A 55,712-nucleotide genomic window follows, 5' to 3' on the forward strand; every position below is an offset into this window, starting at 1 on the left:
GCGCCGACGACGGGACCGACCACCCCGACGGCTTCGCCCGCCTCGCAGGCGACCACCCCGACGCCGACCTCGCCACCGAGACCGCCTGGCTCCGCCAAACCGCCAAACACTACGCACAGGCTCAGCGAGCCCCCGCTCCATCGCGCTGGGGGCCCGCTGAGCGGACGCTCACTCGCCCAAATGCCGCCACGGGATCTCGGAGAGGGGGCTGCCGGTCTCCAAGAGCGATTTGAGGTTGGACAGCACAGCGGGCCAACCGCCGCTGATCGCACGGAGCGCGGCCTCGTCGGGCAGGTTCTCGTGGGTGACGGTGAGCTGGACGATCGTGCCGTGGGGCTTGATGTCGAAGACCACCCGGGAGACCGCGTCCGGCGTCGACGGCTCGGCCCAGGTGGTCACGAGTTTGCGCGGCGGGTCGCTCGCCAGCACCGTGCCGACCACGTCGGCGACGCCCGAGCCGTCGGTCCGGCGGTGCTCCCACGGCGAGCCGACCTGCCAGTCCGAGATATTGCTATGGCCCCAGTAGCTCGCCGTGAGGTCGGCGTCGGTCAGCGCTTGCCACACTTTTTCCGGCGTGCTGTCGATGTAGGTGACGTAGACATAGCTAGGGATGACGGTCATGGATTCCTCCGCTCGTTGTTTGATGGCTTCGAGCGCCCGCAGGCGCGGACGCTCGAACGTGTCGATCCACCGCTGCCCGATCTCGTGCAGCGGCACGGGATTGAGGTAATGCAGTTTCTCCCGGCCCCGCCTGGCCACGGCGACCAAATTGGCGGCTTCGAGCACGGCCAGATGCTGGGTGGCCGCCTGCCTGGTCATCGCGATTCCTTCGCACAATTGGCCAAGGGTCTGGCCGTTCTGCTCGCGCAATCGGTCCAACAGGCTCCGCCGAGTCGGGTCGGCGAGAGCCTTGAAGACCTTGTCGGCTTCCGGTCGCACCCCTCCATTATGCAAGAAAATACTTGCATGTCAATGTCCGCGAAACGGAAGGCGCGTATCGTGTGCTGTGGATCACAGTCAAGAATCATTCCGAGTTGTCGATTTCGCCTTGGCCCGTTCGTCGCTTTGACGAGGCCGCCGAGGAGCGGCCACGGAGAACAAAAAAGACAGACAGTCCGAGAAAGGGCCCAGATATGAAGCAATACCTCCTCGCAGTCCACGGCTGCAACGACGCCCCCCTGCCCTCCCCGGAGGAGATGGAGAAGTTCTTCGGCCAAGTCGACAAGCTCAACAAGAAGCTGCAAGAGCAAGGGGCCTGGGTCTTCGCGGGCGGCCTCGAATCCGTCGAGACGGCCACCGTCGTGCGCAACGAGGCAGGCAAGACGACCATCACGGACGGGCCGTACGCGGAGGCCAAAGAGTTCCTCGGCGGCTTCTGGATCATCCGGGCGCAGGACCTCGACGCGGCCTTGCAATGGGCGGGCGAGGCTTCCGCCGCATGCGGGAACGCCGTGGAGGTCCGCCCCTTCCAAGACGAGCCCCAGCAGGACTGACCTCGTCGAAGAGAGAAGGAACGACGGCTATGGCGCAATACATGCTCTCCATCGTCTACCCGGAAGACGCCGTGCAACCGCCGCAGGACGAGCTCGCGGCGATCATGCGCGACGCTCGGGCAGTGACCCGGGAAATGCAGGACGCGGGCGTGTGGATCTTCTCCGCAGGCCTTGAGCCCGCCGACACCGCAGCAGTGGTGACCGCGCACCAGGACGACCTCGTGACCACCGTCGACGGCCCCTACGCGGAGACCAAGGAGCAGCTCGGCGGGTTCAACCTGGTCGAGGTCCCGGACCAGGCGGAGGCCCGGCGTTGGGCCGCCGAGGTCTCCCGCGCCGTCCGCTGCCCCGTCGAGGTCCGGGGCCTCGCCCCTGGGTGCGGCAACTCGTCCGAATGACCGCCGAGGGCGGCGCGGGTGACGTCGCCCGCGTGTTCCGAGCGGAGCACGGACGAGTCGTCGCCGGGCTGATCCGCGCCTTCGGCAGCATCGACGTCGCCGAGGACGCGGTGTCCGACGCGTTCGCGACCGCCCTTGAGAAATGGCCCGAGCAGGGCATGCCGCCCAATCCGGGCGCGTGGATCGCGACGACCGCGCGGAACCGGGGGCTCGACCGGCTGCGCCGCGAGAGCCGAGGCCGCCAGCTCGTGGTCAAGGCGTACCGGGAGAGCGGTCCGAGCAACGACGCGGAGCCCGCCGACTCGGCTGAGACCGAGGGGGGCGGCGTGCGGGACGACCGGTTGCGGCTCATCTTCACCTGCTGCCACCCCGCGCTCGCCGAAGAGGCCCGGATCGCGCTCACCCTCCGCCTGCTGGGCGGGCTCACGACCACGGAGATCGCCAGGGCCTTCCTCGTGCCCGAGGCGACGATGGCGGCTCGGATCACCAGGGCCAAGCACAAGATCCGCTCGGCGGGCGTCCCCTACCGGGTGCCCGCCGAGGCGGATCTGCCCGACCGTCTGCGCTCCGTGCTGGCCGTGCTGTATTTGGTCTTCACCGAGGGCCACTCGGCCTCGGGCGGGGACGGCCTCGTCCGAGAAGACCTCTGCGCCGAGGCGATCCGGCTCGGCCGTCTCGTGGCGGAGCTCATGCCGGACGAGCCGGAGGCGCTCGGGCTCGTGGCGCTGATGCTCCTCACCCGCGCCCGCAGCCGGGCGCGGACCCGCCCCGACGGGAGCCTCGTCCTCCTCGCGGACCAGGACCGGGGGCTCTGGGACCGGGCGATGATCGCAGAGGGCCACGCCGTCGTCCGCGAGTGCCTTCGCCGGTCGAGGCCCGGGCCGTACCAGGTCCAGGCCGCGATCGCCGCCGTGCACGCCGACGCGCCACGCGCCGAGGACACCGACTGGGCGCAGATCGTCGCGCTCTACGACCAGCTCCTGGCAGTCGCCCCGACCCCGGTCGTCGCGCTCAACCGCGCGGTCGCCATCGCGCAGACGGCGGGACCGGCCGCCGGGCTCGCCGCGACCGCCGGACTCGCCGAGCGGCTGCGCGAGTACCAGCCGTTCCACGCCGCACGAGGGGACTTCCTGCGCAGGCTCGGCAGGCGCGACGAGTCCGCCGACGCGTTCCGCGCGGCGCTCGCGCTCACCACGAACGCCGCGCAGCGGCAGTTCATCGAGGCCAGGCTCCGCGAAGCGGCTCCGCCCGGCTAGAGATCTGCGAGATCCGGGTCGCCGACGCCGCGCATCCGCTCTCCGTTCGGCCCGTAGATCCCGATGTACTCGACGGGCTCCGGGCCGGCGCTCGCGAGCCAGTGCGGCACGCGCGTGTCGAACTCCGCGACCTCGCCCGCCCGCATCACGAGGTCTTTGTCGCCGAGCACCAGCCGCAGCGCGCCGTTCAAGACGTAGACCCAGATATAGCCCTCATGCGAGCGCTGCTGCGGCACGGCCTCGCCCGAGCTGGGCGGATGCACGAACTTGAGCGCCTGCAGGCCGCCCGGCCTGCGAGTGAGCGGGACGACGACCTTGCCGTCCCTGCGGATGGGCCGCAAATGCACCCTCGGGTCGCCGGTCGGCGGCGCGTCGACGATCTCGTCCAGCGCGACGCGGTACAGCCTCGCGAGCGGCAAGAGCAGCTCCAGCGTCGGTTTCCGCTGCCCCGACTCCAATCGCGACAACGTGCTCGTCGTGATGGCGGTGGCTTCCGCGACATCGCGCAACGTCATCGAACGCCGCTGGCGCAGGAGGCGCAGCCGGGGGCCGATGGAGTCGAGCGGGGCGGAGTCCATCGGCCCATTATTGCAGTTCTCGCAATTTTTATTGCGGAAACGCGAGAGCGGCGGCACCATATCCGTTATGCGCGAGAACGAGTGGGACGAGCTGTACCGAGAACGCGGGCAAATCTGGAGCGGCCTGCCGAACGCGGCCCTCGTCGCCGAGATGACGGGGCACGCCCCCGGCCTCGCGCTCGACGTCGGCTGCGGGGAAGGCGGCGACGCTCGCTGGCTCGCCGAGCACGGCTGGGAAGTCGTCGCCGCCGACATCTCCTCCGTGGCGCTCGAACGCGCCGCCTCGGCCGTGCAGACGGGCGCGGTGACCTGGCTGCAGGCCGACCTCGTCGCGTCCCCGCCCGAACGCGGCAGGTTCGACCTCGTCTCGATGCAGTACTACCCGCTGCCCCTCGCCGCAGGCGAAGAGGGCGTTCGGGGCTTCCTCGACGCGGTCGCGCCCGGCGGCACGCTGCTGGTCGTCGGCCACGACATGGCGGGCCACGAGCCGCACGACGCCCGTTTCAACCCCGCCGACTACTACGCCCCCCGTCAGATCGCCGAGATCCTCGGCGACAAATGGACCGTCCTCGTGCACGAGCCCCGCCGTCGCGAGCGGGCGCTGCCGGACGGCCGCGAAGCGCCCGCCGACCTCGTGCTGAAAGCGGTCCGGGACAACTAGCTCAGCTGTCGCGCCTGCGCAGCGTCACGAGCATCGCGAACTGCCCCACGAGCGCGAACGCGTCGAAGACCGCCCGCGCGTATGGGAAGGCCGGGCGCAAGAGCCGCCCGTCCGGAGTGAAGAGGATGTACTCGAGCGACTTGGTCTGCGCGTCGGCCACGAGGAAAAGGATCACCGCGAGCAGCACGACCGGAAGGCCGATCCGGAACTGCCACGACCGCCACACCGATTCGGAGCTGCGCAGCAGCGCGTTCCCGCCCGCCGCGACCGCGACGGTCATCGCCACGACGAACAGCCACGGAGTCTGGGCTTTGATGTCCGGATGCGCGTTGAAGACGTACCCCCCGGTCATGAGGTCGATCGCGAGGAACACGCTGCAGGCCGCGATCGCTGCCGCCACCGCGACGGGGATCCAGAGCGCGCCCGGCCCGAACGAGTCTGTCGCGGCCCTGAGCCGATCGCCGATCTTCACGGACCACGATTCTTGTCGAGCGCGGAGCAAAGGTCAACCCGGCGCAACGGTCAACCGGCTCGGCGGGGCAGCAGGCTGGTCGAGCCGGGCGACAGGGCCGCGAGCACGGGCAGATGGGCCCCACGGTGCGGGCGCAGCCCTGCGGGCAGAAGCTCGACGGGCCCTTTCTTCCGCAACGCGCACGCGGCCGCGAGGCTCGGCGCCGCCCTTTGGCCGCCCTGCGCGGCCCCGGTGAACTCCAGCACCGTCCAGATCTCCTGGGCGGGGTACTCCGCGATGGCCGCGAGGCGCGCGTCGAGATCGCCCGCCGTGGACACCGCGTACGCGCCGACCCGCTCCCCGTCCTCGACCACGCCGTTCCAGTCCTCGACTCCCGCGCCCGCCAGGCTGGGCGCGTCGTCGGCATGGTCGGCGGCGAACCCTGCTTCGCGCAGTTGCGCCGCGAGCCTGCGCCGAGCCGCCTCGGCGAGCTCGCGCAATTCGATCCGCGCGTTGCGGGCCCGCAACGCGGCGAGGTTCTCCCGAGCGTCCACCACGAGCGTGATCCAGGCTTCTTGGCCGCCGTCGCCGAAGCTGTGGAAGGCTGCCCGCACGGCGGCGCACCGCACCCCGTAGCGGTCCAAGTAGCTCGCGACCAACGACAGCGGCAGCCAATCGGGGGCGCGCGCGCCCGACGGCGCGGCAACTCGGACCAGCGCCGCGACGCGTTCCGGGGCTTCCCCCGCAGGCACAGCGAAGCCCCGCCTGCGGCGCGCCAGCAGCGCGATCCGACGGCGCAGAGCCGTGGTGACATGCGTGCCGCCCCAGCTGCCGAGCACGAACAGCAGCGCGATCACGATGGCGGCGAGGAGCCAGCAAGCGGCGCGCCGCCGCCCGATGCAGTCGAAACCAGCACCGGCGAAACCGGCGGCGAAAACAAGCGCGAGAGCGAATGTCGCCCGCGCCCGGCTCGGTTTGGCAGGGGCAATGCTCATCGGGCTGCTCCTTTCCGGCGCCATGCCGAAACGGCCAAGACAACGCCGACCACGAGGACGAGGGCTGCGGCTCCGGCGAGCGCCACCGCCTTCGGCGCCGTCGGGTCCGCCGGCGCGGGCACGGGCGGCGCTATCTGCTTCACCGCAGCTCTGGGGGCTTGCGCGTCGCCTGCGGGCAGATCCCAGGTCAACGCCGCGAGCGGGTCGACAGTCCCCGCGCCGACAAGGCTGGACGGCAGGCGCGCCGCGTTGTGCGCGGACCGCGTGATCCGGCTCATCGCCTGATACGCGGTCAGTTGCGGATAACGGGACCGGACCAGGGCCGCGACGCCTGCGACGTACCCCGCCGCGTACGCGGAGCCGCGCACGGGGACAGGTTTGCCCTTTTCGTCGAGCAATGCGTTCGCGATAGCCGCGTCGGGAGCGTTGGACAGCGACACAACTGCCTCGCCCGGAGCCGCGACCGATGTCCATGGGCCCGCGAGCGCCGAGGCGGACGGCTGCCCCTGCGGGGTGAGCGAGGCCGCCGACAGCACGTACGGCTGCCAGAGCGACGGGACCGAGAGCGTCGCGGCCCCCGCCCAGCCTTGGCCTGCGAGAGGGTTCGCCGCGCAGTTCGGCTGGTCCGTGTCCCCGGCCGCAGCGACGACGAGCGCGTCCTTGTCCACGACCGCGTGGCGCAGCGCGGCCCCGACCGGCGCGAGGTCGATCGCGACGTCCGAGGGGACGCAGATGGCCGAGCTGATCACGATCACCGTCGCCCCGAGGTCGGCCGCGCGCGCCACCGCACGGGCGAGCGCCTGGACGCCTTCGGCGGCCTGCGCGAGCGTCGGGTTGTCGCCCGGCTCCTTCAGGTTGAACATCGCGGACCAGACGCGCAACGACAGGATCTTCGCCTCGGGGGCGACCCCGGTGAAGCCGTCGCCCGGCGCGGGCCTGCCGCCGACGATCCCGGCCACCAGCGTGCCTGTGCCGTCGCAGTCGTCCAGCCCGTCCGTCGTCCCGACGTAGTCTCCGCCGCCGACGAGGTGCGTCAGCCGGGGATTGCGGGCGACGCCGGTGCCGAGGACTGCGACGGTCTGCCCCTCCCCTCTCGTGAGCCGCTGCGCCGAGGGGAGGCCGAGGGCCGCTTGGTCCGGCGGCGTGCCGGTCAAGGCCTGGTCGGGGATTCCCCCGGCGAGGACGCAGGCGCGGCGCTGGACCATCGGCTGCGGCGGCGCGGGCGCGGTGTTCGCGGGCAGCGCGGCTGGGTCGACGACGGGCGGTCCGGCCAGCGGCGCGGCTGCGGCGGGGACGGCGGACAACGCGATTGCCGCCGAGGCGACGGCCAGGGCTCGCTTCGTCGCGCTCATCCGGCCAAAACCCACTGGAACACGCCGCACACGTACGCCATCGCGGGGATCAGCGACGCGTCCAGGGCGAGCGCGACAAGGCTCACCACTCGACGCACGGGCAGCGAGTAGCCTTCGGGGTCCGCGAGTTTCGGCCTCGCCGCGACCACCAGCCAGATCGCCGCGACCACGCCGAGCGCCGCGACCATGGCGAGCGCCAACGGCCATGCCCCCGCCCGGGCGGAGCCTGCCGCGCCGAGCACGCACGCGAGCGCGGGAGCCGTGACGAGCCACGCCTTCGCCGCGACGGCGGCGGGCACTCTGGCGCGCAATGCGGTGGCGGCGAGCGCGGCGAGCGCCACGTACGTCCCCCATGCGCCGGGCGCCGCCCCCGGCAAGCCCACCGCGCCGACGACCAGCGCGAGGGTCGCGCCCGCGACCACGCCGGTGTGCAGCGAAGCCGCGAAACGGGCCTTGCGCGGCAGACCGGCGAGGACGCCCTCCTCTGCCGGAGCGGGCAGCGGGTCGCCCGGCGCGGGCAGATCCGGCAGCGGCAGACGCGCGAGCAGCACCGACAACGACGGCGCGGCGACGGTGGCGGCCAAGCCGAACAGGATCAACGCGCACTGGGCCCCCGGCGACGAGAGCCCTCCGAGGACCCTGGCGGCAGACACGATCAAGACGGCGAGCGCGAAGGCCGCCGTCCCCGCGAAGAACGCCACAGCGCGCGGGGCCGCGCCCCGCCGGGCGGGCAGGAGCACGCAGAGCGCCGACCACGCGGCTGCCGCAGCTGCGGCGAGCAGGACGTGCGGGGCGCCGAACACGCCGGGGACTGCGGCAGCGGCGGCGCACACCACGGCGAGCAAGGCCGCGACGGACAGCGCCACGACGGCGCGCGGCGCGCGGGACCGGGCAAAGAGGCTGGCCGCAACGGCGACCGCCGCGACGGCGCCGAGCGCGCACCGCGCGGGCACGCCGCCGCCATGGCGCCACCACGCGGTTGCGACGATCGCGGCGAGCAGCAAGAACACCACCGCTGTCGAACTGGCGATCCGCTGGACGACATCGGCGCTCCACTCGGGCCCGATACGCGCACCGGCGAGCGCCGCCGCGTCCGCGACATCCTCCACCACGCTGGCGGCGGCAGGCCCGGCGGGCAACGGCTGCAGCACGAGCACGTCCCCGTCCACGATCCCGACCGCGTCCAGTGTCGCGTCGAGGCTGAACGGCGCGCCGCCGAGCGGCGCGAGGCTGAGCCGCCTCCCACCGGCTGCCGCCGTGCCTTCGTCCGCCGGTCCCGGCGCGACCAGACGGCGGGTGGCCGGGACGATCTCGCGCAGCGGCAGGTCGGTCGGCAGCGCCACATCGGCCAGCTTCCCGTCGCCCAGCACGGCCACCCGCACCAACGACGGCGTCCCCTCCCATGTCTGGGCCAGGGTCGTACCCTCGGTCATCGAACCTCTTTCCATCTGTCGATCTACATTGCTTCGGCGAACACGTCTTCGGCAAGCGCGGCGAGCGCCGCCGCGATCGCCGCCGTGGTCCCCGGCGAGAACGTGGAGAGCCACTGGCCGTCGGGAGCCTTGGACGGAGCCACGAGCACCCGGCCCGCCACAGTGTCGAGCACGCCGATCCCGATATCCGCCGCTGTTCCAAGACGAGCCGTCTCCGGGTGCGCCGCGCGGTCGGGCGACACGGACGAGATCTCCACGAACGAGCGAGGCCCCGCGAGCATCGCCGCGAGCGTGTCGCGGGCCTCGTCTGGAAGGTCCAGCCCGGCCAGCACCCGCTGGGCCGGGGCGCCCGCCCGCAACCGCTCGTCCGCCAGGGCTCCGTCCGCCGTCGGCAGCGAGAACTGCCGGAATGTCGCAGGCTCGGCCCCCGGCAAGCCCGCCGTGAGAACGCTGGCGAGCGTCCTCGGGTGCGCGGGGCCGAGATTGGTGAGCGTCACGAGCGCGCCCGCCCGCATGGCGACCACGGTGGAGTCGTCGCGGCAGACGACGACGGTCCGCAGTTGGTCCGCGCGCCCAGTGGGCGCGGCCGAGCCCGCGCGGACCGTGCGCGCCTCGAAGCTGCCCGTCTCCCCGCGCCGCCGAGCGGCGCACACCGCCCGCACCCATGCCGCGACGCGCTGGTCGACGTTCCCGTCCGAGTCGAGCACCCCGAGCCCTGCGAGCTCCTGGCGCAGCCCGTCGATGATTTTTCCTGCGACGAGCGGATTGCCGAACGGCTGGGTGATCGCGAGCGGCCACGGGTATTCGCCCGCGCCGACCAGATCGGCGACGAGCCAGGCCTGGGCGGCGGTGAGCTCGACCGCGTCAGAGCTCATTCACACCCACTTGGCGCCCTCGGCCATATCGCGGGCGTTCATGGAGAGGGTGTTCTGCTCGTGCGAGCTCGCCATCGCCCGGTAGGCCATGACCAGCTCCTCCATGCTCTGGTTCCACCGGGCCTGCCAGCCCTGGTAGCTGGTCCCGGTGTCGCCCTGCCATGCGCCCGCGAGCGAGGCCTGCTCGCTCGCCACGTCGGAGCCGACCACCTGCAGCGTGGCGGCGTAGCCGTTCATCTCGGCGGCCTGCGCGAGCATCGCGGGGTAGGTGTACATGATTTGGGTCATTGCGGTGTCCTTCCGAAGAGTTGCTGGGTCAGATGACGTTGTAGCCAGAGGCCGCCGCGGCGAGGTCCTCGGCGACGTAGGTGCTGCTCGCGTCGGCGAGGTTGGCCTGCGCGATGTCCAAGAGGACGTTCACTTTGGCGGCAGCCTCGACGAACCGGGCGTGCGCGGCCTGGAAGGCGGCGGACGACTCGCCCATGTGGAACGCCTGCGCGCTGATCGCGGCTTGTTCCGCCTGGGCCATCGTGGCCCGCATCAGCGCGGTCTTGGCGCCGAACGCGGCCTCGGAGGCGATCAATTGGGGGACGTGAGCGTCGAGCAAGCTCATGGTGTTTCTCCTTTTCTTGTGGATGCGGTCTCGTGCGGTTTCGGTCTGGTCAGATTTCGAGCGCGTAGGCCGCGGCGGCGGCGAGGTCGCCTTCTTGGTAGCTGAGCCCGGAGTCTGCGACGGCGAGGCTGGAGCCGCCCAGCTCGGCGACGCCGGTGGCGCCGGAGGCCTGCCGCCCGGCCCCGCTGGCGGAAAGCTCTGCGGCAGCTGTGATCGAGACCGAGTCGATCGCGGGCGGGACGACCGCCGTGACGACCGGGGCCGCGACCACGTGCGCGGCGGCGAGCCGGGCCGTGATCGCCTCGACGAGCGTGCTTGTGGCGGCCATGCCTTCGGGCAGGGTGCGCAAAATCATCGGCGGCCTTCCTTCCTGTTCTCAGAGCTCTGCGCGTTCGCGAGCTGGATGAAAGCGGGGACGTCGTCGTCGCCCACCAGCACCGCCCGGCCGGGCGGAAGACGGGAGAAGCGGTGGCCTCGGACCTTGCCGCTGTCGTGCGGGTTGCCGGAGAGCATGAGGGTCGTCGCCTGCAGGTCGACCAGTCCCCGCAAGAGCGAGTTGGTCATGACCGTGTGCCCCGAGCCTGCGGCCCTTGCCGTGACGACGACCCGCAGCCCGAGGTCCGCCGCAGAGGCGAGGAGGCCGACGATCCCGGCCCAGGGGCGCTGCCCGATATGCGGCCCGCTGAACGCGGGGGCGTCGGGGATCTGGTCCGCGTCGTCGATCAGGAGGTAATGCGTCTGTCCTGGGTCTTTCGCCGTGGCGGGGAACCGCCAGTCGCGCAGCTGCTGCGCCGTGAGGCCAGCGGGCGGGCGGCGTTTCTCCATGAGCGCGGCGAGCCCCAGCATCGCCGGGATGACCCGGTCGAGGTGCGTGGTGTGCTCGTTGTCCTCGAAGAGCGGCTCGTCCACCAGGCGCAGCCGCCGGTCGACGACGGTGAGCGCGACCTGGTCCGCCCTGCTGTTGTCGCGCACCGACCGGATGATGTGCCGCAGGAGGGTGGTCTTCCCCGAGCCGCTGTCGCCGAGGACCAGCAGGAGCGGGTGCGCGGCGAAGTCCACCACAGCCGGGGCGAGGTCTTCCTCGCGCAAGCCGACGACCACGAGGTCGCGGGCGGGCAGCACGGGTTCGAGCGAGGCGGGTTCGAGCGAGGCAGGCAGGACCCGCACCCGGGGCGCGGCGAGCCCTGGATAACGCGCGCCCAGCTCGCGCACCGCCTCGGCCACAGCGGCGGTGAGCCCTTCTGCCGAGTCGGCCGTGTCGAGCCTCGGCGCGGCGATGAGGAAGTGCTCCGCCGCTGTGGTGATCCCCCGGCCCGGCTGGTCCGCCGGGACCGACTCCGCCGGTTTGCGCAGCGCCTCGGGGTCGCGGACGTTGCTGTCGCGAGGGTCGGTGAGGCGGAGCTCCAGCCGCAGGCCCAGCCCGTCGCGCATCGCGAGGGGCACGTCGAGCCAGTTCGAGACGGTCACAAGGACGTGGATCCCATAGGCCAGCCCCGAAGTCGCGAGCTCGGAGACCTCGGCGAGCAGCGGGTTCTTCGTGGTGAACTGGTCGGTGTTCGCCCTGCTGAACGCAGTGAGGTCGTCGAGCAGCAGGAACACGTCGCCGAATCCGTCCCGAAGGGCGGGCTCGTTGGCTCGGCGCTCGCGGAACTCGTCGACCGAGGCGACCGAGTGGTCGCGGAACAGCTGCCTGCGTGCGGCGAGCAGTTGGCGCAGCTCCGCGAGTATCCGGCGGACCAGCTCCTCGTCGTGCGGGGAGGCGACCGCCGAGACGTGCGCGAGCGGCGCGAGCGCGGCGAGCCTGCCGCCGCCGAAGTCGAGGATGTGGAATTGGACGTCCTCCGGGGAGCACGCCGCCGCCCCGGCGAGGACCACGGTCATGAGCGCGCTCGACTTCCCCGACTTGGGGCCGCCGTGGATCGCGATGTTGCCCGCTGCGGAGGCCGCGTCGAAGACGAGCGGGTCGCGGCGCATGAGGAACGGGCGGTCGATCTCGCCGATGGGCCAGCGCAGCGGCGCCGCTGGTGCTCCGCCGGTCGCCGACCGGCCGATCAGGCCGCCAAGCGAGATCGGGGCGTCGAGCGGGGCCAGCCAGAGCTCGGGAGCCTTGGGCCCCAGCTCCGCGAGCTGCTCGCCGATGACGCTGACCAGCTTGCGCGCCCTCGTGAGGGAAGCGGGCACGACTAGCTGCGCATGCTGCTCGGCCGGGGCCTCGTCCTGGTCCGGCTCTGCCCATGCGGCGGTGAAGCGTTTCGGCTCGATCGCGGCGTACGGCGCGGCTGCGGCTGCGGCCTTGGGCGGCTCGTACACCCCGTCGACGTACGAGGCCCGGAATTTGACGGGCGCCGCCCCCGGCGAGGGCACGAAGTAGCCGATGCCTTTGTGCTCTTTGCCCGATTCGATGTGGTACGCGTCTTCGACCCCGATGACCTGCCGCGAAGCCGCCGCGCTCGCGACTTTCAACCCGATCCGGTACGAGGTGTTCTTGTCGATGTCCTTGATCCGCCCGATGTCGAGGGTCTGCGAGGCGAAGAGGATGTGGACGCGCAGCGAACGCCCCTTGCGCGCGACCATGTCGAAGAGCTCCGCGTACTCGGGGTGGTCGGCGAGCATGAGGGTGAACTCGTCCGCCACGACGAAGAGCGTGGGGATCGGCGGGAGGTCGTGGCCGTGCGCGATGGCGTTCTCGTATTCGGCGACGGAGTTGAACGCGCTCCCCTGCGCCTGCCTGCCCGCCTCGCGCAGCAGCTGCTCGCGGCGGGCGATCTCGCCGCGCAGGGTGTCCGCGAACCGGTCCGCGAGCGAGCGCTTCTCGGCCATGTTCGAGATGACGGCGACGACCTGCGGGAAATCGCGGAAGATGTCGGCGCCCGCCTCGCCTTTGAAGTCCAGGTAGATGACGATGAGCCGGTCCGCCGGATGCGTGGCGAGCAGGGAAAGCAGGATCGCCATGATGGTCTGCGACTTGCCGGACCCGGTCATGCCGATCATGAGCCCGTGCGGCCCCATGCCGCCCTCGGCCTCGTCTTTGAGGTCGAACATGAGCGGCTCGCCCGTGCTCGTGACGCCGATCGGCACCCGGAGCTCGTGCTCGCGGGGCCTGCTGGCCCAGAGCGAGGTCATGTCCAGGTCGGCGGCGTCGCGGATGCCGAGCAGCGCGGAGAAGCCCGAGGCGTGCGCGCCCGCGCCCCGCGAGTCCGAGGCGACGGGGCCGGAGTCCCATCGCGCCAGCCGTCGGGCGAGATGCGCCGCCTCCGCCGCGCCAAGCGTGTCGGCTTCCGCGACGAAATCGCGCCACATGCCGCGCTCCCACCGCCGCAGGGCGCCGCCTTCTGCCTTGAGGACGAGCCGCGCGGGGTGGTCGGGCTCGTCGTCCGACGGCTCCTGCTCGGCCCTGCGCACAATGACGACGCCCGCGAGCCCTTCGGGGGGCAGGAGCGTCTCGGGCCGCCAAGCCGGGTCGTCCACGACGACCAGCACATGGCCGAGCGCGTCGGCGATGAGGCCGGGCAGCGCCGCCGGGTCGGCGGCGAGCCTGCGAGCGGGTCCGAGCCCGTCCGCCTTGCCGGGGATGTCGGTGTGCGGGAGCCATTTCAGCCACGACCACGCGGGCGATTCGAGCTCGGGGCTCGCTGCGGCGACGGCGAGGACGGCAGGGTCGTGCCAGGTCGTCGCGGCGGCGACCCACGCGGCGACAGCCGCGCGGACCTCGTCCGCCGCGCCGTGGACGACGATCTCCTTCGCCTTGGCGAGGTCGATGGCCACCGGAACGCCGCTGAGCTCGCGATGCGCGTCGAGGAGCGCCGCGAGGCTGGTCTGGCACACCGGCTCGAGGTCTGCCTCTTCGCCGCTCTCGCCGACTCGGAGCGTCGCGGCGGCGGGCACGGAGCCGAAACCGACGCGCACGGCGAGGAAGTCCGCGTCGCCGAGGTCTCGCTCCCACTGCCGCCGGGTCCCGACGATCTCGGCGAGCTCGCCGGGCGCCGGGTGCGACCATGCGAGCGCCGCGCGTTGCGCGGTCGCGGCAGCCCGGGCTTCGCGGCGGACTCGGGAGAGATAGCGCAGGTAGTCCGCGCGCTCGTCGTCCACTTCGGCGACCGGCGTCCCCGAGTTCGAGCCTCGGAAGATGCCCGTGGCGGCGAGGAGCAGCACGAACGGGAAGAATAACGTCTGCGGGGTGATCAGGCGCAGCCCGGTTGCGACCATCGCGACGACCATGCCGACGACGAGGAGGCCGATCACCCACGGCATCGCGCGGCGCATCAGCGAGGGCGGGACGAGCCTTGGCAGCTCGGGCGGCGGCTCGACCACGATCACCCCGGACCGGGCGGGCGGGGCGGGCAGCCTGCGCTTGGCCTCGAACAGGACACGGGTCACTTGGCCGCCTCCGCTTCCGTCACGCTGTCGTGGGCGAGGAGCGCGTCGGCCCGCGAGAGGGCAGGACCAGCGGCGAGAAGGCGCAGGATCGACCACGGGACTGGCACAGCGGGGCCGCCCAAGCCGAGGGCCTCGAGCGTTTTCCCGCCCTTGTCGGTCGTGTCGAGGCCGTAGCGGACGCCCGTGTCGGAGACCCAGAACATGGCCTCTCGCGTCGGGGACGCGGGCTCTTGGCCGACGACTTGGGCGAGGTAGCCCGCGCCGGGCGCGACCACAACGCGATCCGCTGTTCCGGGAGCCCCCGCCGCGACCAGGTCCACCGCCCGGTCCGGCGCGACAGCGGGCAGCGCCGCGCCGGAGAGCAGGGCGAGCGTCGAGACTGCCGCCGCCGCAGGCTTCGACCATTTGGCGCACAGCACCGGCTCGGCTGCGGGGTCGACGATGCGCACGGGGTCCGCCGGGTACACGGACGTGTCGATCCTGTGGACGACGGGGATGCGGGCGATCTGGTCGGGGGCCAGCAGCGGCGGGACGGCGAGGCCGTAGGAGTCGGTGTTGCGCAGGATCGCGGCGAGCACCCTCGGGACCGGTTGCAGGCCGTCCTGGAGCACGGCGTAGTTCTGCGTCCGCCCGTCGAGGGTCCGCGACGCGACGACCGAGCCGACGGGATGGCCAAGGGCGAAGCGGGGCGCCCCGCCCGCGCCAGGGATCGCGGGGGCGGCGAGCTGCGGCCCTTCGGGGATGACGTCGATCAACGCGTCGGACAACAGGCGCGGCGCGGGCGAGCCGGAGTCGAGGCCCAATGCCGAGGCGACCGCGTGGTCGTCGAGGTCGACTTCGGCGCGGCGGCCGTCCCAGACGAGCCATGTCGCCGTTCCGGTCCGGGCGAGCACCGCGCGGTCGGCGGGCAGCGCGGCGGCGCCCTTGTCCGCGGCCGCGCTGTCCGCGACGGCTTGCCCCGCGATCACCGTGACCACGGGCTTTGTGCCGCGCGCGGGTTGCGCCGCCGCGTCGCACACTGCCCACTGCGCATCGCGCTCCGGGCTTTGCGCCATGCGCTCTGGCGCTCCGGGGATGCCGAGGACGTTCCCCCTGCGGTACTGGTCCAGCTCGGCTCCGCGCACCCAAGCGGGATCCTCGGCCCTGCCGACGATGAGCCGGGCGGAGGCGAGGTTGAGCACCGGGTGCACGGTGTCGCCGAGCCGGAGGTACAGCGCGGCGGTGGCTTTGTCCGCGAGCACGGCGTGCTCCTTGGCCGCGCCGACCGGACTGATCAGCGAGAACACGAAACAGCCCACGACGCCCGCGACGAGGAGCAGAAGCCCGAGGCCGAACGCTCGGGACTGCGAGCGCAACGGCTCGACCAGCATTCTCGTGTCGTGCAATGCCACGCCCGAGGCGGCGCGGCGGAGCGCGAACCGCCAGCCGGTCACCTGGTGCCTGGTCACAAAGCCGCGTCGGAGCTCGGGGCGTTCCCCGACGGCGTGCGACACGATGACCTCCAAAGCATGGTTAGGCTTAGCTGAGTTAGGTAAGCATTACATAAATGCCCACCCGAGGCAACTCGCGAGACCGCAGCGACGAAAAAGGGCCGGCCCATACGGGCCGGCCCTTTCGGTCAGTCTTCTCGCTCAGTCTTTTTTGGCGAACCACTCCGAACGCTTGAACACGATCGCGTCCAAGCTCAGGCGACCTGGGCCGGTGACCGTGATCAGCAGCGCGACCAGCAGGAAGAGGAAGGCGGGAGCGCCCGCCCACGCCGTCGCGGGCCCCGGGTCGAACAAGTTCGTCAGGCCGCCGCTGAAGTGCGGGCCATTGAAGACGTGCCCCGGCGCGGTCAGCAGCGCGCCGACGAAGCCGATCACGGCCACAAGCCCGGCCACCGGCGTGAGCAGGCCGAGGGCCAGCAGGACGGGGGCCACGAGCTCGGCCGCGATCGCGACAGCCGCCGAGACGCCGGGGAGCGGGACGCCCATCTGGTCGAAACTCGCGACCACGTTGGAGAACCCGTAGTCATGCACCTTCTGCCACCCGTGCGGGATCAGCGCGGCCGCGAAGCCCAGCCGCCCCAAGAGCAATCCGATGTCACGAACCTTGTCGGACATTTTCCATCCTTTCATCATCGACACGCCTCGCTGCGAGGGTTGTGCGCCACGTTTCCACACGGAGCTTGAATGTTCAAGTTGCGATTTTGACGGATTATTCCCCATCGAGCCCGACACCGCGTCGACTTGGTCACAGGCAGGGCCCCTCAGGCCCCACGCACGGCGAGGTCGGGGCGGCCCGCGAGCACGCAGGCCATGTTGTATCCGGTGATGCGCAGCTGCCCGTTCTCTCCGAGCCTCGGGTAATCGGCATGCCCCCAGGCCCGGTCGTGCTGCTGCCCGTCCCCCGGCCCGACCGAGGCGCGCGTCGAGAGCCGCTGGATCCAGGGGGCCTCGACCACAGAGCCGCCGAACCAGCTGCCCGCCCTGCGGATCATGTCGCCCTCCGCCAGCATGGCGAACACATGGCCCGGCTCAAGGCGGAGCTTGCGGGCGGATGCGGCCCGGATCCCCGGCGATCCGAAAAAGACCACGTCTCCGACCACGCCTTTCGGCAGCCGCCGCAAGGCGAACGATGTGGTGAGCGAGCCGTAGGAATGCCCGAGCGCGGTGACCGAAGGCCGCTCGGGCGCGCCGGAGCCCGCGAAACGGAGCCACCGAAGGAACTGGGCGAGCTCCACCGCCCCCCGTTTCGCCCGCTCGGCGCTCAAGAGGCGCACCGCGCCGACCGCGCCGTCGCCCCAGCCCGGGCCGAACCTCCTGCTCTGCAGCATGGTGAGGTCGAGCTCGGCGTGCGGCGTCTCGTAACCGATCCAGCCCACGCATGCGACCGTCTCGCCCGACCCCTGGCCGCGCAGGATCGCCGTCGCGCAGTCCCGCAACGCCTTCGCCTCGCGGGCCATGTCCACCATGCTGCGCCCCGGCGTCGTGTTCATCCCGGGCACCGCGACGGAGACCCGGTCCGCCACGTCGACATCGCCGATCGCGATCGCCGCCTTGCCCCGCGCGCCGAACCGCATGTCCAAAAACACGAGCCGCGCCTCCGGATCTTCGGCGAGGGCGCGCTCGATGGCTTCGAGATCTTCGATTTTGCGCAGCGCGTACCACAGGTCGGAGCCCCGGTTGTTGAACCAGCCGGGGAAACGCTGCGCCGCGAGCACGTTCCGCAGCCTGTCCCGTTCCGCCTCCAGCCGCGCGCGTTCGACGACCAGCAGTTCGCGGTTCTCCTTGTCGAGCGAGGTTGCGGAAGGGGCCGACATCTCTTGTGCGTTTCCTTCCTGACCGCGCGACCGGATGACGTTGGGAAGTCTATTGGAGCGGGCTAGCGCGGCGGTGCTCCGTGGCGGCGGAACTCCGCGAACGCCTCGACGCCATCGCGCGCACGGTGTGCCCCGACGACCCGCGCCCCATCTTCACCCGCCACAGCGACGCGTTAGCTGTCCTCGGCGAAGAGCACCAACTCGCCTGCCAATGCGGCAAACCGTCCTGCAAGGCAGCGCAGAGACCCACGCGGCACGCCAAGAACATCGAACTCGTCGTGCAACTCCCCGCGTTGATCTCAGGCGAGGACATCCCCGCGCTCCTCGACGGCACCCCGATTGACCCCGAACTCGCACGCATGCTCGCCAAAGCCGCCAAACACATCCGCTTCACCACCACGCCAGACCAATCTCCCCCACTCGCTAGCGCTCGCGGGAGGTACCCCCAACCCACACCGGCCCTCGAAACCCACGTCAACACACGAGACTCGCACTGCCGATTCCCCGGCTGCCACCGAAGAGCACGCACCGAACTCGACCCTCCCCCACGGCCCCGAGGGGGCCGCGGGCGGTACCCCCACATCCCGTTCAACCACGAGCACCCGGAATCAGGCGGACAAACAATCCCCGAAAACCTCAAACGATTGTGCAGACACCACCCTCCCCCACTCGCAGAACTCGTGGGAGGTGCCCCCAGAGCCAAAACACACGGCCACTGGCAAGACCGTCAAGAACCCGACGGAACCGTCCACTGGACCAGCCCAACCGGCCAGCACCACACCACCACCCCAGGCTGATCTAGCGCGCCCTGCGTCTCCGCGAATTCTTCCCATGTGCGGATGCGGCGACAGGCGCCCTCCGAGCCGGAGGCTGGAAAAACGCGTCGTCGCGCTCCGGATAAGCCTTTTCGACAGGCTCGCTCGGGGCGAGGAACACCACCGGCTCGGGAGTCACAGATATTTCGCTGAACTCCTGCGGCGGCGGGCTGCATGAGAACAGCAGGCCTGCGCGGTCGTGGTGCTTTTCTTCACGTGCGAAAGAATCGGTCAAAGCGCCACCACAGCAACGGCTTGCGGACCGCGCGGGCCGGACTCGACCTCGTACTCCACTCGCTGGCTCTCTTTGAGGATGATCGACGCGTCGCTGTCGCCGATCCCAGAGGAGTGGACGAACACGTCTTTGCCGCCATCGCTCGGGGCGATAAAGCCGTATCCCTTTTCTTCGTTGAACCATTTCACAGTGCCTTGAGGCATAAGTACGCTTCCTTCGCGTCGGAAAAATCAGAGCGGTGCTCCAGCTCTGGGCCGCGGGGGAATTGTGAGACTCACTCGGTTTCGTACCGCCCGCCGCGTAAAAAATCTCGCGAGCTAATCACCAAGAATCTAAACCAATTTCAAGGTACCACACTCTCAGGAAAAATGTGAGGGAGAGTTCCGGAACGAACCTCCGCCGCGATCACGATGGCAAGACGGGCGGCGAAGTCGGCGTAGAGTGGTCAAGTCAGCGGATATCGCGCTTGGCCGCGCTGGCCACTCCGTCGTTGGCGTGAAGCCGGTCGGGCCACGGCCGAGGCAGGAGCGTCTCGATGTCGCGGACACCAAAAACCCAACTCGAACAGCCCCTTCGGCTCCGACTGAAGCCGGAGCCCTGGACCCTGGGGCCCGTCGACGGCGCGTGGTGGCCGCGCAGCCGCGCCCTGCCCGTCGAGCTCCTCGGCCTGCTCCCGACGCTCTCCGAGCAGATCGGCCATATCAGCGGGGTGATATACGACCCGCGCGAGTGGCTGTCCGGCACGAAATTCGTCGTCTCGCAGGAGGGACCCATCAGGACGACCGCGTCCCCGTACCAACCGCCGAACACGATGCACGTCGTGGGCCAGAACAATAAAAAACTCACCCTGCTCGTGATTCCGCACCGCATGAACTCTGCGGACGCCGACTTGATCATGTCGAACGCGGCGAGCTTGGGCAACGCCGAAGCCCCCGACAAACTGCTGGCAATCCGAGTGCCCGACAGCACGCCCCGGCAGGACATGATCCGACAGCAGCGGCAATGGGTCAAAGACTGGAGCGAGCTGGGCAAATAACCAGCTGAGAAGCGGGCCCGCCTAGCGGCCCGCAGGCGGCGCCCCCAGCGCAGCGCCCTGCTGGTCGAGCCTGTCCCATGCCGCCGCGTCCTCGGCGAGCCCGCCAAGGACCCGGTCGGACAACAGGCCCAAGCAGCTGAGGTTCGGAAAACCCGGCCCTTGCGCGGGCCCCGCGAGGTTCGGCAAAAAGAGTTTCGGGCGAAGGCCCGTCACCGACAAGTCGTGTCCGATCGAAGCCTCCAGCGCCTCCTGCGTCACCGGCCAGCCGACGGCCAGCTCCATCAGGTCGAGCGCCTCCTGCGCGAACAGGTCCAAGAACCACAGCGGATGCCCGCCGACCGCGTCCACCACCAGGTCGAAACTGTGCGTCGCGTCTCCGCCGGAGGCACACAAAGCTCGCCCTTGCGAAGCGGGCGAGTCGCCAGACCCGGGGTTCCGGACCATCAGGTCAACCCGGCCGCCGTTGGCCGCCGCGTAGCCGACCCTGCCGCGCAGATGGCCGACGCGGTCGTCGCGCAGGAGCTCGCCCTGCACATGCGCCGAGAAAACTCCCCGATCCGTTCTGCGGATCAGCTCGCGGCGCTCCCCCGACGAAAGCGCCAGCCATTTCGAGGGGTCGCTGTACATGGTGTTCTCGAAATAGCTCTCGCCCCTCGTGTACACGGTCGGATTCGGGGACACGACCGTCACCACGCCGATCTCCCGGTGCTCGATCAGCTCGTTCACCACTGCGGCAGCAGTCTCGCCGCCGCCGACCACCGCGACCCGGAACGCCTCCGGCAATTCGCGGCCCATCACCAGCTGCCAGAACCTCGCGACGCTGAGCACCTGCGGGCAGTCCGGCAGCATGGACCGCTCGGCGGCGCCGGGGCCGGTCAGCATGAGCGCATCGGCCCATACAGTCGTCTCGCCGCGAATCCGCCATCTGCCGTCCTCGCACCCGATCGAGGACACCGCGCCCGGCACCACGTCCAAGTCCGCTCTGCGGGCGGCCCATCGCAGGTAGTCCGCCCACACCCGGTGCTTCGGGTTGGGCTTGCCCCGGTCCACCCAGTCCGCGAAACCGCCCTGGTCGACCAGGTACGCCTGCCAGCTGTACCGCAGCATCGGATCGGCGAGGCCTGCCCGGTACGGGAAGCCGAGGTCTTTCTCCGGGCTCGTGCCAAGGCGCTGCTGGCCGTCCGTCCACCCGCCCTCCGCAGTCCAGTGCGCGCCGACCGAGCGGGACTCCACCGCGACCACGTCAGGGGCAGGCAGGCCGAGCTCGCGCATCACGCGGGCCTTCACAGCGACGGCGACCGCTTTCGGCCCCGCTCCGACGATAGCCAGCGTGGTCATGCCTGCCTCCTGAGCGCTTGTTCCCACAGCTCGTGCAACTCGGCGATCCGCTCTTCGGCGAAGACGTCCTGGTGCCAACGCCATGTGCTCACCAGGCGCGGGCCGTCGCCGTCCTCGACTGTCGCGGCGATGAGGGCCAGCTCGTGGCGCATCGGCAGGTCCGGCTCCGGCTTCGCGAGCTGGTCCGAGATCTCCCAGTCCACGACGGCCTGCCATGGACGCTCCTGCGCCCCTGCGACCGCGATATGGCCGAGATAGTTGAACAGCACCTGCGGCTCGGGCATGAGCGGCGAGATCGACGCGAACAGCCCGACGGTCGAGGACGCGTCCCACGGCTCGTCCGGCCTGCCGTGCGACTCGACCGCCACCGCCACGGGAGCGCGCCATTGGGCGAGCGCTGAGCGCAGCGCCGCGAGGAGCCGGTCGTGCGGCGCTGTCGTCCGCGACGAGCGCACGGCGAACCGCGCGCCCGCCATCGTGTCCTGCCCTGGGCGCAGCCGCCTGCTGCCCAGCGGCGCCTCCTGCGGCTCGGGCCGCGCTTCGTCCGTGTGGGACCTCGAAACCTCTTTGGACCATTGGGCGTAGCTCGTGAGCTCGACCACCGGCGCCGGGGACTCCCCTCGTTCCAGCTCCGTCCACCACTGCGCGAGCTCGCCGAGGATGATCTGCCAGGACACCGGGTCCACCACGAGGCTGTGCACGACAAGGACGAGCCGTTCGTCCTCGGGCAGCCACACAGCCTGCAGCATGGACCCTGCTTCGGGGTCCAGCCGCTCCAGTGCGGCGCGCACCTCCCGCGTCGCGTCGTCGCCGACCCGGAGCACGTCGTCTGCCCGAACGGCTCCGACAGGCGCGGGCGACAACGTGGCCTCGGCGAGCCGGGAGCGCAGCATCGGATGGCTGTCCACGAGCAACTGGAGCAGCACGAGCAGTTGCTCCTTCGTGATCCCCGCAGGCAGACGGACGGTCTGCCATTGCCCGAACCGCCGGAACCCGCCGAACTCGACCAGCCAGCGGCCGACCGGCAGGAGCGGCGCAGGCTCGACCGGATCCGCGCAGGCGTGCGCGACGGCAGCGCTCTCGGCCTCGGCCGCGAGCGCGCGGACCGTGCCCGCCCGCATGATCATCCGGGGCGTGACGCGCACTCCCTCCCGCCTGGCCTTGCCCACCAGGGCGATGGCGGTGATGCTGTCCACGCCGAGATCGAAGAAGTCCTGGTCAGCCGAGACCGACCGGACCCCGAGCTGCTCGGCCAACAGGCCCGCGAGCAAGCGCTCTGCCTGCGTGCTCGGAGCCTCGCCCTCGGCCGCCTCAGCCCATTCCGCGAGCAACGACGCGAGCACCGCCGCGTCCAGCTTCCCGTTCGCCGTGAGCGGCAGCCGGTCGCGGACCACGATCCGCGCCGGGATCATGTAGCCGGGCAGCCGTTCCGCGAGCGCGGCGCGCAATCGCGCGCCGTCCGGCACAGCCCCGTCCCTCAGCACCACGCAGGCGGCGAGAACCAGCCCGCCGGCGACTGAGGCATGAACACCGTGCCCGCCGGCGACTGAGGCATGAACACCGTGCCCGTTCGGCCGCGCCACAGCCGTCACAGCGGCGGCGCGCACCTGCGGCAACGCCAGCAGGGCCGCCTCGACCTCGCCGATTTCGATCCGGTGGCCCCGGATCTTCACCTGCTCGTCCGCCCGCCCGAGGCATTGCACCGCGCCGGAGGAGAGCCTCCGGGCGAGATCGCCGGTGCGGTACATCCGCGCGCCGGGCAGGAACGGGTCGGCGACGTACCGCTCGGCGGTTCGCCCAGGGTTCGCTGCGTAGCCACGGGTCAGCTGCTCGCCCGACAGGTACAGCTCCCCCACCACGCCGTCCGGGACGAGGCGCAGCCCGGAGTCCAGAACGTACGCGGCCATCCCCCGTGTCGGGCGGCCGATCACCGGCTCGGCATGCTCCGCGACGGCGGCGACCAGCGCCTCCACCGTCGTCTCGGTTGGCCCGTAGCAGTTGTGCGCGGCGGTGGCAGGGAGGGCCGCGAGCCGCTCCCACTGGGCGGGGCTGAGCGCCTCGCCGCCGAGCGCGAGCACCGCGAGCTGCGGCAGATCGAGCTGGGAAAGCATCGACGGCGACGTGTCGATCATGTCGAGGCCGCGCTCGGCGATCCCGGCGGCCAGGCGCTGCGCGTCGCGCATCTCCTCCTCGCCGAAAAGGTGCACGGCGTGCCCGCCCAGCAGCCCCGCGAGCGGCTGCCACGAGGCGTCGAAGCTCAACGACCAAGCGTGCGCGATCTTGAGCGGCCTGCCGAGACGCTCCTGGGCGGGGCGCAGCATCCGCTCCCCGTGGTCGCGGACGTAGCCCACGAGCGCCCGATGCGTGCCGACGACGCCTTTCGGCTCGCCGGTGGAGCCAGACGTGAAGATCACGTATGCGGCCTGGTCGGGGTGGACGCGGACCGGCTCCATCGCGGGCCCCTCGAAGCCAAGGACGCCCTCGTCGAGCACCAGCGACGGCGCGGCCTGGCGCAGGATGGACTCGATCCTGGCCTTCGGCAGCGCGGGGTCCACCGGCACATACGCGGCTCCGGCGGCGAGCACGCCGAAAATCGCGACGACGAACTCCGGCGAACGCGGCAGGCGCAGCGCGACGACAGACTCCTGCCCGACGCCGCGCATGGCGAGCCAGCCCGCGATCCGCGCGGCCCGCTGTGCGAGCTCCCGGTAGGTGAGCGATCCCCCCGACCACGACAGCGCCACCGCGTCGGGGGTCTTGTCGGCCTGCGCCCACAGGAGCTGCGCGACGCCTGCCCGCTCGGGCGGAAGGCCGGGGACAGCGCTCGCCACGAGGATCCGCTGGCGCTCCCCCGGCAGCAGCACGTCCAGATCGTCGGGGCTGTTGTCGGCGCGCGCGGGCAACTGCCGCACGACCGAGAGCAGCCGCTCGACCAGCTGCCGCGCGTCCACCGGCAACGCGCCGGGCGCCGCCTCGGCGGTGACGACCAATCGGCCTTGGTGGACGAGCGGCACGATCGCGAGCGGGTAGTGCGCGAGGCTCTCCATCTCCACCGGGCGCAGCCGAGCCCCGTCGGCCAGCTCGACCACGGCGGTCGCGTCGCCGAGCGGCGCGTTCTCGTACACGAACAGCGTGTCGAAGAGCGCGCCTTGGCCGCACGCCCGCTGCACCTCGGACAGGCTCAGGTGGCCGACATCGCGCAAGGCGGCCGACTCGCGCTGCAGCTGGGCGCACTGTTCGAGGGCCGAGCGCGCCGGATCGACCCGGATCCGCGACGGGACCGTGTTGATGAACAGGCCCACCATGGACTCCACGCCCGCGACGGCCTCGGGCCTGCCGGAGACGACCGAGCCGAACACCACGTCCGCGCGGTCGGCCAGCCTGCCGAGCAGCACGGCCCAGGCGTATTGCACGACCGTGCTCATCGTCAGCCCGTTCGACCTCGCCCAGGCGGCGATCCGCTCGGTCTCCGCCTCGTCCAACGCGAGCGTCGTCTTCTCCGGGACCGCGCCTGCCCGTTCGCCGCCCGCGGCGAGCATGAGCGGGGCCGCCCCGGCGAGGTGCTCGCGCCAGACGCGCAGCGCCGCCTCGTGGTCCTGGTCCGCCAGCCAGCCGATGTAGTCGCGGTACGGCCGGGGCTCGGGCAGCTCCTGCCCCTGGTAGAGCGCGACGAGCTCCTGGAAGAAGACTGCCATCGCCCAACCGTCCATGAGGATGTGGTGCGCGGTCACGATCAGCCTGCGGCGGCCGCCCGGCAGCGCGAGCAGCACGAGGCGCAGGGCGGGGCCGCGCTCGAGGTCGAAGGGCTCGCGCCGCTCGGCGAGCGCGATCTCGTCCAGCTCCTCCGGCGAGGCCGCGCGCTCCCGCCAGGGCAGCGTCGCCCGGTCCGGGACGATCTGCACCGGCTTCGGCAGATCGCGGTCCCAGAACGAGGCCCTCAGGTTCGGGTGGCGGTCGAGCAAGGCCTGGGCGCTGCGGCGCAGGCGGTCCGCGTCCAGCGGGCCCTCGACATCGACGACGAGCTGCATCGTGTAGAGGTCGACCCCGCCCTCCGCGAGCTTCGCGAGGGCGAACAGCCCGGCTTGCATCGGGCTGAGCGCGAGCACGTCATCGATGCGGGCGGGCGCGGTCTGGGAGGCGGTCATAGGGCTGCCTCCCACGACTCGGCCAACGAGGCCAGCACGTCCTCGGAGAGGCCTGAGACACTCATCGGCGCGTGGCCCCGGTCGGCGCTGCGCTCGGACGAGTGGCCTGCCTCGTCCACGGCGGCGGCGAGGTCGGCGAGGGCGTGGTGCTCGAAGACCAGCTGCGGCGTGAGCGCCAACCCCGCGTCGTTCGCCCGCCTGGCCCATTGGACCGAGAGGACGCTGTCCCCGCCGAGCGCGAAGAACCCGTCGCCCCGACGGATGCCGTCGATCTCCAAAAGCTCTTCGAGCAGTGTCGCGAGCACGCGCTCGGTCGGTGTCTGCGGCGGACTGTCGTCGTGCTCCTCGGCAGCTGCCTGAGCAGGCTCGGGGGCCGCGCCGAAGCACGCGCCGACCCGCTCGTCCGGCTCGCCTGCGAACGTCTCCAGCACGCGGAGCAGCTCCGCGAGGAGGCGCTGCGCCGTCGCGCGCTCGTACAGGTCGGCGTTGTAGACCACTCCTGCCGAGAGCCCCTCGGACGAGGTGAAGAAGTTGAAGCTCAGGTCCAGGTACGCGGTGTCGAAGGGCAGCCGGAGGAGCTCCGCCTCGACCTCGCCGCCGAACGAGGGCAGCGCGGCCCCGGACTCGCGGTAGTGCAGCATCACCTGGAACAGCGGGTTGTGCGAGCGCGAGCGCGGCGGGCTGATCGCCTCGACGAGCCGTTCGACCGGCAGGTCCTGATGCTGGTACGCGGCGAGGGCGACCTCCCGAGACCGGCGGACGAGCTCCCTGGCGGTCGGATCGCCGGAGACGTCGGCGCGCAGCACCACCATATTGGCGAACACACCGACCAAACCGCTCGTCCCGAGGTCCGCGCGGCCCGCGACCGGTGCGCCGACCGGGATGTCCGCGCCCGCGCCGAACTGGCGCAACACGAGCGCCACAGCCGCGTGCAGCGCCATGAACTCGCTGGCCGACTCGGCCCGGGCCAGATCGCGCAGCCGCCGGACGACATCACGGGGAACCTCGGCCTCGACCGCGCCGCCCGCGAAGCCGAGCACGGCGGGGCGCGGCTTGTCGTGCGCCACGTCGAGCCGCCTCGGCGCGCCCGCGAGCGCGCCGGTCCAGTAGTCCAGGTGCTCGCCGGACTCCAGCAGCTGCCTCTGCCACAGCGCGAAGTCCGCGTACTGCGCCGCGAGCGGCTCCCATGCGGGCGCGAAGCCCCGGACCCTGGCCTGGTACGCGGCGCTCAGGTCCGCGAAGAGGACCCCGGCCGACCAGTGGTCGGCGGCGATGTGGTGGACCACGGTCGTGAGCATGTGCTCCTGCGGGCCGACGCGCACGAGCTCGGCTCGGATCGGCGGCTCGGCGGCGAGGTCGAAGACATGGTCGCGGACCCCGGTCGAGAACGCGAACGGAACGGGGTCGCCCACGAGCTGGTACGGGGCGCCATCCACGTCCGGGAACGTCGTGCGCAGCACTTCGTGGCGGCGGATCACGTCCCCGAACGCCGCGGCGAGGGCTTCCGCGTCCAACGGGCCTGTCAGCCGCGCCGCGAACGGGATGTTCAGTATCGTCCCGCCGCCGAGGCGCTGCTGGAACCAGATGGCCAGCTGCGCGTGCGACAAGGGCGGGCGCTGCGGCCTTGGACGTCTCTCGAGCGCCTCCCCCGCCGAGGACCGGCGGCAGGTGGCGAGGACCGCCGCGAGCTCCGCCGGGGTCGGCGCGTCGAACGGCGCCCGCACGGCCAGCTCCACGCCGAACTCGGCCCGGATCCGCGCGACCAGCCGGGTGGCGAGCAACGAATGCCCGCCGAGGTCGAAGAACGAGTCGTCCGCGCCGACCCGGGGCGTGCCGAGCACGCCCGCGAAGATCTCGGCGAGCCTGCGCTCGTCCTCGGTCTCGGGCTCGCGGAACTCTGCCGCAGGCTCGATCTGCGGCTCGGGCAGCGCCCGGCGGTCGAGCTTCCCGCTCGGGGCGAGCGGTATCGCGTCCACCGCCATCACGACGGCGGGGCGCATCGAGACGGGCAGCACTGTGGCCGCTTGGGCTTTCACCTGTGCGGGGTCGAATGCGCCGGAGCTCGGGACCGCGTACGCGACCAGCGCCCGTCCAGCGCCTGGCAGATCGGCCGCGACGACGACGCATTGCGCCACGGCGGGGTGGGCCGCCACGGCGGCGGCCACCTCGCCGAGCTCGATGCGGAAGCCCCGGATTTTGACCTGCTCGTCCGCCCTGCCGACGAACTCCAGCTGGCCTGCGGCGTTGCGCCTGGCGAGGTCGCCGGTGCGGTACATCCGCGCGCCGGGCAGGAACGGGTCGGCCACGAACCGCTGCGCCGTGAGCGCGGGCGCGCCGAGATAGCCGCGGGCAAGGTGCTCGCCGCCGAGGTAGATCTCGCCGACCACGCCTTGCGGGACCAGCTCGAGGGCTTCGTCTAGGAGGTACGCGCGGGCCCCCGCTAGCGGCGCGCCGATCGGGACCGCTCCGGCCCCGGAAGGACAGCAGCCGAGCTGGCCGGTGGCGCACACCACTGCCTCGGTCGGCCCGTAGAAGTTGTCGAGCTCGACCCCCCACAGGGCGCTCGCCTTGGCCGCGAGCTCCCCGCCGAGGGCTTCGCCGCCGACCGGCACCCGGCGCAGGGTCCGCAACGCGCCCGCCTCTGGCAGCGCGAGCACCGCGTCGAGCAGCGACGGGACCATGTGCATCACCGTCACGCCGTGCCGCGCGACGAGGGCGGCGAGCGCCGGGACGTCCGTCGCGGTCCCCGGTTCGGGGACCACCACTCGCCCGCCCGCGACGAGCGGCACGAAGATCTCGGACAACGAGGCGTCGAAGCTGACCGAGGCCAGCTGGACCAGCCGGTCGTCCGGGCCGATCCCGTAGCTGCGCGACATCGCGCTGGTGTGCGCGGCGATCTCCCGGTGCGCCACCGCCACGCCCTTCGGCCGCCCGGTCGAGCCGGAGGTGTACACGATGTAGGCCAAGTTCTCCGGCCGCAACGGGCGGACCCGATCCGCGTCGGCGAGGTCGTGGTCGGGGAGGCCTGCGGCTTCCGCCTGCGCCTCGGCCAGGGCATCGGCGTCGAGCACCAGCGCCGCCCGCGCGTCCGCGAGCATGTGCTCGATCCGCTCCGCCGGGTAGGCGGGGTCCACCGGCAGGTACGCCCCGCCCGCTTTGAGCACGGCGAGGACCGCCGTGGTGAACTCGGGCGAGGCGCCGACGCGCAGCGCCACCACGTCCTCGGCCCCGATTCCCCTGCCTGCCAGCCACCGTGCGAGCCGGTTCGCGCGGGCGCCCAGCTCGCGGTAGCTCAGCTCGCCCCGGTCCCAGGCCAGCGCGACCGAGTCCGGGGCCGCGGCGGTCTGCTGCTCGACCAGCACGTGCAGCAGGTTCGCGTCGCGGGGCGCGGGCTCGCCGCAGGAGCACGCGATCTCGTCTGCGCGTTCCTCGCCGAACAGGTCGATCTGCCGCAGCGGTCGGTCCGGCTCGGCGAGCGCGTTCGCGAGGAGCCGCAGGTAGCGGCGGGCGAATCCGGCAGCGACCTCGTCGGGCACGATATCGGCGCGGTGCTCCACCTCGATCAGCGCTCCCCCTGCGGCGCGCTCCACGGCGACCGACAGCGGCAACTGCGTCGCGGGCGAGCGCAGGTCGACCCGCTCGGCGGACATCCCGCCGAGGCGCAGCCCCAGGTCCGCGTTTCGGACGCTGAACCCGAGACGCGCGGCTTCCGCCGTCCCCGGGGCCCCGACGGACACCGCTTCGCTCAGATCGAGGTCCTGATGTGCGAACCCGCCGAGGCATTTCTCGCGCACTCGCGCCACGAGCGAGCGCAGCGAGTCGTGCGGGCCCGCCGCGAGGCGCAGCAGCAGCACATTGCCGAAGTAGCCGATCCGCGCCCCGGCCCCGCCCTGGCCGCCGACCGGGACCGCGACATAGAACTCGTCGTCGCTGTTCCCCTCGTACCTGTTCCCCTCGTACGCGGGGCAATGCCTGCGCGCCGCCGCCGCGAACGCGGCGAGGAGCACCATGAACGGCGTGGCCCCCGCTTCCTTGGCGACCTCTTCCAGCCGAGCCATCAGCTCCGCCGAGGCTGCGACCTGGTGCCTGCCCGCGCGCGGCGACGTGTCGCCGACACCGCCTGCCGCCCCCGGCAGCTCCAACGGCTCGGGGAGCGCGGCGAGCTCGCCGCGCCAGTGCTCGACGCTCTGCGCGGAGGCTGCCCGCGCGGGCGGCTCCGGCGCGAGCGCGGGCAATGCGGCCCCGCAGTACGCGGCGTCCAGATCATGGAAGAACACCGACCACGAGTCGTCGTCCCATGCAATGTGGTGGGCGGTCAGCGCCAGGACGTGCTCGTCCGCTGCGAGCCGGAACACGCCGACGCGCAGCGGCGACTCGGCGGACAAGTCGAAAGGCCTGGCGAAATCCCGTCGCGCGAGCACCTTGAGGCGCTGTGCCCGCGCCTGATCGGGCAGATCGGCGAGGTCGTGCAGCACGAATGCCGGAGCGAGGTCGGCGCGGACCTCGGCCTGCGGCTCGCCGTCCGCGCCCAGCCCGTAGACGGTGCGCAGGACCGCGTGCCGCTCGGCGACCGCCGCAACGGCGCCGCGCAACGCCTCGGGATCGAGCCCGCCGACCAGGCGGAAGCCGAGACAGACATTGAGGACGCCCGACTGCGGGTCTTGGCTCTGCGCCAGCCACATGCGGCGTTGCCCCGCCGTCAGTGTCGAGGCCTGCCGGGCCTGCTCTGTCTCGGCGGGCGGCTGCGCCGCGATGGCGGGCGCGACGCCCCGCTCGGCGAGTCGCTGCCGCATGAGATCTCGGCGGCGCTCCAACAGGTCCTCAGGCATACGCCACCTCCGTGTGCGACTGTGTTGTTTGCATGTGTGTTTGCGTCATCATCTCCACGACCTCGTCGAGCGAGGCCCCGGCCATCAGCGCCGTGAGCGGCACTTCCCGCCCGAACCTCTCCTGCACCCGTTTGCGCAGCTCCAGTGCCTGCATCGAGTCGAGGCCGAGCAGCACCAGCGGCTCGGAGCCGTCAAGCTCGAAATCCTCCTCGCCCGCCCCCATCACGCGCGTCACCTCGGCCCGCACGAGCTCGGCCAGCTCCTCCGGCCCGAGCGCCCGCGCGGCGGCCTCGGGAGCGGGATCCGAGATCAGAGCCTGCGGCGCGGGCCCCGAGAGCTCCTCCGCCTTCGCCTGAGGAGCAGGCGCGACCGGCGCAGCAGGCGCGTGCGCCCAGAGCTTGAGTTTCTGCATCCGCACGGGCGGGAAGCCCGGCAAGGGCGCGCGGCCGGGCCAGGCGGGCCATGGGAACTTCGGGTCGCCGACTGCGACAGCCACGACATTGCGAGTGAACTCGCCCAGGTCCTCCGTAGTGCGCCGGGACGTGCCGACGACCACGGGCGGCTTCGCGGGCCGCGCCGCATGCGCGGTCTCCAGCATCGCGAGCAGCAGCATCGGGTGCTCGGAGATCTCGACGAACACCTCGACGCCGAGCTCGACGGCTTTCGCGACCGCGAGGTCGAACCGCACGACGTTGCGCAAGGTCCGGAACCAGTACTCGGCGCTGTCGGCCCCTTCGGGGAGCGCGTCGCCGGTGCAGCCGCCGACGCAGGGCGTCGGGGAGCCGAGCAGCTCGGGATGTTCGAGCCTGCCCGCGAAGGCATCGGACCACGCCTCCCGGAACTGGTTCACCATCGAGATATGCGCCGGGTAGGGGACCCGGATCTGGCGGGCGAACACACCTGCGCCTTGGGCCTCGGCCACGATCCGCGCCACCGTCTGCTCGTCGCCCGAGAGGCCGACGAGATGCGCCGAATTCACCACGGAAACCTCTGCCCAGCCGGGCTGGCGGGCGATGAGCGCCTCGCAGGCCTCGCGGTCCACGCCGAGGACCGCCATGGCGAACCCGTCGGCGATCAACCGCTCGATCAGCTCGGCGCGCAGCATGACCACGGTGATCGCGTCGCGCAGGCCGATCATGCCCGCGACGTGCGCGGCGACCAGCTCACCGAGGCTGTGGCCAACCGTCGCCCCCGGCTCGACGCCCGCCGCGCGCCACATCGCGGTCAACCCCATCATTTGGAGGAACAGCGCGGGCTGGACGACGCGGGCCGAGCCGCCGAGGTCCGGGCCCCGGTCGAGGAGGTAGTCCAACGGGGAGATCCCGAAGCACTCCTGGAAGACGCGGTCGCACCGATCGGTTTCGGCCCGGAACGCCTCCGACCGCTCGTAGCAGACCTTGCCCATCCCCCGGCGCTGGTTGCCCTGGCCCGGGTAGACGAAGGCGACTTTGGGCGAGCCGGACCCCGAGGCAACGACAGTCCCCGGAGCCTCGCCGTCCGCCGCGAACGCGCGCAGCGCGGCGATCAGCCCGTCCCGGTCCTTCGCGGCCACGAGGGCGCGGTGCCTGCGGATCGGGCGGGTCGCGGCGAGGGCCGAGGCGACCTCGGCGGGGCCGACGTCCTCGTGCGCCTCGAGGTACGCGCAGATCGACGCGGCCTCCTCGCGCAGAAGCTCCTCGACATGGGACGAGAGCAGCACCGGGACGCTCCCGTCCGGGAGCCTCGTCGTTTCGGCGGTCATTTCGCCTCCTTGTGGACCGGCATGGCGACGACCGCGTGCGCGTTCGTGCCGCTCAGCCCGAACGAGGAGACCGCGCCGTAACGCGTCCCGCCCGCAGGCTCCCACGGCTCGAGGCCCTCCGCGAGGCGCATCCCGCCCCGCGCCCAGTCGAACGCGGTCGTCGGCGTGTCCGCGTACCTGGTCGGGGCGATCTGGCCTTTCGCTCCGCAGAGGAGCACCTTGGCGAGGCCGAGCGCGCCCGAGGCGGCCTGCGCGTGCCCGATGTTGGACTTGAGCGAGCCGAGGGCCGTCGGCTCGGAGCCGTAGACGCTCTGCAGCGCGGCGAGCTCGACCGGGTCGCCGAGCGCGGTCGCGGTGCCGTGGCCCTCGACCAGCCCGACCGAGGCCGCGGGGATCGCGGCGTTGCCGAGCGTCCTGCGGATCAGCCGCTCCTGCGCGGCTGCGCTGGGGGCGGCGATGTTCGCGCCCCGACCGCAATGGCCGACGCCGACCGAGCGGATCTCCCCGTGCACGCGCCGCCCGGCCGAGATCGCCCGCGACTTCGGCTCGAGCAGGAAGATCCCGGCTCCTTCGCCCCAGAGCGTCCCGTTCGCCCCGTCCGAGTAGGACCGGCAATGCCCGTCTGGCGAGAGCGCGCCCTGCTTGGCGAACTCGAAGAACGCGCCGGGGCCGCCCATGACGCTCACCCCTCCCGCGAGCGCCCAGTCGCAGTCGCCCGCGCGGATCGCGCTCACCGCCAGTCCGATCGCGGTGAGCGAGGAGGCGCAGATCGTGTCGACGGTGAGGGAGGGGCCGACCGCGCCGAGATGGTGGGAGACCCGCCCCGCGACGGCTCCGAGCGAGGTCCCCAGCGCGAGGTGGCCGCTGTGCTCGTTGACCATGTCCGCGAACATCCCGTAGCCGCTGACGTACGCCCCGAGGTAGCAGCCGAGGTCTTCGCCTGCGAGCGAGCCCGGGTTGACCCCGGCGTGCTCCAGCGCGCGCCACGCGACCCGCAGCGCGACCCGCTGCTGCGGGTCCATCGCGGCCGCCTCGCGCGGGGAGATCCCGAAGAACGCGGGGTCGAACTCCGCCGCGCCGTCGAGGAAGCCGCCCGCGTCGCAGACCGCCCCCCAGCCGTCGAGCCGCCCCAGCGCGAGGAGCTCGCCGACCGGCCAGCCCCGGTCTCTCGGGAACGGCGTGATCGCCTCTCGGCCCCCGGCGATGAGGGACCAGAACCCGTCGAGGCTGTCGACCCCGCCGGGAGTCTCGACGGCGAAGCCGGAGACGACGACGGGGTCCCGGTCGTCGTGGCCGGTCATGAGACGAGCTCCTCGGCGCCGGCCGACTCGGCGCCCGCCAGTTCGTGGACGATCTGGGGCCAGTGTCCGTTGACGAAGAAATGCCCGCCCGGGAACTGGCGGACGCGGAATCCGGGGCCGCTGTGGACCGACCACGCCCGCAGCCCGCCCATGGGGACCATATGGTCGTCCTCGCCGCCGAACGCCATGATCGCGGCGGCAATCGCGGCGCTCGGCGGCGAGCAGGCGTACGCGTCGAACGCCGCGTAGTCCTTCTTCACCACGGGCAGCGCCATCCGCAGCAGCTCCTGGCTCGCCAGGACGTTGTCCGCCATCCCGTCGAGCGCGACGAGGTGGTCGAGGATCGCTTGGTCGTCCTGCGGATGCGGCGGCAGGGCTTCGACGAGGTGCGGGGCAGTCGAGGCGGTGGCGCACAGCGTTCGCGGACGCAGCCCGGCACGCTCCGCGAGGCGGGCGAACTCGAACGCGACCAGCGCGCCCATGCTGTGTCCGACAAGCGTCATCCCGTCGCCGCGCCCCGACCATGGGGAGGATTCGAACGCGGTGAAGGCTCCGGCGGCGATCTCCGGAAGGGTCGCGAGGGCGGGCTCCTGCGCCCGGTCCTGGCGGCCGGGGTACTGGAAGAGCACGACCTCGAAGTCGCCCTTCGCGGCCTGGGACAGCGAGCGGTACGCGGAGGCCCCGCTGCCCGCGTGCGGGAACACCAGGAGCAATGGCAGCTCGCTGCCGGGCTTGTGGCGGTGCTCTGTCTCTGCCGCCGACGGGCGGTGGCGGTGCTCTGTCTCTGCCGCCGACGGGCGGTGGAATTGCCTGATCCAACCGGCGTTAACGGGCATAGCTGTTCTCCTCGTCGACCTGGGCCGCGTTGATCTGGGCCATGACTTCGTCCGCCGACATGGCGGCGACTTCGAGATAGATCTCGGCGACTTGTTCGAGCCGCTCCGGGCCCTCCTCCCGCTCCGCCAGCCTGCGGGCGAGGCCTGCGACGGTGCGCGCGGCGAAGAAGTCGGCGACAGAGGCCGAGGGCGCGTCGAGCCATTCGCGGATCCGCGCCACCGCCTTGATCGCGAAGACCGAGTCGACCCCGAAGCGGAAGAAGTCCTCGTCCACGCCGATTCGCCGGTCGAGCACCTCGTGCAGGACATGCGCGAGCGCCGCTTCGAGCCTGGTGCGCGGCGCCGTCTCGCCCGACTCGGGCCCGACCTCCTCCGCCAGCCTGCGCGCGGCCGCCCGGTCGAGCTTCCCGACCAAGGTCAGCGGCATCTCGTCGACGACAACGACCGTCTCGGGGATCATGTGCGCGGGCAGCTCGTGTTCCAGCGCGGCGCGCACCCGCGCGGCGTCGAGAGCATCCGCAGGCCCGGCTTCTCGGGACCCGGCTTCTCGGGAAACAATGGCCGCGAGCCTGGTCGCCGTCTTTCCCGACACGACCGCCTCCAACGTGACGGCCACCGCCCGTGCCACGCCGGGGACGCGGCGCAGCGCGGTCTCCACGTCGCCGAGCTCGACGCCGTAGCCGCGCACTTTGACCCGGTGGTCCGCGCGCCCGACGAATTCGATGGTCCCGTCCGGCCAGGACCGCACGAGGTCGCCGGTGCGGTACCACCGCTCGCCGCCCTGGCGGACGAACCGCTCGGCAGTGCGCTCGGGATCGCCCCGGTAGCCGTTGGCGATCCCCTCGCCGCCGACCCAGTACTCCCCCACCGCCCAGTCCGGGCAGTCCTCGCCGCGCGGATTCACCACGCGGCACGCGACCCCGGCGAGCGGGGCGCCGAACGGGATGGACCGCCAGTGCGCGGGCGGGTCCGTCGTCTCGTGCGCTGTGGAGTGGATCGCCGTCTCGGTCGCCCCGCCGAGGCCCGCGAAACGCGTCCGAGGGGCTCGGGCGCGCAACCTGCGCGGCAGATCCGCGCTCACCCAGTCGCCGCCCGCGAGCACAGCGCGCAGCGACGGGAGCGGGCCGGTCGAGGCGTCGAGCAGCAGGTCGAGCCAGCCGGGCATCCAGCCGAGGTACGTGACCTCGTGCTCGCGGATCAGCTCCGCCCACAGCGCAGGCTCGCGGCGCGAGGCCTCATCGACGACGACGACCGACCCGCCTGCCGAGAGCATGCCGAAAAGGTCGAACACCGACCAATCGCACTCCAGCGGCGAGAGGGACAAACATCGGTCCGCCCCCGTGATCGCGAATTTGTCCACAACAGCCGCGATGGTGTTCATCGGCGCCCCGTGGCGCAGCTCGACGCCTTTGGGCACGCCGGTCGAGCCGGAGGTGAACAGCACGTAGGCAAGGTCGTCCGAGGTCGCGGGCACCGGCTGCGGCAGCGGCCTGCAGTGCAGGGCCGCCCGCGCGATCTCGACGGCGGGCACGTCCGGGGCGCACTGGTCCGCCGCCGTCTCGACGATGGCCGCCCGCGCCCCTGCGGCGCGCGACATCTGCTGGCGGCGCGCGAGCGGCTGGTCGACTCCGACCGGGACGTACACGCCGCCCGCCGCGAGGACGCCGAGGAGCGCAGGCGTTTGCGCGGCCCCTTTGGGCAGGGCGACCGCGACCGCGTCGCCGCGCCTGACCCCCATGTCCACGAGCGCGCCCGCGACCGCGAGCGCTTGCCCGCGCAGCTCGCCGTAGCTGACGGACGTGCCGTCCTGCGCGATCACGGCGACCGCGTCGGGGTCCTCTTCGGCCCGCTCGAAGAAACCGCCGTGCAGCGTCTGCCCAGAACCCCGAGAAGGCGCGAGACCGGGTGCGCGCAGCGCTTCGCGCACCGCCCGCTGCTCCTGCGGCAACGCCCCGGCGCCAGACGGCGCCGACCAATGCGCCGGGTCGTCCGCGAGCCGGTCGACTTCGGCCGCGTACCAGGCGAACATCGCCTCGGCCACGCCTGGGCGAAGGCGCGGCTCGCGCACGTCCCAGTTCAGCAGCAACCCGCCCGAGACCTCCGTGACCTGCGCGTCGAGCGCCACTTGCGGGCCCTGCGAGATGATGTGCACCGGGTTGCCGAATGCTTGGGCCGTCGATTCCGCGAACAGCTCGCCCAAACCGATCGCGCTCGTGTACACCACGTCGGCGAGCACCTGTTCGCCGTGCAAGCGGCTGAGGTCGCGCAACACGGAGAGCCCCGCGTACGCGCTGTGCGCGGCGGCTGTGTGGAAGGCCCGCTGCACCGCGTTGGCGCGCTCGCCGACCGTCGCGGGCTGCGAGAGGTCGACATCGAGCAGCACCGACGAGGTGAAGTCGCCGACCACGAGGTCGAGGCCCTCCGAAGCCTCCCTGGTGAACAACGGCAGGTTGAGCAGGAACTTCGAGTTCGCGGACCAGTTGCCGACCGCCGCCGCGAAGACCGACGCGAGCGCCATCGCCGGGGTGACCCCGTGCTCGTGGCAGCGGGCGTACAGCGCAGCTTTTCGCTCGGGGCCGACCCAGTGGTGGTGGCGGACCGTGCGCGCGTCCGGCGCGTGGTCCGACCCGTCCACGACGGGCAGCTGCGGCGGCGAGGGCATCTCGTCGAGCCGCTGCGCCCACCAGAGCCGGTCGGCCTCGGCGGCTTCGTCGCGGGCGGCGAGCCGCCCGACAAGGTGCTGGCGGAACGTGCGCTGGAGCTTTTCGAGCGGCGCTCCCCGGTAGAGCGCGGCGAGGTCGGCGACCAGCACGCGGTAGCTCATCGCGTCGGCGGCGACCATGTCGACGTCCAGGCACAGCCTGCTCCGCGCGCCCGGGGCCGCGGGCAGCGGCGGCAATGAGACGAGGAGGACGTCGATCACCTGCCCCTCGTGCACCGCGAGCCGCTGGCAGCTCTTGGCCGCGCGGATCTCGGCGAGCCGGAGCCGCGCCTCGTCCTCGCCCGCCTCGCGCAAGTCCACAGCGGCGAAAGCGGGCTTCGCCAGGCTCGGCAACACCCGCTGCGTGCCGTCGGGCAGGATCTGGGCCCGCAGCATGGGGTGGCGCTGGACGAGCTGGTCCACGGCGGCGGCGAGGCGGTACGGGTCGAGCCCGGCGCCGTCGAACTCGACGTAGAGATGCGCGGCGACGCCGCCGAGGCGTTGGCCGCCGTCCCGGCCCGCCCATTGCGCGTGCTGCATCGGGGCGAGCGGGAATGCCGCTGCCTCCTCCTCGGCCTCTTCCGCCTGCTGCTCGGGCGCGGGCGCCGACCGCGAAACGAGCCTCGGCGCGGCGCGCAGAATCTCGTGCCAGCGCTCCAAGGTCGGGCTCGCGGCGAGCTCCGCGAACCCGACCGCGAAGCCCTGTTTGCGCCAGCTGCCCGCGAGCGACATCATGCGGATGGAGTCGAGCCCCGAGGCGATGAGGTCGCTGTCCTCCGTCAACGATCCGACGGGCTTCCCCAGCACGCGGGCCACCTGGTCGCGAATGTCCTCCAAGGCGATCGGCGGCTCGGTCACATCTACTCCTTCGGCTTCTTCGGCGGTGAGTCGAGAGGCAAGCCTAACATAGGGTAGCCTTGCTTTTGTTTGGGTAGCCTTGCTTAATCAGAATGGAGCGTGATGAACCACCCGATCAAACCGGACAACCCGCACGTCTTGCAGCTCGAAGTGCTGCGCGGCGAGCAGATCAGCCCGAATATCAAACGCGTCACCGTCGGCGGCCCCGATCTCGCGAAATTCACCCCGCTCGGCGCGGACCAGTGGTTCCGGCTCTTCTTCCCGCGCGAGGCGGGCCGCGAGCTTCGCCTGCCCACCGCCTCGTCGAACCTCTGGTACGCGCAATTCCTCGCCATGGGCAAAAACAAGCCCCGAGTGCGCAACTACACGGTGCGCGCCTTCCGGGGCGGGGCGGATCCAGAGCTCGACATCGACATGGTCGCCCACGGCGACGACAGCCCCGCCAGCGCCTGGGCGAGCCACGCGAAACCAGGAGACCGGCTGGGCGTTCTCGACCAGGGCTGCTCCTTCAACCCTCCCGAGGACGCCTCCGAGCTGCTGCTCGTCGCCGACGAGTCGGGCCTGCCCGCGATCATGGGGATCCTTGAGACCCGGAGGCCGCAGATCCCGACCAGAGTCTTCGTCGAGATCCCCGACCCGGCGGACGCGCAGCCGATCCCAGCAGGCCTCGGCAACATCGAGGTGGCGTGGCTGCCGCGCAAGGACCGCCGCGCCAAGCCCGGCGAGCTCGCCCTGCACGAGGCGAAACACGCCAAGCCGCCCGCGCCGGACGGCCATGCGTTCGTGGTCGGCGAGAGCGCGCTGCCGACCGGGCTGCGCAGGCATCTGGTGAGCCTCGCAGGCGTCCCGAAGAGCCGGGTGACCTTCGTCGGCTACTGGAAGCACGGCAAAGCGGAGCCGATGTGAGCGCGACGAGGAACGAGGAGGGCCACCAATGAGCACCCCGAGCGCAGATCTATTGAGCGAGCTCCTCCCCCGCTCCGCCGCGCGCTGGCCCGACCGCGTCGCGGTCGCCCAGGGCGAGCGGGCGCTCACCTATCGAGAGCTCGACGACCAAGCCCAGTCCTTCGCCAGGGGGCTCGTCGCGTTCGGCCTCGAACCCGGCGAAAAAGCCCTGCTCCAGATCCCGAACTCCCCCGAGTTCCTCATCGCGCTGTTCGGAGCGCTCGCGGCAGGCGTCGTGCCGGTCATGTGCCTGCCGGGGCACCGCGACGCGGAGCTCGCGCACTTCACACAGATCTGCGGGGCCGTCGCCCATCTGACGACGCCCCCGCTCGCCAAGCTGGTCTCCCCGCCCGTCCGGGCCCTCACCACGGATGTCGTCCTCGCGGCGGGCCAGGCCTACTCCGAATCGGTCTGCGCGCTCGCGCCCGACCCCAAGTCCACGGCGGTCTTGCTCGTGTCGGGGGGAACGACCGGGCTGCCGAAGCTCATCCCCCGCACCCACCGGGACTACTGGTACAACCTGGCCACAGCCGCGCGGGTCTGCGAGCTGTCGGAGTCGGACGTGTACCTCGCGGCTTTGCCCGCCGGGCACAATTTCCCCCTCGCCTGCCCCGGAGCCCTCGGCGTCCTCAGCCTCGGCGGGACGGCGGCCTTCGCCGCCGACCCGAGCCCGGAGTCCGCGTTCGCCGCGATCGAACGGCACCGGGTCACGGTCACCGGGCTGACGCCGCCGCTCGCCCAGCTGTGGGCGGCGGCGGCCGAATGGGAGCCCGCAGACGTGGGCTCGCTACGGCTGCTGCAGGTGGGCGGCGCGAGAATCGACGGCGACCGGGCGAGGGAAGTCCAGCGCTCGCTCGGGGCCGCGCTGCAGCAAGTGTTCGGCATGGCCGAAGGACTGGTCTGCTTCACCCGGCCGGACGACCCCGAGGACCTGGTCCTCGAAACCCAGGGCCGCCCCATGTCCGAGGAGGACGAGGTGCGCCTGGTGGACGAGGATGGCGCGGAGGTTCCCGACGGCGAGGTCGGCGAGCTCGAAACACGCGGACCGTACACGATCGCCGGCTACTACAACGCTCCCGAGGCGAACGCGCGCTCGTTCACGCCGGACGGCTTCTACCGAAGCGGAGACCTCGCCCGGCGGCTCCCGTCCGGGCACCTCGTCGTGGTCGGCCGGGCCAAAGACGTGATCAACCGGGGCGGGGAGACCATCTCCGCCGAAGAGGTGGAACAGCATCTGCACGCCCATCCCGAAATCGACTCGGCCGCCGCAGTCCCCTGCCCGGACGAGTTCCTCGGCGAGAAGATCTGCGCGGCGGTCGTCCTTCGCGCCGGGGCCTGTGGGTCGTGCCCGCTGGACCTGCCGCAGCTGCGCGCGTTCCTCGCGGGCCGAGGGCTGTCCGCCGAGAAACAGCCGGACGTGCTGATCCGGCTCGCCGCGCTGCCGATGACTGCGGCAGGCAAGGTCGACAAACGAGCCATCGCGGCCCGGTTCGGGTGAGGGCCGCGCAAAGCCGGAGCACTTGTCGGCCCCCCGCTGTAAAGTGGCTCCATGACGAACGCGGACATGGCTCCTGCGGGGGAGCAAGACCCTGACCAAGACGGTCGAGGCGATGTTGATCAGCCTCGATACACCCAACTCCGAGGAGATGTCGACGACGCGTACGACATCTTGCGCAAGAATTCGAAAACACTCAAACAGCACACGAAGACGCTCGCCAAACATGGGACGAGCCTTCGATGGATCAAGCGCGCCCAGGCCGACCACACTGTCCGGCTCCAGCGCATCGAGACAAAGCTCGGCGCCGTCGACACCCGATTCGACGGCGTCGAACGGCAGCTCGCCGAACTCCAGTCCCAGATCCGCTCGGTCATCGGCCTGCTCGGCGGCAAGACGAACGGCTGACCCCGGCTCCGGTCAGCCGAGGGCGACCAAGTGCTCCGCGACGCAGGCGAGCTTCTCGCAGGTCTCTTCGAACTCGCGCTCCGGCAGGGACTGGCCGATCACGCCCGCGCCCGCCCGCAGCCACGCCCTGCCGCCCTCCTGGTACACCGCGCGCAGGACCAGCGCGGCGTCGAGGCTGCCGTCCCGGCTGGCTGAGAACACCGAGCCGGAGTACAAGCCCCGCGACGGCTCGTCGAGGCGCAGGATCGCGTCGACCCCCTCCGTCTTGGGCAGCCCGGAAGCAGTGACCGCAGGGAAGAGCGCCGCAAGCGCGTCCATACGGCCATACTGATCCGCGAGCCTCCCGCGCACGGTGGAGGCGAGATGCTGCACGCTCCCCCGCTCGCGCACCACCATGAACCGTTCCACCTCGGCGCTGCCCGGCTCGACCACGTCCGCGAGGTCGTGCAGCGACCCGCGCACCGAGATCGCGTGCTCGTGGATCTCTTTCGGGTCGGACTCGAGGTCGCGCCGCGCGGCCCGGTCGGCCGCCTCGCCCCGTCCGAACGCGCGAGTGCCAGCGAGCGGCTCGGTCGTCACGAGGCCGTCGGCCGCCACCACGGCCACCATTTCGGGCGAGAAGCCCAGCGCTTGGACGCCGCCGAGGCTGAGCAGGAACGACCGGGCAGGCGTGTTGTGCTCGCGGGCACGCTCGTAGCTGGCCGGGAAGTCGACCGCGAACGGCAGGTCCACCCGCCGGGAGAGGATGACTTTTTGGTAGTCGCCGCGCTGGATCTCGGCGACCGCCCGCGCGACCCTGCCCCGGTAGTCGCTCGGGTCGAGCCGGACGTCCACCGGCGTCGCTTCGCGGTCGGCGCCGGGGAACGGGGCCGCGAGCGCCTCGGCCACCGCCGTCCGTCCCGCCTCGTCCGCCGACTCCACGACGACCTGGTCGCCTTCGACCCGCACGAGGACCTCCGGGGCGAGCAGCGTCGCGAGCGGCGCGTCCGGCGCGAGCCGGTCCGCGTGGCCGTGCCGGTACGCGCCGAACTCGAAGGCGACCCAGCCGAAGATCCGTTCAGCATGCTCCAGCAGCCATGCCGAAGCGCGCTCCAGTGCCGCTTCGGGGCGCCCCGACCACGGCTCGGACACGACCGGCTCCCCGGCCCGGACAAGGGTCAGCGAGCCGCCGTCAAGCCGCGCCGTCGCGAGCGAGCCGCCCGCGTACCACCACGTCCCGCCCTGCTCGTAGACCACGTAGTCGCGGTGCAGGCCCGACGCGGCGAGCCGGGCCATCAAGGTTGGGGCGCACGTGCGCGAGAGGACATCAGGCATCTTCGGCTCACATTCTCAAATCAGGGGTCTCAAATCAGGGGTGCAAAGTTAAGGCTAACCTTCATTAGGTTAGCATTGGCTTACACAGAAAGGACCGCGTATGCCGCCCAACCCCTTCGACGACGAGCAGGGCCTGTTCTTCGTGCTGGTCAACGCCGAGGAGCAGCGCAGCCTCTGGCCTGCGTTCGCCGCCGTCCCCGCAGGATGGACCGTCGAGCACGGCGGGCCGGATGGCGCTGGGCAGCGCGGCGCTTCCCGTCAAGCCTGCCTCGACTTCATCGAAAAAACGTGGACGGACCTGCGCCCGCTCGCCCTGCGCACGGCAATGGCCGCCGGAGCCCCCCGTGGCGAATAACACAGTCGCCCACAGCCCCGAGACGGTGCGCCGGTTCGCGACCTGCTGCCTCGCCCTCGGCCTTCCGGTCCAGGGCAGGCGCCGTCCCGCCGACCTCGCCGCCGCCCGCTCCGGCTTCGCCTCGCTGGCGCGAACCGCGCACGAAGCCTGCGACGTGTGGGTCGGCCTCGCCGCCGCAGGCGACCTCTCGCTCGCCGTGCTGGAGTCGGCGGCCGCCTCCTCGGCCAGCTCCGGCGAGCTCGGCAGGGAAGCCGGCCTCGCCGCCGAAGCGCTGGGGTTCCGCTACGAGTCCGGCTTGTACCTGCGGCTGCGCGCCGCCGAGCCGGTGGGGCTGCGCCTCGCGCATGCCGCCGCGATCGCCGACGCGGGCGACCTCGGCCGTGCGCACGAGATCGCCGAGGCAGCCACGAAAGCACATCCCGAACGGTTCGACGCCCGTTGGCTCAGCGCCGCCATCTGCTACCGGGCGGGCCGCTGGAACGACGTGGTCGCCCGGCTCACACCGGTGGTCGCCGAAGGCGGCCTCGACGAGGCCGCCGCGCACGCCGCGCGGATCTCGCTCGGCGTGGCATTGGCGCGCCTCGGGATGCACACGCCCGCTTTGTCGCACTTGGACGAGCCGCACGGCCCGGTCGCCGTCGCCGCCGCGGACGGCGCGCTTGCCCGCGCGCTGTGCCTGCGCGCGCTCGGCGACGAGGACGGCGCGCTTGAGGCGCTCCACGAGCTCTACGCGGCGGACCCCGGCAACGCGCAGGCCGAGCAGGCGCTCGGCGACGCGAGCTTCGGGCTGCCTGCCACCACCTCGGCGCGGATCGCCGCCCGCACGGACCCATGGGACCCCGGCACCGAGCCCGACGAGGACAGCCACATCGACCCCGCCGCCGCAGAGCGCAAGGCGGCCTTGCTCGCCATCGCGGAGCACGAGCTCGACCAGTTCATCGGCCTCGACGAGGTGAAAGACCAGGTGGCCAGGCTCAAGAGCAGCGTGGCGATGGCCATTCGCCGCCAGGAGCGGGGGCTCGCCGTCGGGCAGCGCGCGCACCACCTCGTGTTCGCGGGACCGCCCGGCACCGGCAAGACCACCATCGCCAGGGTGGTCGCGAAAATCTACTGCGGGCTCGGCCTGTTGAAGAAAGAGACGATCAAAGAGGTGCACCGCCCCGACCTCGTCGGCCAGCACATCGGCGAGACCGAGGCCAAGACCAACGCCGTCATCGACAGCGCGCTCGACGGCGTGCTCTTCCTCGACGAGGCGTACTCGCTGGTGTCGACCGGCGCGAAGAACGACTTCGGCCTGGTCGCGATCGACACCCTCCTGGCCCGGATGGAGAACGACCGGGACCGGCTCGTGGTCATCATCGCCGGATACCGCGCCGAGCTCGACCTGTTCCTCGGCGCGAACGAGGGCCTGCGCTCGCGTTTCACCCGGTCCATCGCCTTCCCCTCGTACTCGCCGCCGGAGCTGGTGGAGATCGCCGTCCGGCTCGCGCACTCCCGCGACAGCCTCTTCGACGAGGCGGCGCAGGCCGAGCTCGCCGAAGTCCTCGGCAGGCTCGCCGCAGGAACGATGGCGGACCACAACGGGACGCCCCGCGCCAGCATCGACATCGCGGGCAACGGCCGGTTCGTGCGCAACCTCGTGGAACGCTCCGAAGAGGAGCGCGAGCACCGGCTCGACCACGCCGAGGACGTGGACGACTGCACCGACGAAGAGCTCATGACCATCACGGTCGACGACGTGCGCCGCGCGGAGGCGATCCTCCTGCGCGGGCTCATGGGAGAGAGCACAATGACGACCGTGGAGGCAACCGCATGACCACCCCGCCCATTTTCGCCGCGTTCCCGCCCGAAGTGCTCTCCACCCTCTTGAGCACCGGCCCCGGCTCCGGGCCGCTCTTCGCCGCAGCGACGGCGCTGCAGGAGCTCGCCGCCCAGTACGCGGAGGCCTCCGCGGAGCTCGTTTCGGCGCTCGCCGCCTCCTCCGCCGAGATCTGGGAGGGGCCGAGCGCCGAGCAGTTCCGCGCCGCGCACCAGCCCTTCCTCGCCTGGCTCGCCGAATCGGCCGCCCAAGCCGCGGCGTCGGCCGCCCAGCACGAGATCGTGGGGGGCGCGTACGAGGCGGCGCTCGCGTCGATGCCGACCTTGGCCGAGCTCGCCGCCAACCACGCCACGCATGCCGTGCTCACGGCCACGAACTTCCTCGGCATCAACACGATTCCCATCGCGCTGAACGAGGCGGACTACGCGAGGATGTGGCTGCAGGCCGCCACGACGATGAGCGTGTACCAGGCCGTCTCGGGGGCGGCGTTGGCCGCGATGCCCCAAAGCATGGCCGCGCCGCCGATCACAAACCCCGGCATGGCCGGAACGAGCCGCATGGCAGCCGCCCCCGCGCAGGCGAACGCGATGGCCGACGCGGTCCAGACGCGCGCGCTCTTGGACGACGTCGACAACAACACGCTCCAGGACCTGCTCAAAGACCTCGTCGACCAGGTGCAGGACTTCATCGACCGGGTCCGCCAGGGCCTGGAGACGCTCCTGGCGAGCCCGGCCTTGCTCTCGCTCGCCTCGCTCGCGTTCTTCATCGCCTACGAGGCGTTCTTCATCCCGGTCGGGTTCACCACGTGGGGGCTCGCGCTCTCCGCGCCCTTCTGGGCTCCCGCGTTGGCGCTCGGGCTGGCCCTGCCGTTGGCGCTGATCCCAGCAGGCGGCGTGGAAGTCCCCGGCGACGACGACCGCACGGACGAGGACCGCAAGGACGAGCCCCGCCGGGAGCGCGAGCGCAGGCCCCAGCAGCAGGCGCCCGTCGTCTCCGGCTCGTCCGCGCCGCCCGCGCAGGCGAGCGCGAGCTCTGCCCCGTCTGCCCCGACGAGCCCCGCGACCGCGCCGCCCGCCCCGTTCGCCCCTGCGGGGGCCGAGGCGGGCTACGGCTACGCCGTCGAGGGCGAGGACCCGCCGGGCACGCAGTTCGGGCCGACCTCCACGACCAGGGCGAGCGCGTCCGCCACGAGCTCCGCGTCCGACCCTGCCGCCGCTCTCGCCGCCTCGTCCGCCCAAGAGTCCGCGAGGGCCAGGCGCGCGCAGAACGCGCGGACACGCGGCCGGGGCCGAGGGAAAGTCGTCTTGGAAGAGGGCGAGCGCATGCGCGCCGACGGGTTCATGGACCTCGACCAGCCCTCCGCAGAGCCCTCCGCCTCCGAGATCGGCGCAGGCCTTCTCGGCTTCGCGGGCGCCGCTCCGGGGCAGCGCGCCGAAGCCGCCGGTTTCGTGAAACTGCCCGACGGGACGTTCCAGACCGGGCCGACCGTCCCGATGCTGCCGCAGACCTGGGCGGCGGAGGACCGGGGCGGGCAGTAGGCCCGCCTCGGAAAATCCCACGTGGCAGCAACTAATTGGCGGATACGCGGCTCATACCGTATTATTGGATAGTTCGCGCGGGCGACCGCCGCGAAGCCAAGCACCCGTAGCTCAACGGATAGAGCATCTGACTACGGATCAGAAGGTTAGGGGTTCGAGTCCCTTCGGGTGCACGGCTGATCCCCAGGCCAGAACACGTTTCTGGCCTGGGGATCTTTTTTTCGCATGGCTGGCAGGCACGCCAGCCCTTCGCCCCTGCCGCTGCGTGTTCCGGGGATCGCGGAGCGATCCGTTCACTGCGAGGAATCGCTTCAACGGCAAGCTTCTCGATATCACCGCGTCCTTGGTCGCGACTTCTTTGTTGACCTGTCCCGGCCCCTCGTCGCCTGCGCGGCATGATCGAAGATGCCAACTCCGCCCGGGAAGCCGGGGACGGCTCAGTATCGGATTTCCTTTCGAGCCAAAGAGGGAACGCCTTGGCGCCTGGTGGGAATGCAGGGCAAAAATCTCGCCCGGACGCTTGGCCGTCGTCGCGCACACGCTTGCCTAACCCGAATAAATTAATACCTGCGCTTAATGCGAATAAATTAATATCCGCGCTTAATGCGAATAAATTAATACCTGCTAGAAGCCCTGGCGATACAGGATTCGATAATGACGCGCGGGCTACCATTTCGTGGTATGTTCCGAATCGTGAAAATTCCGAGAACTCGCGATAGTTTTATTTTCGCTCTGACCGGCGCCGCCGCTCTGGTATTCAGCGCCCCGGCTGTCGCGGACGCAGACACGGTGGACTTCAATATCTTCAAAGACACCAAGTGTTCCGCAACGCAGATCTACCACGCGATGGAAAAAGTAGCCCCTGCGGAAATGGCCAAGATCAAATCTGGCCCGGTCGGCAGCCGCAGGCAGAAATGGCTGCTCAACTGGCTCATCCATTCGCGTGAATCCGTCGACATTGATAGCCCGACCAGCAAAAGCGGCGGGCGCTCAGATCCAGACTGGGGCACCTACTTCGCGCCGTATGCGCGGCAGATCGCAGAAGACTGCCCCAACGAGTAACGCCTCTCGCTGCGGTGCAAATTATTTTAAAATTTGACGCTATACGTGGAGTCGCCGTTGCCCGAAAATATCAATTCGACCCCACAGGCGGCGATTTCGTGGAAAAAGACTTCGTGGAAAAATAAAAAAGACAGAGCGGGCGCTCGCCTATGCGGACGAACGGCGAGCTGGGCCCCTGGGGGCTCCCTCGCGAGGCCTGTCACGAGGTCTCGGATTAGTAGATCTCTTATCCGGGCGGCTATGCCTATGCCCTCTCGGTCTCGTATCTGCGCCGTACGCCGGTCGGCCGTGGCCGCTTTCCACCCTGTTGCAGTCCCGGTGCGCGGCCTGCTTGTTCATGAGGGCGTCGGCGCCGCCTTTGTTCAAGGGCATGATGTGGCCCACGGCGTACGCGCCGGGGCCTCGGCGCGGAGCGTTTCAGTCGATCTCCCCGTGGCAGATCCCGCACGAGGGTTTGCCTCTCGCCGACGAGCCCGCGCAGGGTGAACGGACCGCCACAGAAAGGCGTCGAACGGCGAACTCGGGGAAAACAAGCATGAACAATGTCCGAAGCATGCGCGTTTCGCCCTGTTTTCGCTAGACAGCGCGGACGGGCGATTGCCAGAATCGGTGCGATTTCCCGAGAACTTTTGGAGCCTGCTATGAGATTTGCGGTCGCACTGCTGCTGTCCCCGGTCGCCCTGTCGGCGTGGAGCCTCTCCGCCGCTTCGGCGGCCCCGGCCGCCGAGGCGCACGCGTTCGCGGCGCACACGTTCGACGAGAAGGGCCGGGGCAAGCTCCCCCGCGACGTCGACGACCAGGACCCGGTCCACAACCAGGGCCCGAACTTCCAAACCGGCTCTTTGGCCGACGCGGAGGACATCGCGGGCGGCACGGTGCACCACTCCACCATTCCTGCGGCCAAGCCCCCGCAGTCCTGACCAAGGCCGCCGCCTGAGCCGCGCCCAACGACGAGGCGGCAGGCTCAGCCGACACGGACGGATTCGATCCACTTGGCCGCGTCTGGCCAGTGCGGCGCCGCCGGATTGATCTGGTCTCCGTGCGCGAGCAGCGCGTACTCCCGCAGCTCCACGTGGTCGCCGCACGCCTCGGCGGCCGCCCGGTAGTCGCGTGAGTGCTGGATCGGCACGCGCGCGTCGTCTGCGCCATGGGTGATGAGCACCGGCGTGCGCGTCGGCAGCTGCCAGCGCGGCGACGCGGCCTTGTACGCCGCAGGCTCCCGATCCGGCCCCTCCTTGATGAACTCGACGGCGGCGTTGTCGCCCAGGCCCTCCCGAAATATGCGCACGACGTCGGTCACTGGCGCGAGCCCGAGGACCACGTCGGCCCGCGCGGCATTGAGGAGCGCCAGCTCGCCGCCGACCGAATGGCCGATGAGCGCGACGCGAGCGTCGGCGCGCTTGTGCTCGTCCACCGCCAATCCGATGGCCGCAGCCGCGTCCTCAAGGGTCGCGGGGTAGCCCCCGCCCGCCCCAACGCGTCGATATTCGACATTCGCGACATCCCAGCCGCGCTCGAACAAGTCGGCCGCCAGCGGCAACGTGGTCGCCGCCGTGAACGCCGCGCGCCAATAGCCGCCATGGACGACGACGGCGAGCCCCTTCGGGCTCGGCCCGCCTGCGGTCCACAGGTCGACATACTGGCTCGGGTCGGAGCCGTATGGCCGCCGGATTCGAGACGCTTCTGGCGGGGCAGCGTTTTCCATACGCCCAATGTAGGCCCGCTCGCCGCGTGCCGCACACGACACCGCTTCGCACGAGACTGTCCCAGGCGTTAAAACTCCACGTCAAAAGGAGTTTTCAGAAAGTTGAAATAAATCATTGGATGATTGGGTTATAGTATGTGAAAGCGAATGAGCGCCGAAACGCCGAGAGACCTCGACCGGACGACGAGCAGAGAAAGGAACACCATCATGAAAACCCTCGCAGCGAGCACCCTGATCGCCCTCTCTGGCCTGTTCGGAGCCGCGGCCTACGCGTCGGCGGCCCCCGCGAACGAGTCGGTCGTCGTGGCCCACTTCGGCGACGACGCGCACGGGCACAACTACCAGGACCCCGAGAACAAGGACGCTGTCACCAACCAAGGGCCCAACAAGGCCACCCACAGCCTCCGCGACACCGTGAACGCGGCCCTCGGCGGCCGCTGAGGAGACGGCGGGAAGCACAGGTTCGAGTCCTTCCAAGTATAAATTTCTCGCCCCAGGTCAGACACCTCTGACCTGGGGCGTTTCCTTTCTTCGATCCTGCCTGTCACCTCACAGGCGCAGTCCAGATTCGCCTGCTATGGTCTGGCTGCCAATCCGAAGCAGTCGGCTTGGCAGCCAGAAAGGTTGCGCGATGAAAAAATTTATGATGGCCCTGTCCGTCGGCGCGGTTCTGTTCGCAGGCGCCCACGCCCCGAGCGCGCTCGCCGATCCGGCGACGCCGACCACCACCCCGGCTGCACCGAGCAAGCCGAAAGCCCCCGCCAAGCCGAAGGCCAGCACTCCTGCTGCCCCGAAGCCGACCACCCCGGCAGCTCCCAAGCCTGCCGCCCCGAAGCCGACCACCCCGGCAGCTCCCAAGCCTGCCGCTCCCAAGCCGACCACCCCGGCGGCTCCCGCTCCCGCGCCTGCGGGCACCGCGTCTGCGGGCAAGTTCTGCGCCAAGGCCTCGGAAGGCCAGTCCGCCTCGGACAAGAACGGCGCCAACCTCGTCTGCGCCAAGGGCTCCGACGGCCGCGACCGCTGGACCAAGAAGTAATTTTCCGGCCCCAGGCCCCGAGCCGGGGCCTATGGCAGGAGAAACGGCTGTGGCCTCGCATGCTCTCATGCGGGGCCACAGCCGTTTCTCCCGTCATAGGCAAGTCATGCTCTCGTCATATCGCCCCAGTAGGCTGGCCAAAGCGCGCAGGCAAACGGCGCGCAAGCCGATAGGAGCTGCATATGATCTCGCGTCACGTCTCGGCACGCCTTGACATCGATGTCACCGACGACACGATTCTCGAATTCCAGATCGCTGTCGCCCCGCACCCGGGGGCAAAAGTGGACGAGGCGTTGTCGTTCACGCTCGACGGCCGTTCAGTCCAGGCGAGGGAGATCACGACCGAGCACGGCAATCGGATCCACATCTTCCCCGCCGCGCCCGGCAAACTGCTGGTCTCCTACGACGCGACCGTCGAAGGCCGGACAGAGCCCGCCCCAGTCGCCGAAGCCGACGGCTCGGTGTTCCTGCGGCCGAGCCGCTACGCCGAGGCCGACAAGTTCTTCGGGTTCGCCGCCGCCGAATTCGGCGAGCACCTCGACACGGAGGTGCTGCTGGAGAAGGTCGCCGCATGGGTCGGCTCCCGGCTCAGCTACGTCCCCGGCAGCAGCGACCCCACCGACGGCGCGCTCGACACGCTCCTGTCGAGCCAGGGCGTGTGCCGCGACTACGCGCACCTCGTGATCGCCATGCTGCGCGCGCTCAACGTCCCCGCGCGCCTCGTCGCCGTCTATGCCCCCGGCTGCGACCCGATGGATTTCCACGCGGTGGCCGAGGCGCTCGTCGGCGGCGTGTGGCGGGTGGTCGACGCCACCTGCCTCGCCCCTCGCTCCACCCTTGTGCGCATCGCCACGGGCCGAGACGCGGCAGACACCGCGTTCCTGGACAACCACCGGGGCGCGATCGTCCTCAACGAGTCGGTCGTGACCGCCGTCGTCGACGGCGACCTGCCCAAGGACGACCTCTCCGAGCTCGTCAGCATCACCTGACCGCGCACGTGCCGCGTCCGGCTTGCCCCTGTCAGAGCAAGCCGGGCGCGAGCTCGCCCCGGATCTGTGCCAACGGCACATGCCCGGTCTGGGGCCCCGCGGCGTAGGACGCGACTTGGTGCGGGAGGAGGAGGAAACGCAGCTCGTCCGGCGCGAGGACGAAATGCTGGTAGTTCTCCGGATTCACGCCGGTCCCACGGACGATGTCCTGCTCGACGAGGTCGGCGATCTCGCCGGACTGGCCCGCCAGCAGCTTGCGCTCGAGGTCGGCCTTCACGATCGGGTAGAGGTCGGCCAATGCCGCGTCGCCGTCGCGGAAGAGGTCCGCGAGCCCGAGGCGGCGGCCGCCTTGCAACACCAGCGTCCGATAGCCCATGACCGGGTGGTGCTCGCCGATCTCGGCGAAGACGGTCATGACGATGTTGACCACCCCGTTCGGGCCGGGGATCTGCTCGTACGTCTCGCTGAGCGAGAACGGGCGGGCCCTCGTGGCCCGAACGGCGTCCTGCTCGAACTTCGCCCGCAGCGCGCCGAGCGTCTCGTCCGCCGCTGCTTGCGCCGGACCGTCGAGGCCGACGGGAACCTGGACCGACTCTGTGTAGGTCTCGGCCGTCACCCGCGCCACGCAGCGGGACTGCGCCGCGTCCCATGTTCCCGCGCGCGCCGAACAGTCGTCCGGACTCGCCTGCGCCGGACCGCATGCGAGGCAGACGAGCAGCACGGACGCCAGCTGCCACGCCGCCCCCTTGCCCATGCGCAGAGCCTAGCGCACGGGTCCGGGCGCGCCCTCGCCCGTCGCCGCGCCGGGGCGCAACGATTTGAGGACCTTCATCGCGAACCGGGACGAGAGCTTCTGCACGCCGGGGATCGTCATCACCCGATTGGTCAGGAACGCCTCGTAGGCCGCAAGGTCCTGCGTCGCGACGCGCACGAAATAGTCGGGCGAGCCGAATAGCCGGTAGAGCTCCAGCACTTCGGGAAATCCCGCCATCGTGGCCTCGAACTGCTCGACGCTCGCCCGGTCGAACGCGGTCAGCGCCACTTCCAGCATGACTTCGAAGCCCTGCCCGATCGCGGACGGATCGACAACGGCCCGGTAGCCGAGGATCACCCTGTCCGCCTCCAACCGCTGCACACGGCGCAGGCACGGGCCGGGCGTGAGGTGCACGCGGTCGGCCAAGGCGACGTTCGACAACCTGCCGTCCTCTTGCAGATGCCCAAGAATTGCTCGATCTATCGAATCAAGGCCCATATATTGCATACTAGCCTGGTCTTCTCCAAATTCTCACAATCTAATTTCCGATTAGTTTTGCGATAATTGCTGTCTATGGGAAATGATGTGATCGCCGTTGGCCAGCCCGCTCCGCAGCGCGTGGACCAGCCGCCGACGCGCCGTTCGGAGGTCGCGGCAGGGCTGCGGCTGTCGCTCGCCGCTGGGCTCGGCATGTACCCGATCGGCTTCGCCTTCGGGCTGCTCGTCGTCCAAGCGGGACTGCCGTGGTGGATCGCCCCGGCGCTGTCCCTCGCCGTGTACGCCGGATCCCTCGAGCTGCTGCTCGTGGGGATGCTCGCTTCGGCGGCTCCGCTGGCGACCATCGCGCTGACCACGTTCCTGGTCAATTTCCGGCACGTCTTCTACGCCTTCACCTTCCCGCTGCGGACGGTGCGCAATCCCCTCGCCCGCCTCTACTGCGTGTACGCCCTCATTGACGAGGCCTACGCGGTCACCGCCGCGAAGCCCGCGCCGTGGACGTCCTGGCGCCTCCTCTCCATGCAGGCCGCGTTCCAGTGCTACTGGGTCGGCGGCGGGCTCACCGGCGTGCTCGTCGCCTCAGCCCTCCCCGGGCCGGTCAAAGGATTGGAGTTCGCGTTGTGCGCCCTGTTCGTCACGCTCACCCTCGACGCGTGCCGCTCCCGCGAGCACGTGCCCTCGCTCGTGCTCGCGGGCCTGAGCTTCTCGCTCGCCGCAGTCCTCGTCCCGGGGTCGGCCCTGTTCGCGGCGCTGCTGCTGTTCGTCGCCGCGCTCGGAGCCCGCTTCCTCCTCGCCGCCCGCAGGAGCGCCCATGTTTGACCCGCAGCACCTCGACACACGCCATGTCGCCGAGGCCTTGGCCATCGCCTTCGCCATCACGTTCACGTTGCGCGCCGCGCCGTTCGCGGCGCTCGGGCCGCTGCGCGAGTCGAAGCTCGTGGCCGCGATGGCGCTCTGGATGCCTGCGGGCATCCTTTTCATCCTCGCCGCCTCCACCTTCCGCGACACCGTCGCGGCCACCCCCTCGTCCCTCGTCAAAGCGATGCTTTCCGTGACGGTGACCGCTGGGGCGCACCTCGCCTTCGGCAGGCGGACCCTGCTGAGCGTCGGCCTCGGCACCCTCTGCTTCACGGCGCTGGCCAATTTCTCGTGAGCCCGCCGCCCGTCAGACCGGGCGGGAGAGCGCCTCGAACATCGCAGGCAGAAGCCGCCGCTCCATCTCGCGCACCCCTTCCCCGCCCGGCTCCACATACGCCTGGGCGGCGGCGCCTTCGCGGATCGCGGTGGCCATGCGCGCGAACACGTCCGTGTCGACCGTCAGCTCTCGTCCGACGAGCGCGGCGAGCTCGTTGATGATCGCGGCGGCTTCCGCGCGGAGTTTGGCGTCGTGCTCGGCGAGCACTGCGGCCACCTCGGGCTCGCGGATGGCGTGCAGGGTGAACTCCGTGCTGATGAGGTACCAGCGGCGCTCGCGCTCGTCCGACTCGTCGGACGCCGACATGAACCGGGCGATGGGGTCCCCGCCGCCTCGCGCCTCCCGGAGCGCCTCGCGGAATTTGGCGAGGAGCTGCGCCGCGTGCTGGTCGAAGAGCTCGAAGAACAGCTCTTCTTTCGTGAGGAAGTTCGAGTAGAACGCGCCGCGCGAGAATCCGGCCCGCTCGCAGATGTGCTCGATGCTCGACCGATGGAAGCCGCGCTCGGCGAACGCGGCGAAAGCGGCTTCGAGGAGGCGCGCTCGGGTGACCTCCCGTTGCCCGGTCGCCCCTTTCGGCATGCGGCTTCCTTTCTTCGACGCGGCTCTGGCGGAGCTATAGCATACAGAGGCGCACGCTATAGAAAGCGAGCACGAAACAGAAGGAGCGCCGCCATGAGGATCGCCGTCGTCGGAGCGGGCAGCATCGGCTGCTACCTCGGCGGACGCTTGCAGGCAGCAGGCCACAACGTGGTGCTCATCGGGCGCGAGCGGCTCGTCCGTGATATCGCCGAGCACGGCCTGGCGCTCTCCGACCATCTCGGGTGGTCTGCCGAGCTGTCGAGCCAAGACTGCCGTGTCACCACCGGCATCGGAGCCGTCGAGGGGGCGGACCTCGTCCTCGTGACGGTGAAATCGGCGGACACCGGGGCGGTCGCCGACCGCCTCGACGGCAGGATCGGCGCGAACGCATTGGTCGTGAGCCTGCAGAACGGCGTCCGCAACGCGCAGGAGCTCGCCAACCGGCTGGGCGCGCAAGCCGTGGCGGCAGGCATGGTCCCGTTCAACGTGGCGAGGGTCGGCCCGACGCATTTCCGCCAGACCACCCAGGGCAAGCTCGCCGTCGGCGAGCAGGCCCGCGCCGTCGCGGCGGCCTTCCAGGGCGCGGGGCTGCCGACGGACGTCTGCGCGGATATGGCGGCCGTGCAGTGGGGGAAGCTGGTGTTGAACCTCAACAATGCCGTCAACGGGCTCTCCGGGCTGCCGCTCAAAGAAGAGCTCGGCCTGCGGGACTTCCGGCGGGTGCTCGCGGCGGCGCAGGACGAGGCGCTCCGGCTGCTCCGGCGGGCGGGCCAACCGGTCGCGAGCCCGCTCGCGGCCCCGCTGCGGCTCCTGCCGTTCGCGATCCGGTCGCCCGACGCCGTGTTCACAAGGATCGCCAAGCAAATGCTGGCCATCGACCCCGCCGCGCGCTCGTCGCTGCTCGACGACCTCGTCGCGGGCAAGCGCACGGAGGTGGACTTCATCAACGGGGAGGTCGTCGCCCTCGCACGGCGGCTCGGGGCCGAAGCGCCCGTCAACGCGGCGCTCGTCCGACTCGTCCACGAGGCCGAGGGCGCGCAGCAGCGCCGGTGGCCGGGCCACGAGCTGCGCGCCGCGACCGGGACGTGACGAGGTCTTGTGATCCACCTAACACAAGAGTAGGCTTGGTGGCGTAGGAAAGGAGGATCGGATGAGCCTTCGCGAGACCTTCGCCCGATGGGATCTGCTCAACCGCTTCGCGGCCTGGACCGGCTATTTCTCGGCGCTGATGATCACCGCTTCGACAGCGTGCATGCTCGTCGCGTTCGGGTCGGGGCATATCGGTTGGGGCCTGGTCGCGGCAGCGGCGATAGCCATCGAGCTGTGTGTGGGTTCGGCGGTGGTCGGCGGAGTCACCGCCTACGACCGGCACATCCACCACGAGACGCCGCATCTGCTCTGAGCACGTCGGGGCGCGCCGTTATTTGGCGTGCCGGGGGCGATGTTTATGGATATCGTCCGCCCACGTGCTCCCCCAGTCGCGATCGCTCTCCGTGGGCACGGGCTCGCTGGGCTGGGCCGAGACAACGGGCGGCGGCGCCTGCCAATCGATCTCGTCAAGCCCTTCCACCGCGTCCTCGTCGAAATCTCGCCGATACGACTTGGCCGAGGGCAGCGTCACACGCAATGCGGGGGCCTGCTCGAACTCGTCCTGCGCCGCAGTCTGGTCGGGGCTGAACTCGAAGTACGGCTGGGGCTCCGGGTAATGCGGGGCCTGCCCGCCGAAATACGGCTCGGGCGCGAGCGTCGGCGGCGCGGCCTCCGCCGCGCGGGGCTGGGGCTCAAACCCCGGCGTGGTTCCCCACGCCGCTTGCCGTTGCCGCTCCTCCTCTGCCCACATCTCCTCCCAGGTGATGTCGCCGTCGGTCACAGCCCCAGCCTACCCGTGGACGCGAGGCTAGCGCCTGCCCTTGCCGAAAAGAGACTTCGTGATCTCCCGGCCCAGGGTCGACCCGAGGTTGCGCATAAAGCCCTTCACAGCCTGGTTCGCCAGCACTTTCTCGACAAAACCAGGCTCTTCTTTCTCCTGGCGCGAGGACTTCGGCGCAGGCGGCGGGGCGGCGTCCTCGGCGGCCACGCCTGGCTCGGCGGAGGCGGGCGGCTGGGTCAGCGCCTCGTACGCGGACGGACGGTCCTGGGTCTGCGCGTATTTCGCGTAGAGCGCGCTGTGCTGCGCGGAGCCGCGGATCGCGTCGGAGCCGATCGCGCCCATGAGCGAGCGCGGAGCGCGGAGCCTGGTCCACGCCACCGGGGTCGGCGCTCCGGTCTCGGAGAGCACCGTGACGATCGCCTCGCCGATCCCGACCGAGGTGAGCGCCGACTGGATGTCGTAGACCTTGCTCGTCGGGTACGTCTTCGCGGTGCGGACCAGCGCTTTCTGGTCCTCCGGGGTGAAGGCG

At 71.1% G+C, this 55,712-nt stretch carries 51 protein-coding genes and 1 tRNA gene (1 of these 52 running past the window's edge); 22 read left to right on the top strand and 30 right to left on the bottom strand.

What is annotated here, in order from left to right; all coding sequences use genetic code 11:
- Positions 1–168: 168 nt before the first annotated feature.
- Positions 169–939: an ArsR/SmtB family transcription factor gene (locus tag ACRC20_RS14290; protein WP_438687056.1), complete on the bottom strand. Its 771-nt coding sequence runs from the start codon at positions 937–939 to the stop codon at positions 169–171.
- 194 nt (positions 940–1,133) lie between these two features.
- On the opposite strand from ACRC20_RS14290, the gene ACRC20_RS14295 reads away from it, so the two are divergent.
- From ACRC20_RS14295 to ACRC20_RS14305, 3 genes are read left to right on the top strand one after another with little or no spacing between them, the layout of a single operon-like run.
- Complete coding sequence (locus ACRC20_RS14295) at positions 1,134–1,493, top strand: YciI family protein (protein ID WP_438687057.1); 360 nt, start codon at positions 1,134–1,136, stop codon at positions 1,491–1,493.
- 29 nt (positions 1,494–1,522) lie between these two features.
- Positions 1,523–1,891 carry a YciI family protein gene (locus ACRC20_RS14300; RefSeq protein ID WP_438687058.1) on the top strand — a complete coding sequence of 123 codons (369 nt, stop codon included), beginning with the start codon at positions 1,523–1,525 and terminating at the stop codon, positions 1,889–1,891.
- Positions 1,888–3,147, top strand: coding sequence for an RNA polymerase sigma factor (locus ACRC20_RS14305; protein ID WP_438687059.1), 1,260 nt, complete (start codon positions 1,888–1,890; stop codon positions 3,145–3,147). Before ACRC20_RS14300 ends, ACRC20_RS14305 begins: the two co-directional genes overlap by 4 nt.
- Here ACRC20_RS14305 and ACRC20_RS14310 read toward each other — a convergent pair.
- Entirely contained in the window at positions 3,144–3,725 is a 582-nt protein-coding gene (locus ACRC20_RS14310; RefSeq protein ID WP_438687060.1) for a helix-turn-helix domain-containing protein, read from the bottom strand. The two genes, ACRC20_RS14305 and ACRC20_RS14310, sit on opposite strands and share 4 nt — an antisense overlap.
- Before the next feature lie 67 nt (positions 3,726–3,792).
- Between ACRC20_RS14310 and ACRC20_RS14315 the strand changes: the two genes are divergently transcribed.
- Positions 3,793–4,386 carry a class I SAM-dependent methyltransferase gene (locus ACRC20_RS14315; protein WP_438687061.1) on the top strand — a complete coding sequence of 198 codons (594 nt, stop codon included), beginning with the start codon at positions 3,793–3,795 and terminating at the stop codon, positions 4,384–4,386.
- Between the two features lies 1 nt (position 4,387).
- Here ACRC20_RS14315 and ACRC20_RS14320 read toward each other — a convergent pair whose 3' ends face one another.
- From ACRC20_RS14320 to ACRC20_RS14375, 12 genes are all read right to left on the bottom strand, one after another.
- Complete coding sequence (locus ACRC20_RS14320; protein ID WP_438687062.1) at positions 4,388–4,858, bottom strand: hypothetical protein; 471 nt, start codon at positions 4,856–4,858, stop codon at positions 4,388–4,390.
- Between the two features lie 50 nt (positions 4,859–4,908).
- Positions 4,909–5,832 (bottom strand): type VII secretion protein EccE, encoded by a 924-nt coding sequence (gene eccE / locus ACRC20_RS14325; RefSeq protein ID WP_438687063.1) that lies wholly within the window; start codon positions 5,830–5,832, stop codon positions 4,909–4,911.
- Positions 5,829–7,184: a type VII secretion-associated serine protease mycosin gene (gene mycP / locus ACRC20_RS14330; RefSeq protein WP_438687064.1), complete on the bottom strand. Its 1,356-nt coding sequence runs from the start codon at positions 7,182–7,184 to the stop codon at positions 5,829–5,831. The genes eccE and mycP overlap by 4 nt, the downstream gene beginning before the upstream one ends.
- Entirely contained in the window at positions 7,181–8,617 is a 1,437-nt protein-coding gene (eccD, locus tag ACRC20_RS14335) for a type VII secretion integral membrane protein EccD (RefSeq protein ID WP_438687065.1), read from the bottom strand. The genes mycP and eccD overlap by 4 nt, the downstream gene beginning before the upstream one ends.
- Positions 8,618–8,640: 23 nt before the next feature.
- Positions 8,641–9,492 carry an ESX secretion-associated protein EspG gene (locus tag ACRC20_RS14340; RefSeq protein ID WP_438687066.1) on the bottom strand — a complete coding sequence of 284 codons (852 nt, stop codon included), beginning with the start codon at positions 9,490–9,492 and terminating at the stop codon, positions 8,641–8,643.
- Positions 9,493–9,780, bottom strand: a complete 288-nt coding sequence (locus ACRC20_RS14345; RefSeq protein WP_438687067.1) for a WXG100 family type VII secretion target — start codon at positions 9,778–9,780, stop codon at positions 9,493–9,495.
- Between the two features lie 28 nt (positions 9,781–9,808).
- The gene (locus tag ACRC20_RS14350) at positions 9,809–10,105 is read right to left on the bottom strand and encodes a type VII secretion protein EsxS (protein WP_438687068.1); all 297 of its coding nucleotides are present in this window, start codon (positions 10,103–10,105) and stop codon (positions 9,809–9,811) included.
- Positions 10,106–10,154: 49 nt separating this feature from the next.
- On the bottom strand, positions 10,155–10,460 hold the full coding sequence (locus ACRC20_RS14355; protein ID WP_438687069.1) for a PE family protein: 306 nt from the start codon (positions 10,458–10,460) through the stop codon (positions 10,155–10,157).
- Positions 10,457–14,482, bottom strand: coding sequence for a type VII secretion protein EccCa (gene eccCa / locus ACRC20_RS14360; protein WP_438687070.1), 4,026 nt, complete (start codon positions 14,480–14,482; stop codon positions 10,457–10,459). The genes ACRC20_RS14355 and eccCa overlap by 4 nt, the downstream gene beginning before the upstream one ends.
- Positions 14,479–15,975, bottom strand: coding sequence for a type VII secretion protein EccB (gene eccB / locus ACRC20_RS14365; protein WP_438687071.1), 1,497 nt, complete (start codon positions 15,973–15,975; stop codon positions 14,479–14,481). The genes eccCa and eccB overlap by 4 nt, the downstream gene beginning before the upstream one ends.
- A gap of 138 nt (positions 15,976–16,113) precedes the next feature.
- A complete protein-coding gene (locus tag ACRC20_RS14370; RefSeq protein WP_438687072.1) occupies positions 16,114–16,587 on the bottom strand; it encodes a DoxX family protein in 474 nt (157 codons plus the stop codon).
- Positions 16,588–16,733: 146 nt separating this feature from the next.
- Entirely contained in the window at positions 16,734–17,786 is a 1,053-nt protein-coding gene (locus ACRC20_RS14375; protein ID WP_438687073.1) for an alpha/beta hydrolase, read from the bottom strand.
- Positions 17,787–17,911: 125 nt separating this feature from the next.
- On the opposite strand from ACRC20_RS14375, the gene ACRC20_RS14380 reads away from it, so the two are divergent.
- Complete coding sequence (locus tag ACRC20_RS14380) at positions 17,912–18,583, top strand: DUF222 domain-containing protein (RefSeq protein ID WP_438687425.1); 672 nt, start codon at positions 17,912–17,914, stop codon at positions 18,581–18,583.
- A gap of 249 nt (positions 18,584–18,832) precedes the next feature.
- On the opposite strand, the gene ACRC20_RS14385 is transcribed toward ACRC20_RS14380, so the two are convergent.
- Entirely contained in the window at positions 18,833–19,039 is a 207-nt protein-coding gene (locus ACRC20_RS14385; RefSeq protein ID WP_438687074.1) for a cold-shock protein, read from the bottom strand.
- Between the two features lie 332 nt (positions 19,040–19,371).
- On the opposite strand from ACRC20_RS14385, the gene ACRC20_RS14390 reads away from it, so the two are divergent.
- Complete coding sequence (locus tag ACRC20_RS14390; RefSeq protein WP_438687075.1) at positions 19,372–19,872, top strand: DUF5994 family protein; 501 nt, start codon at positions 19,372–19,374, stop codon at positions 19,870–19,872.
- Between the two features lie 21 nt (positions 19,873–19,893).
- On the opposite strand, the gene ACRC20_RS14395 is transcribed toward ACRC20_RS14390, so the two are convergent.
- Genes ACRC20_RS14395 through ACRC20_RS14425 form a run of 7 tightly spaced genes read right to left on the bottom strand, consistent with a single transcriptional unit; the run spans position 19,894 to position 37,621 of the window.
- Positions 19,894–21,210 (bottom strand): SidA/IucD/PvdA family monooxygenase, encoded by a 1,317-nt coding sequence (locus ACRC20_RS14395; protein ID WP_438687076.1) that lies wholly within the window; start codon positions 21,208–21,210, stop codon positions 19,894–19,896.
- The gene (locus ACRC20_RS14400) at positions 21,207–25,355 is read right to left on the bottom strand and encodes an amino acid adenylation domain-containing protein (protein WP_438687077.1); all 4,149 of its coding nucleotides are present in this window, start codon (positions 25,353–25,355) and stop codon (positions 21,207–21,209) included. Before ACRC20_RS14400 ends, ACRC20_RS14395 begins: the two co-directional genes overlap by 4 nt.
- A complete protein-coding gene (locus ACRC20_RS14405; protein ID WP_438687078.1) occupies positions 25,352–30,184 on the bottom strand; it encodes an amino acid adenylation domain-containing protein in 4,833 nt (1,610 codons plus the stop codon). The genes ACRC20_RS14400 and ACRC20_RS14405 overlap by 4 nt, the downstream gene beginning before the upstream one ends.
- Positions 30,177–31,925 (bottom strand): acyltransferase domain-containing protein, encoded by a 1,749-nt coding sequence (locus ACRC20_RS14410; RefSeq protein ID WP_438687079.1) that lies wholly within the window; start codon positions 31,923–31,925, stop codon positions 30,177–30,179. The genes ACRC20_RS14405 and ACRC20_RS14410 overlap by 8 nt, the downstream gene beginning before the upstream one ends.
- Positions 31,922–33,226 carry a polyketide synthase gene (locus tag ACRC20_RS14415; RefSeq protein WP_438687080.1) on the bottom strand — a complete coding sequence of 435 codons (1,305 nt, stop codon included), beginning with the start codon at positions 33,224–33,226 and terminating at the stop codon, positions 31,922–31,924. Before ACRC20_RS14415 ends, ACRC20_RS14410 begins: the two co-directional genes overlap by 4 nt.
- Positions 33,223–34,062 carry a thioesterase II family protein gene (locus ACRC20_RS14420; RefSeq protein WP_438687081.1) on the bottom strand — a complete coding sequence of 280 codons (840 nt, stop codon included), beginning with the start codon at positions 34,060–34,062 and terminating at the stop codon, positions 33,223–33,225. The genes ACRC20_RS14415 and ACRC20_RS14420 overlap by 4 nt, the downstream gene beginning before the upstream one ends.
- Positions 34,052–37,621, bottom strand: coding sequence for an amino acid adenylation domain-containing protein (locus tag ACRC20_RS14425; protein ID WP_438687082.1), 3,570 nt, complete (start codon positions 37,619–37,621; stop codon positions 34,052–34,054). Before ACRC20_RS14425 ends, ACRC20_RS14420 begins: the two co-directional genes overlap by 11 nt.
- A gap of 102 nt (positions 37,622–37,723) precedes the next feature.
- On the opposite strand from ACRC20_RS14425, the gene ACRC20_RS14430 reads away from it, so the two are divergent.
- The 3 genes from ACRC20_RS14430 to ACRC20_RS14440 are packed head-to-tail and all read left to right on the top strand — an operon-like array spanning position 37,724 to position 40,469.
- Positions 37,724–38,527, top strand: coding sequence for a siderophore-interacting protein (locus ACRC20_RS14430; RefSeq protein WP_438687083.1), 804 nt, complete (start codon positions 37,724–37,726; stop codon positions 38,525–38,527).
- A 28-nt stretch (positions 38,528–38,555) separates the two neighbouring features.
- Positions 38,556–40,064: a (2,3-dihydroxybenzoyl)adenylate synthase gene (locus ACRC20_RS14435; protein WP_438687084.1), complete on the top strand. Its 1,509-nt coding sequence runs from the start codon at positions 38,556–38,558 to the stop codon at positions 40,062–40,064.
- A 51-nt stretch (positions 40,065–40,115) separates the two neighbouring features.
- Positions 40,116–40,469 carry a hypothetical protein gene (locus ACRC20_RS14440; protein ID WP_438687085.1) on the top strand — a complete coding sequence of 118 codons (354 nt, stop codon included), beginning with the start codon at positions 40,116–40,118 and terminating at the stop codon, positions 40,467–40,469.
- 12 nt (positions 40,470–40,481) lie between these two features.
- Here ACRC20_RS14440 and ACRC20_RS14445 read toward each other — a convergent pair whose 3' ends face one another.
- The gene (locus ACRC20_RS14445; protein WP_438687086.1) at positions 40,482–41,783 is read right to left on the bottom strand and encodes a salicylate synthase; all 1,302 of its coding nucleotides are present in this window, start codon (positions 41,781–41,783) and stop codon (positions 40,482–40,484) included.
- Positions 41,784–41,883: 100 nt separating this feature from the next.
- Here ACRC20_RS14445 and ACRC20_RS14450 point away from each other — a divergent pair, with 100 nt between their 5' ends.
- The 5 genes from ACRC20_RS14450 (at position 41,884) to ACRC20_RS14470 (ending at position 46,557) form a co-directional block, all read left to right on the top strand.
- The gene (locus ACRC20_RS14450) at positions 41,884–42,138 is read left to right on the top strand and encodes an MbtH family protein (protein ID WP_438687087.1); all 255 of its coding nucleotides are present in this window, start codon (positions 41,884–41,886) and stop codon (positions 42,136–42,138) included.
- Positions 42,128–43,954: a type VII secretion AAA-ATPase EccA gene (gene eccA / locus ACRC20_RS14455; RefSeq protein ID WP_438687088.1), complete on the top strand. Its 1,827-nt coding sequence runs from the start codon at positions 42,128–42,130 to the stop codon at positions 43,952–43,954. The genes ACRC20_RS14450 and eccA overlap by 11 nt, the downstream gene beginning before the upstream one ends.
- A complete protein-coding gene (locus ACRC20_RS14460; protein WP_438687089.1) occupies positions 43,951–45,495 on the top strand; it encodes a PPE family protein in 1,545 nt (514 codons plus the stop codon). The genes eccA and ACRC20_RS14460 overlap by 4 nt, the downstream gene beginning before the upstream one ends.
- A gap of 100 nt (positions 45,496–45,595) precedes the next feature.
- Positions 45,596–45,668 (top strand) — tRNA-Arg (locus ACRC20_RS14465).
- A gap of 508 nt (positions 45,669–46,176) precedes the next feature.
- Positions 46,177–46,557: a tat pathway signal sequence gene (locus ACRC20_RS14470; RefSeq protein ID WP_438687090.1), complete on the top strand. Its 381-nt coding sequence runs from the start codon at positions 46,177–46,179 to the stop codon at positions 46,555–46,557.
- Between the two features lie 147 nt (positions 46,558–46,704).
- Here ACRC20_RS14470 and ACRC20_RS14475 read toward each other — a convergent pair whose 3' ends face one another.
- Positions 46,705–46,929 carry a hypothetical protein gene (locus ACRC20_RS14475; protein ID WP_438687091.1) on the bottom strand — a complete coding sequence of 75 codons (225 nt, stop codon included), beginning with the start codon at positions 46,927–46,929 and terminating at the stop codon, positions 46,705–46,707.
- Positions 46,930–47,198: 269 nt separating this feature from the next.
- Here ACRC20_RS14475 and ACRC20_RS14480 point away from each other — a divergent pair, with 269 nt between their 5' ends.
- Entirely contained in the window at positions 47,199–47,477 is a 279-nt protein-coding gene (locus ACRC20_RS14480) for a hypothetical protein (protein ID WP_438687092.1), read from the top strand.
- 44 nt (positions 47,478–47,521) lie between these two features.
- On the opposite strand, the gene ACRC20_RS14485 is transcribed toward ACRC20_RS14480, so the two are convergent.
- Positions 47,522–48,262 carry an alpha/beta hydrolase family protein gene (locus ACRC20_RS14485; protein WP_438687093.1) on the bottom strand — a complete coding sequence of 247 codons (741 nt, stop codon included), beginning with the start codon at positions 48,260–48,262 and terminating at the stop codon, positions 47,522–47,524.
- A gap of 207 nt (positions 48,263–48,469) precedes the next feature.
- Between ACRC20_RS14485 and ACRC20_RS14490 the strand changes: the two genes are divergently transcribed.
- The 3 genes from ACRC20_RS14490 to ACRC20_RS14500 all read left to right on the top strand — a co-directional run bounded on the left by ACRC20_RS14490 (position 48,470) and on the right by ACRC20_RS14500 (position 50,287).
- Positions 48,470–48,703 (top strand): hypothetical protein, encoded by a 234-nt coding sequence (locus ACRC20_RS14490; RefSeq protein WP_438687094.1) that lies wholly within the window; start codon positions 48,470–48,472, stop codon positions 48,701–48,703.
- Between the two features lie 190 nt (positions 48,704–48,893).
- On the top strand, positions 48,894–49,298 hold the full coding sequence (locus ACRC20_RS14495; protein ID WP_438687095.1) for a hypothetical protein: 405 nt from the start codon (positions 48,894–48,896) through the stop codon (positions 49,296–49,298).
- Between the two features lie 182 nt (positions 49,299–49,480).
- Positions 49,481–50,287, top strand: a complete 807-nt coding sequence (locus tag ACRC20_RS14500) for a transglutaminase-like domain-containing protein (RefSeq protein ID WP_438687096.1) — start codon at positions 49,481–49,483, stop codon at positions 50,285–50,287.
- Between the two features lie 31 nt (positions 50,288–50,318).
- On the opposite strand, the gene ACRC20_RS14505 is transcribed toward ACRC20_RS14500, so the two are convergent.
- Positions 50,319–51,041, bottom strand: a complete 723-nt coding sequence (locus tag ACRC20_RS14505) for an RsiV family protein (protein ID WP_438687097.1) — start codon at positions 51,039–51,041, stop codon at positions 50,319–50,321.
- A 9-nt stretch (positions 51,042–51,050) separates the two neighbouring features.
- Positions 51,051–51,539, bottom strand: a complete 489-nt coding sequence (locus ACRC20_RS14510; RefSeq protein WP_438687098.1) for an Lrp/AsnC family transcriptional regulator — start codon at positions 51,537–51,539, stop codon at positions 51,051–51,053.
- Between the two features lie 75 nt (positions 51,540–51,614).
- Between ACRC20_RS14510 and ACRC20_RS14515 the strand changes: the two genes are divergently transcribed.
- A complete protein-coding gene (locus tag ACRC20_RS14515) occupies positions 51,615–52,358 on the top strand; it encodes an AzlC family ABC transporter permease (protein ID WP_438687099.1) in 744 nt (247 codons plus the stop codon).
- Positions 52,351–52,692 (top strand): branched-chain amino acid transporter permease, encoded by a 342-nt coding sequence (locus ACRC20_RS14520; RefSeq protein ID WP_438687100.1) that lies wholly within the window; start codon positions 52,351–52,353, stop codon positions 52,690–52,692. The genes ACRC20_RS14515 and ACRC20_RS14520 overlap by 8 nt, the downstream gene beginning before the upstream one ends.
- 12 nt (positions 52,693–52,704) lie before the next feature.
- On the opposite strand, the gene ACRC20_RS14525 is transcribed toward ACRC20_RS14520, so the two are convergent.
- Positions 52,705–53,313: a TetR/AcrR family transcriptional regulator gene (locus ACRC20_RS14525; RefSeq protein ID WP_438687101.1), complete on the bottom strand. Its 609-nt coding sequence runs from the start codon at positions 53,311–53,313 to the stop codon at positions 52,705–52,707.
- A gap of 93 nt (positions 53,314–53,406) precedes the next feature.
- On the opposite strand from ACRC20_RS14525, the gene ACRC20_RS14530 reads away from it, so the two are divergent.
- Positions 53,407–54,402 carry a 2-dehydropantoate 2-reductase gene (locus ACRC20_RS14530; RefSeq protein ID WP_438687102.1) on the top strand — a complete coding sequence of 332 codons (996 nt, stop codon included), beginning with the start codon at positions 53,407–53,409 and terminating at the stop codon, positions 54,400–54,402.
- Between the two features lie 61 nt (positions 54,403–54,463).
- Positions 54,464–54,715 (top strand): hypothetical protein, encoded by a 252-nt coding sequence (locus ACRC20_RS14535; RefSeq protein ID WP_438687103.1) that lies wholly within the window; start codon positions 54,464–54,466, stop codon positions 54,713–54,715.
- Between the two features lie 18 nt (positions 54,716–54,733).
- Here ACRC20_RS14535 and ACRC20_RS14540 read toward each other — a convergent pair whose 3' ends face one another.
- On the bottom strand, positions 54,734–55,183 hold the full coding sequence (locus tag ACRC20_RS14540) for a hypothetical protein (RefSeq protein WP_438687104.1): 450 nt from the start codon (positions 55,181–55,183) through the stop codon (positions 54,734–54,736).
- A 27-nt stretch (positions 55,184–55,210) separates the two neighbouring features.
- Positions 55,211–55,712, bottom strand: partial view of a helicase HerA-like domain-containing protein gene (locus ACRC20_RS14545; RefSeq protein WP_438687105.1) — the end only. 1,073 nt of this gene lie beyond the right edge of the window; the window shows 502 of its 1,575 coding nt (coding positions 1,074–1,575); its start codon lies beyond the right edge, outside the window — the gene reads right to left on this strand; it ends in the stop codon at positions 55,211–55,213.

Origin of the sequence: Segniliparus sp. (genome assembly GCF_051660745.1) — a bacterium.
Taxonomy (GTDB): Bacteria; Actinomycetota; Actinomycetes; order Mycobacteriales; family Mycobacteriaceae; genus Segniliparus.

Excerpts from the sequence above, each read along its gene's own strand:
- ACRC20_RS14295 (WP_438687057.1), top strand. The coding sequence starts at position 1,134 with ATGAAGCAATACCTCCTCGCAGTCCACGGCTGCAACGACGCCCCCCTG.
- ACRC20_RS14300 (WP_438687058.1), top strand. The coding sequence starts at position 1,523 with ATGGCGCAATACATGCTCTCCATCGTCTACCCGGAAGACGCCGTGCAA.
- ACRC20_RS14305 (WP_438687059.1), top strand. The coding sequence starts at position 1,888 with ATGACCGCCGAGGGCGGCGCGGGTGACGTCGCCCGCGTGTTCCGAGCG.
- ACRC20_RS14310 (WP_438687060.1), bottom strand. The coding sequence starts at position 3,725 with ATGGACTCCGCCCCGCTCGACTCCATCGGCCCCCGGCTGCGCCTCCTG.
- ACRC20_RS14315 (WP_438687061.1), top strand. The coding sequence starts at position 3,793 with ATGCGCGAGAACGAGTGGGACGAGCTGTACCGAGAACGCGGGCAAATC.
- eccE (WP_438687063.1), bottom strand. The coding sequence starts at position 5,832 with ATGAGCATTGCCCCTGCCAAACCGAGCCGGGCGCGGGCGACATTCGCT.
- mycP (WP_438687064.1), bottom strand. The coding sequence starts at position 7,184 with ATGAGCGCGACGAAGCGAGCCCTGGCCGTCGCCTCGGCGGCAATCGCG.
- eccD (WP_438687065.1), bottom strand. The coding sequence starts at position 8,617 with ATGACCGAGGGTACGACCCTGGCCCAGACATGGGAGGGGACGCCGTCG.
- ACRC20_RS14340 (WP_438687066.1), bottom strand. The coding sequence starts at position 9,492 with ATGAGCTCTGACGCGGTCGAGCTCACCGCCGCCCAGGCCTGGCTCGTC.
- ACRC20_RS14345 (WP_438687067.1), bottom strand. The coding sequence starts at position 9,780 with ATGACCCAAATCATGTACACCTACCCCGCGATGCTCGCGCAGGCCGCC.
- ACRC20_RS14350 (WP_438687068.1), bottom strand. The coding sequence starts at position 10,105 with ATGAGCTTGCTCGACGCTCACGTCCCCCAATTGATCGCCTCCGAGGCC.
- ACRC20_RS14355 (WP_438687069.1), bottom strand. The coding sequence starts at position 10,460 with ATGATTTTGCGCACCCTGCCCGAAGGCATGGCCGCCACAAGCACGCTC.
- ACRC20_RS14370 (WP_438687072.1), bottom strand. The coding sequence starts at position 16,587 with ATGTCCGACAAGGTTCGTGACATCGGATTGCTCTTGGGGCGGCTGGGC.
- ACRC20_RS14375 (WP_438687073.1), bottom strand. The coding sequence starts at position 17,786 with ATGTCGGCCCCTTCCGCAACCTCGCTCGACAAGGAGAACCGCGAACTG.
- ACRC20_RS14385 (WP_438687074.1), bottom strand. The coding sequence starts at position 19,039 with ATGCCTCAAGGCACTGTGAAATGGTTCAACGAAGAAAAGGGATACGGC.
- ACRC20_RS14390 (WP_438687075.1), top strand. The coding sequence starts at position 19,372 with ATGTCGCGGACACCAAAAACCCAACTCGAACAGCCCCTTCGGCTCCGA.
- ACRC20_RS14395 (WP_438687076.1), bottom strand. The coding sequence starts at position 21,210 with ATGACCACGCTGGCTATCGTCGGAGCGGGGCCGAAAGCGGTCGCCGTC.
- ACRC20_RS14400 (WP_438687077.1), bottom strand. The coding sequence starts at position 25,355 with ATGACCGCCTCCCAGACCGCGCCCGCCCGCATCGATGACGTGCTCGCG.
- ACRC20_RS14405 (WP_438687078.1), bottom strand. The coding sequence starts at position 30,184 with ATGCCTGAGGACCTGTTGGAGCGCCGCCGAGATCTCATGCGGCAGCGA.
- ACRC20_RS14410 (WP_438687079.1), bottom strand. The coding sequence starts at position 31,925 with ATGACCGCCGAAACGACGAGGCTCCCGGACGGGAGCGTCCCGGTGCTG.
- ACRC20_RS14415 (WP_438687080.1), bottom strand. The coding sequence starts at position 33,226 with ATGACCGGCCACGACGACCGGGACCCCGTCGTCGTCTCCGGCTTCGCC.
- ACRC20_RS14420 (WP_438687081.1), bottom strand. The coding sequence starts at position 34,062 with ATGCCCGTTAACGCCGGTTGGATCAGGCAATTCCACCGCCCGTCGGCG.
- ACRC20_RS14430 (WP_438687083.1), top strand. The coding sequence starts at position 37,724 with ATGAACCACCCGATCAAACCGGACAACCCGCACGTCTTGCAGCTCGAA.
- ACRC20_RS14435 (WP_438687084.1), top strand. The coding sequence starts at position 38,556 with ATGAGCACCCCGAGCGCAGATCTATTGAGCGAGCTCCTCCCCCGCTCC.
- ACRC20_RS14440 (WP_438687085.1), top strand. The coding sequence starts at position 40,116 with ATGACGAACGCGGACATGGCTCCTGCGGGGGAGCAAGACCCTGACCAA.
- ACRC20_RS14445 (WP_438687086.1), bottom strand. The coding sequence starts at position 41,783 with ATGCCTGATGTCCTCTCGCGCACGTGCGCCCCAACCTTGATGGCCCGG.
- ACRC20_RS14450 (WP_438687087.1), top strand. The coding sequence starts at position 41,884 with ATGCCGCCCAACCCCTTCGACGACGAGCAGGGCCTGTTCTTCGTGCTG.
- ACRC20_RS14460 (WP_438687089.1), top strand. The coding sequence starts at position 43,951 with ATGACCACCCCGCCCATTTTCGCCGCGTTCCCGCCCGAAGTGCTCTCC.
- ACRC20_RS14470 (WP_438687090.1), top strand. The coding sequence starts at position 46,177 with ATGTTCCGAATCGTGAAAATTCCGAGAACTCGCGATAGTTTTATTTTC.
- ACRC20_RS14475 (WP_438687091.1), bottom strand. The coding sequence starts at position 46,929 with ATGCCCTTGAACAAAGGCGGCGCCGACGCCCTCATGAACAAGCAGGCC.
- ACRC20_RS14480 (WP_438687092.1), top strand. The coding sequence starts at position 47,199 with ATGAGATTTGCGGTCGCACTGCTGCTGTCCCCGGTCGCCCTGTCGGCG.
- ACRC20_RS14485 (WP_438687093.1), bottom strand. The coding sequence starts at position 48,262 with ATGGAAAACGCTGCCCCGCCAGAAGCGTCTCGAATCCGGCGGCCATAC.
- ACRC20_RS14490 (WP_438687094.1), top strand. The coding sequence starts at position 48,470 with ATGAAAACCCTCGCAGCGAGCACCCTGATCGCCCTCTCTGGCCTGTTC.
- ACRC20_RS14495 (WP_438687095.1), top strand. The coding sequence starts at position 48,894 with ATGAAAAAATTTATGATGGCCCTGTCCGTCGGCGCGGTTCTGTTCGCA.
- ACRC20_RS14500 (WP_438687096.1), top strand. The coding sequence starts at position 49,481 with ATGATCTCGCGTCACGTCTCGGCACGCCTTGACATCGATGTCACCGAC.
- ACRC20_RS14505 (WP_438687097.1), bottom strand. The coding sequence starts at position 51,041 with ATGGGCAAGGGGGCGGCGTGGCAGCTGGCGTCCGTGCTGCTCGTCTGC.
- ACRC20_RS14510 (WP_438687098.1), bottom strand. The coding sequence starts at position 51,539 with ATGGGCCTTGATTCGATAGATCGAGCAATTCTTGGGCATCTGCAAGAG.
- ACRC20_RS14515 (WP_438687099.1), top strand. The coding sequence starts at position 51,615 with ATGGGAAATGATGTGATCGCCGTTGGCCAGCCCGCTCCGCAGCGCGTG.
- ACRC20_RS14520 (WP_438687100.1), top strand. The coding sequence starts at position 52,351 with ATGTTTGACCCGCAGCACCTCGACACACGCCATGTCGCCGAGGCCTTG.
- ACRC20_RS14525 (WP_438687101.1), bottom strand. The coding sequence starts at position 53,313 with ATGCCGAAAGGGGCGACCGGGCAACGGGAGGTCACCCGAGCGCGCCTC.
- ACRC20_RS14530 (WP_438687102.1), top strand. The coding sequence starts at position 53,407 with ATGAGGATCGCCGTCGTCGGAGCGGGCAGCATCGGCTGCTACCTCGGC.
- ACRC20_RS14535 (WP_438687103.1), top strand. The coding sequence starts at position 54,464 with ATGAGCCTTCGCGAGACCTTCGCCCGATGGGATCTGCTCAACCGCTTC.